Annotated in this window: 52 protein-coding genes and 4 tRNA genes (2 of these 56 running past the window's edge); 34 read left to right on the forward strand and 22 right to left on the reverse strand. The window is 38.1% G+C overall.

Features of this window, described 5'->3' with window-relative positions; genetic code table 11:
* On the reverse strand, window positions 1-376 hold the 5' portion of the coding sequence (locus LC419_RS08190) for an aminopeptidase P family protein (RefSeq protein WP_223606879.1). It extends 1022 nt beyond the left edge of the window; the window shows 376 of its 1398 coding nt (coding positions 1-376); it begins with the start codon at window positions 374-376; the stop codon falls past the left edge of the window.
* A gap of 356 nt (window positions 377-732) precedes the next feature.
* On the opposite strand from LC419_RS08190, the gene mqo reads away from it, so the two are divergent.
* From mqo to LC419_RS08205, 3 genes are all read left to right on the forward strand, one after another.
* The gene (gene mqo, locus LC419_RS08195) at window positions 733-2238 is read left to right on the forward strand and encodes a malate dehydrogenase (quinone) (protein ID WP_223606880.1); all 1506 of its coding nucleotides are present in this window, start codon (window positions 733-735) and stop codon (window positions 2236-2238) included.
* A 156-nt stretch (window positions 2239-2394) separates the two neighbouring features.
* Window positions 2395-2802, forward strand: coding sequence for a hypothetical protein (locus tag LC419_RS08200; RefSeq protein WP_223606881.1), 408 nt, complete (start codon window positions 2395-2397; stop codon window positions 2800-2802).
* 9 nt (window positions 2803-2811) lie between these two features.
* Window positions 2812-3684 (forward strand): AadS family aminoglycoside 6-adenylyltransferase, encoded by an 873-nt coding sequence (locus tag LC419_RS08205; RefSeq protein WP_223606882.1) that lies wholly within the window; start codon window positions 2812-2814, stop codon window positions 3682-3684.
* Here LC419_RS08205 and LC419_RS08210 read toward each other — a convergent pair.
* Entirely contained in the window at window positions 3681-5264 is a 1584-nt protein-coding gene (locus LC419_RS08210; RefSeq protein ID WP_223606883.1) for a GMC oxidoreductase, read from the reverse strand. The two genes, LC419_RS08205 and LC419_RS08210, sit on opposite strands and share 4 nt — an antisense overlap.
* A 134-nt stretch (window positions 5265-5398) precedes the next feature.
* Between LC419_RS08210 and LC419_RS08215 the strand changes: the two genes are divergently transcribed.
* From LC419_RS08215 to LC419_RS08230, 4 genes are all read left to right on the forward strand, one after another.
* Window positions 5399-6016: a DUF1684 domain-containing protein gene (locus tag LC419_RS08215; protein ID WP_223606884.1), complete on the forward strand. Its 618-nt coding sequence runs from the start codon at window positions 5399-5401 to the stop codon at window positions 6014-6016.
* A gap of 4 nt (window positions 6017-6020) precedes the next feature.
* A complete protein-coding gene (locus LC419_RS08220; protein ID WP_223606885.1) occupies window positions 6021-6494 on the forward strand; it encodes an N-acetyltransferase in 474 nt (157 codons plus the stop codon).
* A gap of 73 nt (window positions 6495-6567) precedes the next feature.
* Window positions 6568-7377, forward strand: coding sequence for a glucose 1-dehydrogenase (locus tag LC419_RS08225; protein ID WP_223606886.1), 810 nt, complete (start codon window positions 6568-6570; stop codon window positions 7375-7377).
* Between the two features lie 187 nt (window positions 7378-7564).
* Window positions 7565-10222, forward strand: a complete 2658-nt coding sequence (locus tag LC419_RS08230; RefSeq protein ID WP_223606887.1) for a glucosidase — start codon at window positions 7565-7567, stop codon at window positions 10220-10222.
* 37 nt (window positions 10223-10259) lie between these two features.
* Here LC419_RS08230 and recO read toward each other — a convergent pair whose 3' ends face one another.
* From recO to LC419_RS08250, 4 genes are read right to left on the reverse strand one after another with little or no spacing between them, the layout of a single operon-like run.
* Window positions 10260-10946 (reverse strand): DNA repair protein RecO, encoded by a 687-nt coding sequence (gene recO, locus LC419_RS08235; RefSeq protein ID WP_223606888.1) that lies wholly within the window; start codon window positions 10944-10946, stop codon window positions 10260-10262.
* Window positions 10946-13207 (reverse strand): hypothetical protein, encoded by a 2262-nt coding sequence (locus LC419_RS08240; protein WP_223606889.1) that lies wholly within the window; start codon window positions 13205-13207, stop codon window positions 10946-10948. The genes recO and LC419_RS08240 overlap by 1 nt, the downstream gene beginning before the upstream one ends.
* A gap of 1 nt (window position 13208) precedes the next feature.
* Complete coding sequence (locus LC419_RS08245) at window positions 13209-14159, reverse strand: bifunctional UDP-sugar hydrolase/5'-nucleotidase (protein ID WP_223606890.1); 951 nt, start codon at window positions 14157-14159, stop codon at window positions 13209-13211.
* Window positions 14159-14917, reverse strand: a complete 759-nt coding sequence (locus LC419_RS08250; protein WP_223606891.1) for a 5'-nucleotidase C-terminal domain-containing protein — start codon at window positions 14915-14917, stop codon at window positions 14159-14161. The genes LC419_RS08245 and LC419_RS08250 overlap by 1 nt, the downstream gene beginning before the upstream one ends.
* A gap of 194 nt (window positions 14918-15111) precedes the next feature.
* Here LC419_RS08250 and dapA point away from each other — a divergent pair, with 194 nt between their 5' ends.
* From dapA to LC419_RS08270, 4 genes are all read left to right on the forward strand, one after another.
* Window positions 15112-15984 (forward strand): 4-hydroxy-tetrahydrodipicolinate synthase, encoded by an 873-nt coding sequence (gene dapA / locus LC419_RS08255; protein ID WP_223606892.1) that lies wholly within the window; start codon window positions 15112-15114, stop codon window positions 15982-15984.
* A 145-nt stretch (window positions 15985-16129) separates the two neighbouring features.
* The gene (locus LC419_RS08260; protein WP_223606893.1) at window positions 16130-16633 is read left to right on the forward strand and encodes a GNAT family N-acetyltransferase; all 504 of its coding nucleotides are present in this window, start codon (window positions 16130-16132) and stop codon (window positions 16631-16633) included.
* Between the two features lie 294 nt (window positions 16634-16927).
* Window positions 16928-17509: an AraC family transcriptional regulator gene (locus LC419_RS08265; RefSeq protein ID WP_223606894.1), complete on the forward strand. Its 582-nt coding sequence runs from the start codon at window positions 16928-16930 to the stop codon at window positions 17507-17509.
* Entirely contained in the window at window positions 17502-17948 is a 447-nt protein-coding gene (locus LC419_RS08270) for a response regulator (protein ID WP_223606895.1), read from the forward strand. Before LC419_RS08265 ends, LC419_RS08270 begins: the two co-directional genes overlap by 8 nt.
* A 600-nt stretch (window positions 17949-18548) precedes the next feature.
* On the opposite strand, the gene recG is transcribed toward LC419_RS08270, so the two are convergent.
* The 9 genes from recG to LC419_RS08315 form a co-directional block, all read right to left on the reverse strand.
* Window positions 18549-20633, reverse strand: coding sequence for an ATP-dependent DNA helicase RecG (recG, locus tag LC419_RS08275; protein ID WP_223606896.1), 2085 nt, complete (start codon window positions 20631-20633; stop codon window positions 18549-18551).
* Window positions 20634-20750: 117 nt separating this feature from the next.
* Window positions 20751-21284, reverse strand: a complete 534-nt coding sequence (locus LC419_RS08280) for a thioredoxin fold domain-containing protein (RefSeq protein ID WP_223606897.1) — start codon at window positions 21282-21284, stop codon at window positions 20751-20753.
* Between the two features lie 41 nt (window positions 21285-21325).
* Window positions 21326-22801, reverse strand: a complete 1476-nt coding sequence (locus LC419_RS08285; RefSeq protein ID WP_223606898.1) for a peptide MFS transporter — start codon at window positions 22799-22801, stop codon at window positions 21326-21328.
* A 22-nt stretch (window positions 22802-22823) separates the two neighbouring features.
* The gene (locus tag LC419_RS08290) at window positions 22824-23819 is read right to left on the reverse strand and encodes a YhcG family protein (RefSeq protein WP_223606899.1); all 996 of its coding nucleotides are present in this window, start codon (window positions 23817-23819) and stop codon (window positions 22824-22826) included.
* 58 nt (window positions 23820-23877) lie between these two features.
* Entirely contained in the window at window positions 23878-25632 is a 1755-nt protein-coding gene (locus LC419_RS08295; protein WP_223606900.1) for a peptide MFS transporter, read from the reverse strand.
* Window positions 25633-25764: 132 nt separating this feature from the next.
* Window positions 25765-27420: a peptide MFS transporter gene (locus LC419_RS08300; RefSeq protein ID WP_223606901.1), complete on the reverse strand. Its 1656-nt coding sequence runs from the start codon at window positions 27418-27420 to the stop codon at window positions 25765-25767.
* 128 nt (window positions 27421-27548) lie between these two features.
* Entirely contained in the window at window positions 27549-28334 is a 786-nt protein-coding gene (locus LC419_RS08305; protein WP_223606902.1) for a hypothetical protein, read from the reverse strand.
* Between the two features lies 1 nt (window position 28335).
* Entirely contained in the window at window positions 28336-30465 is a 2130-nt protein-coding gene (locus tag LC419_RS08310; protein ID WP_223606903.1) for a S9 family peptidase, read from the reverse strand.
* Window positions 30466-30572: 107 nt separating this feature from the next.
* Entirely contained in the window at window positions 30573-30761 is a 189-nt protein-coding gene (locus LC419_RS08315) for a hypothetical protein (RefSeq protein ID WP_223606904.1), read from the reverse strand.
* A gap of 132 nt (window positions 30762-30893) precedes the next feature.
* Here LC419_RS08315 and LC419_RS08320 point away from each other — a divergent pair, with 132 nt between their 5' ends.
* Window positions 30894-31367, forward strand: coding sequence for a hypothetical protein (locus tag LC419_RS08320; RefSeq protein WP_223606905.1), 474 nt, complete (start codon window positions 30894-30896; stop codon window positions 31365-31367).
* 10 nt (window positions 31368-31377) lie between these two features.
* Window positions 31378-31563 carry a DUF6496 domain-containing protein gene (locus LC419_RS08325; RefSeq protein WP_223606906.1) on the forward strand — a complete coding sequence of 62 codons (186 nt, stop codon included), beginning with the start codon at window positions 31378-31380 and terminating at the stop codon, window positions 31561-31563.
* 72 nt (window positions 31564-31635) lie between these two features.
* Here LC419_RS08325 and glgP read toward each other — a convergent pair whose 3' ends face one another.
* Window positions 31636-33291 carry an alpha-glucan family phosphorylase gene (glgP, locus tag LC419_RS08330; protein WP_223606907.1) on the reverse strand — a complete coding sequence of 552 codons (1656 nt, stop codon included), beginning with the start codon at window positions 33289-33291 and terminating at the stop codon, window positions 31636-31638.
* A gap of 203 nt (window positions 33292-33494) precedes the next feature.
* Here glgP and LC419_RS08335 point away from each other — a divergent pair, with 203 nt between their 5' ends.
* The gene (locus tag LC419_RS08335) at window positions 33495-34292 is read left to right on the forward strand and encodes a hypothetical protein (RefSeq protein WP_223606908.1); all 798 of its coding nucleotides are present in this window, start codon (window positions 33495-33497) and stop codon (window positions 34290-34292) included.
* A gap of 171 nt (window positions 34293-34463) precedes the next feature.
* Window positions 34464-36563 (forward strand): T9SS type B sorting domain-containing protein, encoded by a 2100-nt coding sequence (locus tag LC419_RS08340; RefSeq protein WP_223606909.1) that lies wholly within the window; start codon window positions 34464-34466, stop codon window positions 36561-36563.
* 74 nt (window positions 36564-36637) lie between these two features.
* Here the strand turns inward: LC419_RS08340 and LC419_RS08345 are convergent, their stop codons facing one another.
* Window positions 36638-36973, reverse strand: coding sequence for a nuclear transport factor 2 family protein (locus LC419_RS08345; RefSeq protein ID WP_223606910.1), 336 nt, complete (start codon window positions 36971-36973; stop codon window positions 36638-36640).
* A gap of 82 nt (window positions 36974-37055) precedes the next feature.
* Here LC419_RS08345 and LC419_RS08350 point away from each other — a divergent pair, with 82 nt between their 5' ends.
* From LC419_RS08350 to LC419_RS08360, 3 genes are all read left to right on the forward strand, one after another.
* Entirely contained in the window at window positions 37056-37643 is a 588-nt protein-coding gene (locus LC419_RS08350; protein ID WP_223606911.1) for a DUF1572 domain-containing protein, read from the forward strand.
* A gap of 70 nt (window positions 37644-37713) precedes the next feature.
* Window positions 37714-39060 carry a tRNA (N(6)-L-threonylcarbamoyladenosine(37)-C(2))-methylthiotransferase MtaB gene (gene mtaB, locus LC419_RS08355; RefSeq protein ID WP_223606912.1) on the forward strand — a complete coding sequence of 449 codons (1347 nt, stop codon included), beginning with the start codon at window positions 37714-37716 and terminating at the stop codon, window positions 39058-39060.
* 51 nt (window positions 39061-39111) lie between these two features.
* The gene (locus LC419_RS08360; protein WP_223606913.1) at window positions 39112-40629 is read left to right on the forward strand and encodes an FMN-binding glutamate synthase family protein; all 1518 of its coding nucleotides are present in this window, start codon (window positions 39112-39114) and stop codon (window positions 40627-40629) included.
* A gap of 66 nt (window positions 40630-40695) precedes the next feature.
* On the opposite strand, the gene LC419_RS08365 is transcribed toward LC419_RS08360, so the two are convergent.
* Window positions 40696-41445, reverse strand: coding sequence for a hypothetical protein (locus LC419_RS08365; protein ID WP_223606914.1), 750 nt, complete (start codon window positions 41443-41445; stop codon window positions 40696-40698).
* A 55-nt stretch (window positions 41446-41500) separates the two neighbouring features.
* Between LC419_RS08365 and LC419_RS08370 the strand changes: the two genes are divergently transcribed.
* The gene (locus LC419_RS08370) at window positions 41501-41953 is read left to right on the forward strand and encodes an RNA-binding S4 domain-containing protein (RefSeq protein ID WP_223606915.1); all 453 of its coding nucleotides are present in this window, start codon (window positions 41501-41503) and stop codon (window positions 41951-41953) included.
* An 11-nt stretch (window positions 41954-41964) separates the two neighbouring features.
* Here the strand turns inward: LC419_RS08370 and LC419_RS08375 are convergent, their stop codons facing one another.
* Complete coding sequence (locus tag LC419_RS08375; RefSeq protein WP_223606916.1) at window positions 41965-42480, reverse strand: shikimate kinase; 516 nt, start codon at window positions 42478-42480, stop codon at window positions 41965-41967.
* 114 nt (window positions 42481-42594) lie between these two features.
* Here LC419_RS08375 and LC419_RS08380 point away from each other — a divergent pair.
* The 4 genes from LC419_RS08380 (at window position 42595) to LC419_RS08395 (ending at window position 43182) form a co-directional block, all read left to right on the forward strand.
* Window positions 42595-42667, forward strand: a tRNA-Lys gene (locus LC419_RS08380).
* Between the two features lie 38 nt (window positions 42668-42705).
* Window positions 42706-42788, forward strand: a tRNA-Leu gene (locus LC419_RS08385).
* Between the two features lie 55 nt (window positions 42789-42843).
* Window positions 42844-42916, forward strand: a tRNA-Lys gene (locus LC419_RS08390).
* Between the two features lie 193 nt (window positions 42917-43109).
* Window positions 43110-43182, forward strand: a tRNA-Lys gene (locus tag LC419_RS08395).
* Window positions 43183-43369: 187 nt separating this feature from the next.
* On the opposite strand, the gene panC is transcribed toward LC419_RS08395, so the two are convergent.
* Window positions 43370-44218: a pantoate--beta-alanine ligase gene (panC, locus tag LC419_RS08400; RefSeq protein ID WP_223606917.1), complete on the reverse strand. Its 849-nt coding sequence runs from the start codon at window positions 44216-44218 to the stop codon at window positions 43370-43372.
* Window positions 44219-44389: 171 nt separating this feature from the next.
* On the opposite strand from panC, the gene LC419_RS08405 reads away from it, so the two are divergent.
* The 9 genes from LC419_RS08405 (at window position 44390) to LC419_RS08445 (ending at window position 54951) form a co-directional block, all read left to right on the forward strand.
* Complete coding sequence (locus tag LC419_RS08405; RefSeq protein ID WP_223606918.1) at window positions 44390-45160, forward strand: glycogen/starch synthase; 771 nt, start codon at window positions 44390-44392, stop codon at window positions 45158-45160.
* A 13-nt stretch (window positions 45161-45173) separates the two neighbouring features.
* Window positions 45174-46802 (forward strand): DUF4270 family protein, encoded by a 1629-nt coding sequence (locus LC419_RS08410; RefSeq protein ID WP_223606919.1) that lies wholly within the window; start codon window positions 45174-45176, stop codon window positions 46800-46802.
* 17 nt (window positions 46803-46819) lie between these two features.
* Window positions 46820-48673 carry a glutamine--fructose-6-phosphate transaminase (isomerizing) gene (gene glmS, locus LC419_RS08415; protein WP_223606920.1) on the forward strand — a complete coding sequence of 618 codons (1854 nt, stop codon included), beginning with the start codon at window positions 46820-46822 and terminating at the stop codon, window positions 48671-48673.
* Between the two features lie 108 nt (window positions 48674-48781).
* On the forward strand, window positions 48782-50203 hold the full coding sequence (gldK, locus tag LC419_RS08420) for a gliding motility lipoprotein GldK (protein WP_223606921.1): 1422 nt from the start codon (window positions 48782-48784) through the stop codon (window positions 50201-50203).
* Window positions 50204-50264: 61 nt separating this feature from the next.
* Window positions 50265-50957 (forward strand): gliding motility protein GldL, encoded by a 693-nt coding sequence (gene gldL, locus LC419_RS08425; RefSeq protein ID WP_034727075.1) that lies wholly within the window; start codon window positions 50265-50267, stop codon window positions 50955-50957.
* A gap of 53 nt (window positions 50958-51010) precedes the next feature.
* Window positions 51011-52603, forward strand: coding sequence for a GldM family protein (locus LC419_RS08430; RefSeq protein WP_223606922.1), 1593 nt, complete (start codon window positions 51011-51013; stop codon window positions 52601-52603).
* A 20-nt stretch (window positions 52604-52623) separates the two neighbouring features.
* A complete protein-coding gene (gldN, locus tag LC419_RS08435) occupies window positions 52624-53562 on the forward strand; it encodes a gliding motility protein GldN (protein ID WP_223606923.1) in 939 nt (312 codons plus the stop codon).
* A gap of 56 nt (window positions 53563-53618) precedes the next feature.
* Entirely contained in the window at window positions 53619-54668 is a 1050-nt protein-coding gene (locus tag LC419_RS08440) for an FAD-binding oxidoreductase (RefSeq protein WP_223606924.1), read from the forward strand.
* Between the two features lie 28 nt (window positions 54669-54696).
* Window positions 54697-54951, forward strand: a complete 255-nt coding sequence (locus tag LC419_RS08445) for a SemiSWEET transporter (RefSeq protein ID WP_223606925.1) — start codon at window positions 54697-54699, stop codon at window positions 54949-54951.
* 59 nt (window positions 54952-55010) lie between these two features.
* Here the strand turns inward: LC419_RS08445 and LC419_RS08450 are convergent, their stop codons facing one another.
* Window positions 55011-55445 carry an META domain-containing protein gene (locus LC419_RS08450; protein ID WP_223606926.1) on the reverse strand — a complete coding sequence of 145 codons (435 nt, stop codon included), beginning with the start codon at window positions 55443-55445 and terminating at the stop codon, window positions 55011-55013.
* A 48-nt stretch (window positions 55446-55493) separates the two neighbouring features.
* Window positions 55494-55886 (reverse strand): hypothetical protein, encoded by a 393-nt coding sequence (locus LC419_RS08455; protein WP_223606927.1) that lies wholly within the window; start codon window positions 55884-55886, stop codon window positions 55494-55496.
* Between the two features lie 937 nt (window positions 55887-56823).
* Here LC419_RS08455 and LC419_RS08460 point away from each other — a divergent pair.
* The gene (locus LC419_RS08460; RefSeq protein WP_223606928.1) at window positions 56824-57213 is read left to right on the forward strand and encodes a hypothetical protein; all 390 of its coding nucleotides are present in this window, start codon (window positions 56824-56826) and stop codon (window positions 57211-57213) included.
* Between the two features lie 149 nt (window positions 57214-57362).
* Window positions 57363-57671: the 5' end (the start) of an efflux RND transporter periplasmic adaptor subunit gene (locus LC419_RS08465; protein ID WP_185116534.1), read on the forward strand. 777 nt of this gene lie beyond the right edge of the window; only the first 309 of its 1086 coding nucleotides appear in the window; its start codon is at window positions 57363-57365; its stop codon lies off the right edge, out of view.

Here is a 57671-nt window from a genome sequence, read left to right on the forward strand (position 1 = left end):
AAAAATGAATTGAACGGCTTTTGTCCTGATATTTTTTGAGATAAATGTCGAGTTGATCCAGTGGAAGAATTTTTGTTAAACCGGAATCGGCACTTTTTTCAGCCAGGGTTTTTTGCCTGCCCATCCATACAATATCATCAATACTCATTTCATTTCCGAAGAGAATGGTTTCATCTTCGTCAAGATCGATGATTGCTGCCAATGAAGGTTCATTGATTCCAAAATAATACAAAAAAGTACTGTCCTGCCTGAAATGATAAATATTATCTTTAAAATTCATGGGGCTGTCTTCATTACCCAAAAAGAGTAATATCCCGGAATTTAATTTCGATTGTAACGCAGCACGTCTTTGGAGGTACACTTTCTTTTCAAACATATCATTAAGTATTAAGCAAATATCCCCAAAAATGATTATTCATTAAACCATATAAAGGTGAATGGTTAAAATACGGGTGGTATAGGCAAATTATAAGCTAAGATATTAAAGTTAGAATATATTTTAATTGATCATCCTTAATTTTTTTTAAATTTTAGAATTACCTTTAAATGGTCATTTCAGGAAATCGACGAACGATTTGATTACTTATTTCAATAGGAAAGCATAGACCGTATCCATAGAATTTTTTTGCCTGTTCGGAAACTGTTTTAACCATAAAAATTAACGTGTTAAAATCGTTAAACCCATCCATACTTATAAAACTTTTCCCGAAATTTGATGTAAATTTTAGAATTATGCCACACTCGCTTACAAGCAGAACACCGAAACCAAAATATGACGTTGTACTGATAGGCGGCGGAATCATGAGCGCCACTTTAGCAACATTGCTTCACGAATTTGATCCCAATCTGGAAATCGCCATATTCGAAAGGCTTGGCAGGTTTGCGAAAGAAAGCACAGCTGCCTGGAACAATGCAGGGACGGGGCATTCGGCTTTTTGTGAACTGAATTATACTCCTGAAAAACCAGACGGAACCGTTGATATTACCAAAGCGGAAAGTATCGCAGAACAGTTTGAAATGTCAAAGCAGTTCTGGGCCTATCTGGTGACCAAAGGATATGTTCAGGATCCTAAAGATTTTATCAATTCGTGTCCGCATATGAGTTTAGTATTTGGTGAAAAAGATGCTGAATATCTTAGAAAACGTCATGAGAAAATGGCAGACTCCGTTCTGTTTTCCGGGATGGAATATTCCATGGATCATGAACAGCTCAGAGAATGGCTTCCATTGGTGATGAGCAAAAGAAATCAGTCTGAGGTGATGGCAGCTACCAAAATGGATATGGGTACCGATGTCAATTTCGGAACATTAACCAGAAAAATGGGTAGACATTTGCTGGAAGATTCCAATGTTGAGGTTTTCCTGTATCATGAAGTCAAAGACGTTGATCCGAGAGAAGACGGCAAGTGGGAAATGAAGGTGAAAGACAGAATCCACAATCATAAGCAGGAAGTAGTCGCTGATTTTGTATTTATCGGTGCCGGCGGGTATGCGCTTCCTCTTTTGGACAGTTCAGATATCAAAGAAAGTGAAGGCTATGGAGGTTTCCCTGTTTCCGGGCAGTGGCTGGTAAGTCACAATCAGGAACTTGTGGAAAAACATCATGCTAAAGTATATACTCAGGCGACTGTAGATGCTCCGCCCATGTCTGTTCCTCACTTGGACCTTAGAATTATTGATGGTAAAAAAGCACTTCTTTTTGGTCCTTTCGCTGGATTTTCCACGAAATTCCTGAAAGAAGGAAGTTATCTGGATCTTCCGGAAAGTGTTAATACTAAAAACTTAAGATCCTTATTTGGTGCCTGGTGGCATAACCTTCCTCTGACAAAATATCTTATTCAGCAGGTAGCGATGACGAAATCCCAAAGAATGCAGCACCTGAGAGAATTTATCAAGGATGCCAACGAAGAAGACTGGGAGCTGAAAGTTGCCGGCCAAAGGGTACAGATCATCAAAAAAGATGAAAAAGATGGTGGAAAGCTGGAATTCGGAACCGAAGTGGTAGTGAATAAAAACGGCACCATCGCTTCATTGCTGGGAGCTTCTCCGGGCGCATCCACTGCGGTATATGCCATGCTGAACGTTCTTGAGAAATGTTTCCCTGAAAAGCTGCAGGGTGAGTGGAAAGATAAGCTGTTGGAAATAGTGCCTTCTTACGGTCAGAAATTAGCCCATAATCCTGAACTTACCGAGAAGGTGAGAAATTATACAAAAGAAAAACTGGAACTGGAATATTAGAGTAATAGTGAATGGTGAATTGTCAATGGTGAATTTTTTAATTTTATCGATAAAATTCACTATTCACTTGTGAAGCAAAATTCACCATTCACCATTGGCTCATTAACCAGTGCCCGTCACCATTACTCATCACTCATTACCTATTACTCATGATTTATGGAGGTTGAAGAAATACTCGTAAAACCCATTATTGCTAAAGAACTGCTGGAATCCCTTCAAACTAAAATAGAAGAGGAAAAGCAGGTCATTGTACACTGCTGTTTTCCGGCATCGCCGTTTTTAGGAAACCTGATCAGGATCTGGAATTCCACTTACCTTTTAGACAATCAGTCTGATCATAAAAGTAAACTGATTCATGCTGAAAATATTACAATTTATCCCAACTGGACGGCTGTACCATTTATGCGGGATTTTTGGTTTACCTTAGTGTTTTCCGGCTTGCCGAGAGACTGTAAAAGCTTTGATCTGAAAGAAGTCATTCCCGAAGAAGGTGGATTTTTTGTGGAATCTATTAAAAGAAATTCTCTTGATGTCTATCGGGTGAAAATCTCAGAATCTTATTAACAGAAAACCATGAAAGCAAGGGAGAAAAAATTGGAACAGATCATCAGTTGGGCAGAAAAAAATCCTGACATCCGTGCTGTGCTGCTGACCAGTTCGCTCGTGAATCCCTATGCACCAGTAGATGATTTCAGCGATCTGGATGTAGAGCTGGTCTTTGAAAATTTGCAGGAATATGTGACCGATAAAGAATGGATCTCTCTTTTTGGCGAGCCTATTTCCATGGTGGAAGAAGATGATACTTATTTTGACGGGAAACACGCAATGAAAATGGTATTGTACACCGATCATGTGAAGGTTGATTTTAAACTGTATCAAAAATCAGAATTTATAAAAGAAGTTCAGTCAGAAACTCTTCCGGAGGATTGGGATGTAGGGTATAAAGTTTTGGTGGATAAAGACCAATTGACGAAGGGTTTGAAACCGCCAACCTATCAATCCATTATGATTCATCAGCCAACAGAGCAGAAGTTCCGTCAACTGATGAATGATTTCTGGTGGGATACTACCTATGTGGCAAAATGCCTTAAACGCGGTGATCTTTTTTATGCTAAATTCATGTCTGAAGATGTGATCAGGACAGATTATCTGGTTCCTATTATTGAATGGTATATCGCCAGCTTGCACGGCTGGAACAATATAACGACCAATAAGCATGGACGCCTTTTCAAAAAACACCTGTCTGCAGAGCTCTGGACAAAAATAGAAGCTACTTTCTCAGCCAGCGATATAGAAGATAACTGGCGTGCTCTGTATGCGTTTGCGGATCTTGTGCATGAGCTTGGGACAACTTTAGCCGGACAACTTAATTTCGAATATCCTCAGAAGCTGGAAGATGATATAAGGAGATATTTAGATGAGGTGAAATCCATGCCTCAATTTTAAGCAAATTCATTCTGCCGGATTAGATTTTCAATACAGTATTCTGCAATAGCCGTAATAGTGACAAACGGATTGACCCCAATAGTTCCCGGAATTAAAGAGCCATCCAAAACATACAGATTGTCGTGATCCTTTAATTTCCCGTATTCATTAGTTGCTTTACCCAATACACAGCCGCCCAGCGGATGATAGCACACATCTGCCCCAAAACCGTTATTAAATAAGAAATGACTTCTGGTCCCGCCATTAGCCCGGTTCATCTTTTTGATAAAATAATCGGCATTCTCCCTCATTTTGGCGGTATTGCTCTGGTCCCAGTCCAGACTGAGTTTTTGAGAATCAGCATCATAAGAAACTTTTCCTTTTTTATCTACCCGGTTAATGAGTAAATATAGGGCTGTAGCCACATCCATTCCCATAGGAAGCGGAGCGATCTCTGTGAAAAACGGATGTTCCTTGTCATCCCAGTTATCGATACCACCCACAGGAATCGTAGACTGTTTTGCGCCGGTTCCGCCTGACAGAGGTTTTACCCAGTTTCTGCCGGTCATGAAATTACCATTGTTGCCCCAGCTTTTCCCGATCTGTTCATGAATCGGGAAATTATTGACCGCATTGGATTTTAACAGCAGTTTCAAAGTTCCCATCGTTCCTGCAGCGAGAATAAGTTTTTTACAGTTAAACACTTTATCAGCAACTATAGTTCCCGAAGTATCCGTTTGCTGAACATTTAAAGTATAAGTTTTGTCCTCATTAAGCCTGATATGGTCCACACAATGAAGATCCAGGATTTCAAGATTTCCGGTATCGAGGGCTTTTTTGAGATAGGTTTTATCCAGGCTGTTTTTACCATGATTATTTCCATAAATCACTTCCGTATTGAAAGCCGAGCGGGGAACTTCATTTTTATATTCCTTCTCCATATATTGAAAATCGTAAACATTCGGAACTCTTATGGTTTTAAAGCCTGCTTTATGGGCCTCGGCTTCACCAACCCGCGTAAATTTATAATAGGGACAGTCTTTTATAAACTGTTCTCCAATGACATTTACTTTTAATTCTTTATGGACTAAAGGAAAGTAAGTATTGTAAAATTTCTCAGCATCCAGATCGGGAAAAACTTCCCTGAAATAGCTTTCCTTGGGTGTAACGGCCATTCCGCCATTGACCAGAGAACCGCCGCCAACACCTCTTCCTACCCAGATATTGATATGTTCAAAATCCATTCGGTCCAGCGTTCCTGTAAAAGGTGTCAAAGAAAATATATTCATAAACGGAGCAATCGTCTTCTTTTTCAGCCATGCGGCACTTTTTCCAGGTTTTAGCATATTGGAAAACGGAATTCCTGATTTTTCCCAGTTGAGGCCCATTTCCAGCATCACCACTTTTTTTCCGGCTTCACAAAGACGCAGGGCAGATACAGCACCTCCGTATCCGCTTCCGATAATCAGGATGGGAGCGTCGGTGATTTCTTTTTCCCGCAGATCGGTTTTGGGCTGAATGGCTTTAAACAGCTCCGTATTGAGGAAATAAAAACCTGCTCCGGCGAGAATGCCTGTCTTAATGAATTTTTTTCTGTCCATGTGCTCAGTGGGTCAAAAAATATGCTAAAGAAAATGGAATGGGTATTATTTAAAACAGATTGTGTCTTTTTATTACAATTTTAACTTTTCATGCCATGAAAAATTCATAGTTTTACTTATAATTTGAAGCATTCATGAAAAAATACTTAATCATACTTCTGCTGTCTCCACTGTTTATTTTCGCCCAGAAAAAGGCTTCAAAAGAGATGGCGGAGATCCAAAAATTTCAGAAGGAACTCAATGCAGAATATCTTAATCCCAAGGAAACGCCTTTACGTGGAGACAATTTTACAAATTTTAAAGAACATCCCTTCTTTCCGGCGGATTTAAAATACAGAGTCACTGCAAAATTCGTTAAAACAGAAAATCCACAGCCATTTGATCTTCCCACTTCTTCCGGTAAAACCAAATCTTACCGTGAATATGGAAAGGCGACATTTGAACTGGAGGGAAAACCTTATACACTGACGTTATACCAAAGTCTCGACCTGATCAAGCAGGAAAAATACAAAGACTATCTTTTTCTTCCTTTCCGTGATGCGACGAATGAGATAGACACCTACGGCGGCGGAAAATATATGGATCTGAAAATTCCGAAAGGAAACACGATTGTTCTGGATTTCAATCAATCCTATCAGCCTTATTGTGCGTATAACGCCTACGATTACAACTGCCCGGTTGTTCCTGAAGAAAACAGACTTCCGGTGGAGATCAAAGCGGGTGTAATGTATCAGGATATTTATCATCATTAAAAATATGGTCAGCTTAGCTTTTTTTAAACAGGAAGATTTCTCGGGGCTTAATTATGCCTTGGATGAAACTCAGCAGCAGTATACAGCAACGGTGGAGGATGCTTTGAAGAGAATAAGTGAGAGAAATGATTCTGAAGCGTTTGCCATTACGGTATTTGAAGATGATCAACCCTCCGGATTTTTCGTTTTGGACTTTGGAGAAGATAAGCTTGAACTGACAGATAATAAAAAGTCAGTTCTGATAAGGTCTTTGTCCATCAATCCGGGCTTACAGGGAAAAGGAATCGGAAAAAAAGCGATGGAAATTGTCGGTGAGTTTGTGAAGAAAAATTTTCAGGACTGTAATGAAATTGTCCTTGCAGTTAACCAGAAAAATATTCCGGCTTATCATGTTTATCTGAAAACCGGATACCTGTACGATGGAAAAACCAGAATGGGAAGAAGCGGCCCTCAATATCTGATGTATAAAAAACTTTAAGAAAATTTTAAATTTAAAAATTCCATCCTGCTGAATTGTTTCCATAACTTTGAGTAACATCAAATCATACCATATGGAAATATCACTTCGTAATCAGGTAGCTGTCGTTACCGGAGGATCCAGCGGAATCGGTTCAGGAATTGCAAAATCTCTCGCAGATGCAGGTGCTACAGTGATTGTCAATCACTCCTCAGAAAGATCAACGGATGAGGCGAAAGCTGTTTTAAAGGAAATTACTGATGCTGGCGGAAATGGAATCACTTACCAGTGCGATGTTTCCAAAGAAGATCAGGTGATCCAAATGTTTAAGGACACCGTTTCGCAATTCGGAACCATGGATATTCTTATCAATAATGCCGGAATTCAGAAAGATGCAAAATTCACCGAAATGACTATCGATCAATGGAATGCGGTAATAGGCGTAAATCTTACCGGACAATTTCTCTGTGCCCGTGAAGCGATCAAAGAATTTCTGCGCCGGGGTATAGATCCTTCCCGTTCCATTGCCTGTGGAAAAATCATACATATAAGCTCCGTTCACGAAATTATCCCCTGGGCCGGTCATGCGAATTATGCTTCCAGTAAAGGTGCCGTCAGAATGCTGATGCAGACTCTTGCACAGGAATACGGAGCTGATAAGATTCGTGTTAATTCGATTTGTCCCGGAGCCATTCAAACATCGATCAATAAAGATGCATGGAGCACTCCGGAAGCATTGAATTCTTTACTGAACCTTATTCCCTACAACAGAATAGGACAGCCACAGGATATCGGGAATTTAGCCGCTTTCATCGCAAGTGATCTGGCAGACTATATCACCGGAACCAGCATTTTTGTAGATGGAGGGATGACGACTTTCGAGAGCTTTTCTACAGGAGGATAGGCGAGTTTTGGAGTTTGAGAGTATGAGAGTTTTAGGGTTGAGAGTTACGAGTTGCTAGTTGATAGTAATTAAGGCTTCTGCTTTTAGTCTGAAATCTGAAATCTGATGTCTGAAATCTGACGTCTTGAGTCTTTTCTCTTTATTCTTGTCTCTATTCATCAATGAAATTTTACGAAAAAACAAACACATGTCCGAAAAACAAAGACTTTCAGATCTCGAGTGGAAAATATGGGGGCCCTATGTCAGCAACCGCGAATGGGGGCTTGTCCGTGAAGATTACAGCGGAAACGGGGATGCCTGGAATTACACCAATCATGATACAGCTGAAGCCAAAACTTACCGTTGGGGTGAGGAAGGTATTTGTGGGATCTGTGATGACCTTCAAAAGCTGGTCTTTTCCATAGGGTTCTGGAATAAGAAAGATAAAATGGTGAAAGAACGCTTCTTTGGCCTTACCAACGGAGAGGGAAATCATGGGGAAGATGTGAAGGAATATTTCTATTATCTGGATTCCACACCTACGCATTCTTATATGAAGATGCTGTACAAATATCCACAGAACGCCTTTCCATACGAAGATCTTTTAAAAACCAATGCCGAAAGAAGTAAGGATGACCCGGAATATGAGCTGATCGATACCGGAATCTTTGATCACAATGAATATTTCGATCTGTTTATTGAATATGCTAAAGAGAGTGAACATGATATTCTGATTAAACTTACAGTCATTAATAAATCTGAAAAAGAAGCACCGATTGTCATATTGCCGACAGTTTGGTTCAGGAATACCTGGAACTGGGGATATGATGATTACAAACCAAAGCTGGACAGTGAAGATGCAGAACATATTGAGATCAGCCATAAAGATCTCAGCATTAAAAATATCTATGCCAAGCAGTCCTCAAAGACATTGTTCTGTAATAACGAAACCAATATTGAAAGATTATATCAATCGGAAAATGAATCAAGATATTGTAAAGACGGAATCAATTATTTTGTGATTAATGGAAATTCGCAAGCGATCAATCCAAAAAGTAGCGGGACGAAAGCTTCCTTTTTTATTGATGAAACCCTGAAAGCCGGAGAATCCAAAACTTTTGAATTCAGGATGACGGATAAGGATCTGAAAGAACCGTTTGCTGATTTTGATGACATTTTCGGGCTGAGAAAAAAAGAAGCCGATGAGTTTTACGCTGAAATTCAGGAAGGCATAGAATCGAAGGATGAAAAATTGGTGCAAAGGCAGGCTTTTGCGGGAATGCTCTGGAACAAAATGTTTTATCATTACAATGTAGAAAAGTGGCTGAAAGGCGATCCTGCAGAAGTATCACCTCCCAAGTCCCGTGAGAAAATCAGAAACTATGAATGGAAACATCTCAATAATGAACATATCATTTCGATGCCCGATAAATGGGAATATCCATGGTATGCGACATGGGATCTGGCGTTTCATACGATAAGCTTCTCATTAATCGATCCCGATTTTGCGAAACATCAGCTCAAACTTTTCCTGTTTGAATGGTATATGCATCCCAACGGGCAGCTTCCCGCTTATGAATGGAATTTAAGTGACGTGAATCCTCCGGTTCATGCCTGGGCCGTTTTCAGGGTATTTAAAATTGATGAATATATTAAAGGAAAGCCGGATCTTGAATTCCTGGAAAGTGCTTTTCAGAAGCTGCTTATGAATTTTACCTGGTGGGTGAATAAAAAAGACAGCAACGGGAATAATATTTTTGAAGGTGGTTTTTTAGGGCTTGATAATATCGGTGTTTTTGACCGGAACACCACACTTCCAAACGGTGAGCAGCTGGAACAGTCCGACGGAACAAGCTGGATGGCCATGTTTGCCCTGAATATGATGAGAATTGCTCTTGAGCTGGCTCTTTACAATAATGTGTATGAAGAAATGGCGATGAAGTTTTTTGAACATTTCCTTTCTATCGCCAATTCACTGGATAATATGGGGGATGAGGAGTTCAGTCTTTGGGATCAGGAAGATGAATTTTTCTATGATGCCATTGCTTCCAGTGATGGTGATCATATGTATCTGAGACTTCGGACCATCGTTGGATTGATTCCGATGTTTGCCGTTGAGGTGATTGATGATGAAATGATCGAAAAGCTTCCCAATTTCAAAAAAAGAATGAAATGGGTTCTTGATAATAAGCCGGAACTGGCCTCCCTCGTATCGAGATGGGAAGTGAAAGGGCAGGACTCCAAACACCTATTGTCCCTGCTCCGCGGACACAGATTAAAAAGGCTTTTGAAAAGGATGCTGAATCCCGAAGAATTCTTAAGTGATTATGGCGTTCGGGCTTTGTCCAAAGAATATGAAAATAATCCTTATACTTTAAACTTAAACGGAACGGATTATTGTGTAAAATATACCCCTGCAGAAAGTGACAGCGGACTTTTCGGGGGAAACAGCAACTGGCGCGGACCGATCTGGTTTCCGATTAATTTTCTGATCATTGAAAGTCTTCAGCGGTTTTTCTTTTATTACAGTCCGGATTTTATGGTGGAATATCCTACAGGAAGCGGAAATTATTCAAACCTGGACCAAATCGCAGATTCTTTAAGCAAAAGACTGTCTAAGATCTTTTTAAAGGATGAAAACGGAAAACGTCCTGTAAATGGACAATACGAAAGATTTCAAACCGATCCGGATTTCAAAGATTATATTTTATTCTATGAATATTTTCATGGAGATAATGGGAGAGGGGTAGGAGCTTCCCATCAAACGGGATGGACAGGTCTGATCGCGAAAATTCTGCAGCCAAGATTTTCCAAAAAAGAAATGGCAGAGTCTGAAACGGAAATGCCGGGAGAAGTGAAGGGCTAATAGTTGGGATAGTTGGGAGATGCTGTAGCATATCAAATTATTCAAAAATCTGCTGAATAACTTCCAGCGATGTTGGGATTTTAAAGTCTGTAATATGATAATGATAATAGACGAGAAGACTGTCAAGGAAATCTTTTCTTAAAGTGTTGGGGATCTTTGTTGTGTACAGGTTTTCAGAGCACAGAGCTGTTTTCCAGATGGTTGAAATCTCTTCCGTAAACAAATGGTGGGAAGAATTCATAGAAAACGTTCCGGTTTCCGGATCCAGATATGGCCCGTCGTTGATCAGAGGAGCAACTCCCTGAATTTTCAGTATGGTAATTAAAAAAAGAAGATGGCACTGGTAGTTTTTACCATTCAGTTCATCGATAAATTCATCGATGCTGAAAAAGAGTCCCGGGTTTTTATTTTCGTGTCTTAAAACCTGATTTAGGAAATCTGAGATGAAGAATATGACGGTATTGGCTTTGATATCCATATACATATCATGGCTTTTCACAAGTTCAAATCTTGAAACGGAAGGGATTCCATTGCCTCTTGTAGGATTAATGGTAAAGCTGAGCATGCTCAAAGGCTGAAGCAGAGCTTTCTTTTTATTTCTTTTGGAATAGATCCCTTTTACGAAATAAGTCTGAAAGCCGTCCTCTTCTGTAAAACAATGCAGAACTGCATCATTCTCGCCGTATTTTATGAAAGATAATAAAAATCCGTTTTGTGAATTCATTAATTAACCACACCTATTTTTGCGGTAGCTTTATCCGATCCGTCTTCATTGGTCATCAGCACGAAATAAATACCTGACGCTACACGGGTACCTTTCTGGTTGGTAAGGTCCCATTCATAATAACCTCCCCTTGCTACTGCAGAGTGTATGACATTTCCAGCTGAATCAGCAATTCTGATGTTTGTTTTTTCTGCAAGACCTTTTATGGTCACCTTTCCTTTAAAGTTGGAATAGACTACCGGGTTAGGATAAACCACGACATTTCCAAAGTTGGAAGTCACATCAGCGACATCTCCCTGATAAGCTACGATACCGTTAAATGTTGCAAAATATACTTTTCCTGTTTTCTTATCCACCTTGATGTCGGTAACGGAATTGGTGGGAAGCGGGGAATTTTCTTTTGTAAAATGTTTGATGGTCTTCTGGCCGTCTGAGGAAAGATAATATACACCTCCTCCGTCTACAGAAACCCATTTGTAATCTCCGGCATCCACCTCTACCTGAAGGATCTGGGAGTCTCTGAAAAGCTCCTCTCCAAGTCCGCTCTGTTCGATGATGATAGGTTCCACCTGTGGATCCGGGGTTTTTATTTCTGCCACAGCATTAGACATTATTCTTAAGCCGCTGTCTGTGCCTATCCAGGCATCTCCTGATTTGCTAAAGGCTACAGATAATGTTCCTTTTGAGTTTCCTGCAAATCCGTTTGAATCTTTTAATATATACTCACTGTCATCAGAGAGGTTACCCGCGGTTTTATAGTCGTATACAATAAAGTTGTTCGTCCTTGGAATAGGAATCCACAACATATTTTCATAATATACCGGTTTTTGGACCGCTTCACTTGACAATCCGAATTTTTTGATGATAAAATCATCGGTTCCTCTGTCATAAATACCTATAGAAGGACTTCCGTAGTTGAATCCGAAAGAGATAAAAAGATTGTTTTGAGGATCGCTGGTAAAACCTACGGGACGGTGTGAGTGATCACCCGGAGATCCTAGGTCATAGCGTTTTACAAAATCAAAGTCTTTAGTTCCGGCATTGTATTTCATTTTATAGACTCCCTGGGCAGTACTTGTATAATTGGTGAAAAATACTTCACTATTGTCAGCCGGATTGAATACAGCATCCAGTACATTCGTTGGAGATGTTGTTGTTGAGAAAAAAGAAGGACGAAGCCACTCAGATCCGTTGAAATAATAAAACCCCGGTTTCTTGGGATTAATGGCCGGCTGATTAAATCTGTTTAGCCTTGATCCTGAGGATACCAGTATTTGGTTGTTGTCATACAGATTGAGCTTATAGGCAGAGTTAGCATAAGGACCGGACGGTTTGAAGGTATTGCTTCCTTCGTCTTTTATTCCGGAAAGTATCGTTCCTCCGTATATTTTTCCGTTTACTGTTATCGCGGTATTACAGTCTTCTCCAAGACTTACTGCATTTAAAGATACTCCGTTTAAACCGAATGTGTAAATTCGGCTGTCCGTTACGACAATATTGTTTGCTGTTAAAACGATATCCTTAATATTTCCGAAAGCAGCAGGAAGTGGAGTACCTGTACCCCCATTGTAAATGAATGCGGATGTAGCGGAAGAAAATATCATTGAGGAAGGCTCGGCATCAATATGCTTAAATGAGCCTGGAATTTCCGTAGTCCATGTAGAGAATACAGGAAATGTAATATTCATCTCGTGGCTTTTCAGACCGCTGTTCGTTACAGAATATACCTTGTTTTCAAAAATAGTTGCTTCATTACTGGCTTCATAAACACCACCGTTCATAAAGAAGGCAGAATCTCCGAATTCCAGTTTTTTCAGATTGAATACAGACAATCCGTAGCCTACCGAAACAACAGCCTGATCTCCCGTAATAGAAATGTGGTTGACACTTTTACTCCCGCTATAGCCGGTAGCGATAGGAATATCAACAACATATTTAATCTCCTGCGGAGTAACGATGTCCAGAGAACCGTTCGCATAGCCTATAACTCCTACTTTAGTCTGTGGGTTATAGTCGAAGGCCGTGATACTGACATCATGAAGACCATTCGCTTTTGACAGCTTGGTCACTTCTCCTGTGGCAACAGTATAGTAGAACAGTCCATTTTCTGTGGCTGCAATTATTTTCCCATTGTCCTCCTTCATAGCTAGGACATTGTTATAGGAAAAAAGATCCGTCCATTTTTTTGATGAAATGACCTGTGCATCTGTGAATTGCAGGGATGCTAATATACCCAGAGAGATTAAAGAGAGTTTTTTCATATTATACGGTTATACTGCTGTCTATCGCCTGGTTGTTCCAGGAAATGTGCTTAACGTTTTTATTGTCATCAAAGTAAAAATCTATTCTGCCCAGAAGAAGACCTGCCCATCCTACCTGATTCACCAGAACGTTTTTCCCTTGTCTGTTGGTAAAAGTTTGGGGTTCTGATAAAAAAGTATGGGTGTGTCCGCCTAAGATAATATCAATATTTTCTGTTTTGGCAGCCAGAATTTTGTCGCTTATTTTATTAGGATCATCGTGATAATCGTAGCCGATATGGGAAAGGCAGATCACAAGATCACATTTTTGTTCGTTTTTCAGGAAGTTGGAATAATGTTGTGCCACTTCTACAGGATCTGAGTATACGGTTTCACCATATTGCTTTTTACCCACAAGGCCGTCCAGCTGGATGCCCACTCCGAAAATACCTACTTTTATTCCGTTCTTATTAAAAATCTTGTACGGTGAAGTTTTTCCGTCCAGAACTGTATTTTTAAAATCATAGTTTGAACAGATGAAAGGAAACTTCGCATTGGGAAGAACTTTTAAGAAACCGTCAAGGCTGTTGTCGAAATCATGATTTCCCATCGTGGAAGCATCATATTTCATCATAGACATCAGCTTAAATTCCAGTTCACCACCGAAGAAATTGAAATAGGGAGTTCCCTGAAAAATATCTCCGGAATCCAGAAGAAGGACGTTGCTTTCCTGGCTTCTGATCTGCTGGATCAGGCTTGCTCTTCTGGCAAATCCTCCCTGGTTGGGATTTTTGGTATAGCTTGCATCAAAAGGCTCTATTCTGCTGTGTTGATCGTTGGTATGAAGAATGGTGAGTTTATTGGCAGATTTAAAAGGATTGAGTTTCAATTCTTCTGCCATCATCATATTGGGAGCTAAAGCTGCTGCTAAAGATCCACCGCCTATTACTTTTAAAAAACTTTTTCTATCCATTATTTCTTGCCGATAAAATTTAAACGAACATCTGTATTCGGAACCACTTCAGAAGTTTTTTTGAAATACTCAATAAAAAGATCCCTTAGTCTGATTCCTGTAGAAATTGATTCTCCTTTGGAAAAGAATTTCATATTGTCACCGCCCAGTGCAAGATAATCGGAAGTAGCAATGTAATATTCCCCGGAAGGATCTACAGGTTTTCCATTGATTTTGGATTGGGTCAGCTGCCCGTTATTGGTTTCAATGTATAAATGGGAAACAGGATTATTCACCTGAGTTTTTGCATAATAGTCAAAAAGTCCCTGAAGGTCTGATCCTTTCATTTTTACAATGATCACTTCATTTTCGAAAGGCATTACTTCAAAAACGCTTTTCAGAAGAATATCTCCTTTTCCGATAGTGGTACGGATTCCCCCGATGTTGATCAGGGCTGCATCTACATTTTTCTGCAGATTTTTTTTCGTCCACGCATCAGCGCCTTCGAAGGTATAATCGGCCAAAAGATTGCCCAGATTGCTGTTATCGCCCTGCTTGGTAAGGTCTACACTGGTGTGGGAGATCTTCTGATTCATCTCCTTGTCCAGCTTCAGCTTATAAGGCTCAATAACTTTTACAAACTCCTCATCATTCTTTAGCTCATTATTAATAGAAATGTTTTTCTGGGGCTTTGCTTCCGCCAGCTGCAGCGTCGAAGCTGTCTTGCAGGCAGTAAGGGAAGCCAGAGCAATTCCTAGTAACAAGAATTTATTTTTCATATGTTGCAAATTATTTTTTTTAAGGTCATATGTAATCGCCTGTACTTATATTACTTTTATAAATAACTTCGGTCATAGCGATGCCATACTATCTTTTAGTATATGCAAATATAATTATATGTATAATAAAACATTATTATTTATTATAAATTCTTATCGTAAATTATTAAATTTGACAAAAATAATTCTAACAGATGAGCATTTTAAAAGGAGTAGGTGTTGCGTTGGTAACACCCTTTAATGAAGATTTATCCGTTGATTTCGATAGTTTAACAAAACTTGTTGAGTATAACATCGAAAACGGAACCAATTATTTAGTTGTTTTGGGAACTACGGCGGAAGCTGCCACGCTTTCTGAGGAGGAGAAGAAACAGGTGATTGAGCATATCATTAAGGTTAATAATAAACGTCTTCCTTTGGTTTTAGGAATTGGCGGGAATAATACTCTTGAAGTTAAGAAACAGATAGAAGAAGCGGATCTTTCTGCATTTGAAGCGGTACTTTCCGTATCTCCATATTACAACAAACCTAATCAGGAAGGACTTTATCAGCATTATAAAGCGCTTGCTGCTACCGGTAAAAATATCATTATGTACAACGTTCCGTCCAGAACAGGTCAGAATGTTGAAGCGGATACCACCATTCGTCTTGCAAAAGAATTCCCGAATTTATTCATGATCAAAGAAGCGGCACCGAACATTCTTCAGTATTTCGATATTCTAAGAAAGAAGCCGGAAGGATTTTCACTGGTTTCCGGAGATGATGAATATGCACTTCCGGTAACTTTAGCCGGTGGTGACGGAGTAATTTCTGTGATCGGGCAGGGTTATCCGAAAGAATTTTCTACCATGGTTCAGTTAGCTCTTGACGGAAAAGTAAAAGAAGCGTATGAAATTCACAATAAATTAGTTGAAATCACAAGACTTATTTTTGCAGAAGGAAACCCTTGCGGAATTAAGGTGATTCTTACAGAAAAAGGAATCATCAAAAATTACCTGAGACTTCCATTAGTACCTGCTTCAGAAGGATTGTATGCGAAGATCAAAGCTGAAATGGAGAAGATTTAAAAAATGTGAATTGTGAATTGTCAATCGTGAATTTTAAAATAACAGTTAAAGATTGACCATTCACTTGCGAAGCAAAATTGACCATTAACATTAAAATAATAAGGTGAAAAGTTCCGGCTTTTCACTTTTTTTAATCATAAAAATTATGAAATTAATAGAAGCAACAGAAAAAGACATTCCTCTTATTCAGGATCTGGCGAGAAGATCCTGGGAAAATGCTTATGCAGAAATTCTTTCCGGTGAACAGATGGAGTATATGCTTTCGGAAATGTATTCCGAAGCTGAGATCGGAAGTCATCTTCGGCAGCCGGATTATCATTATTATATGATTCAGGATGAAAGCACGGGTTCTTATGAAGGTTTCATCGGGTATCAGCATCATTATGAAGAGGGAACTACAAAACTTCACCGTATTTATCTGGTTCCTGAAAGCAAAGGAAAAGGTTTTGGAAAAGGGGCACTGCAGTTTTTGAACGGTAAAGTAGCTGAAAACGGTGACCGAAGAATTATTCTGAATGTGAATAAAAATAATGCCGCCCGAAACTTCTACGAGTCACAGGGGTACAGAGTTTATGACGAAGGAATCTTTGATATAGGGCATGGTTATGTAATGGATGACTATCTTATGGAATTTGTAATTCACATATAGTTGACTTAAAATTGTGTAACATTTAATTTTAATTCTATAACGTGTGATGTTTGTTTTTGGTTCATCTTTGTATCAGAACCAAATCACTTTCAATAATACATTCATATGCTTGGTTTTGAGCTACAGTAGCTTTTTATCAGTATATTTTTTTCATCCTTAGTGTTTAAATTCCTGTATTCATAATGCAGGAGTTTTTTGTTTTTATATATTATGTTAAAAATATTTAGTACTATTTCACTTTTAAATGAAATAAATTATTATATTTACTTCGAAATTTGACACACTTATACCAGGATGAAAATGTATGTAAAATTTGATTTCAATGCTCTCTGTAAGAAAGTGTTGGATGAGAAGCTAAAGGAGCACGGGCTGAAATATCGCCTGCTGAACTTCGGCGAAGTGGAATTCTATGAACCCATTACCCAGGAGCAGCATAATCTTTTTAAGAAGAACCTTAAAGATTATGGCATAGAGATTATTGAAAGCCAAAAAACGGCTTTAGTACAGAAAATAAAAGACGCTATTGTAGAACTTGTTTTTTCTGAAAATGCGGTTCCTGTAAAAGCCTCTATTTATATTGCTGAAAAACTGAACCACAGTTACGGATATCTTTCCAATCTTTTTTCGGAGGTTGCCTTTACGTCCATTGAAAATTTCATCATCCTGCAGAAAATTGAGTATGCAAAGGAACTGATATTAAATAATAAACAAAGCCTTACAGAAATTGCTCATAAACTGAATTACTCAAGTGTGGCTCATTTGAGTACGCAGTTCAAAAATACAACCGGGATTACTCCTTCCCAGTTTCAGAAGATTATTACAAAAAGGAGAAAGCTTCAAAGCATGGTTATAAATTCTAAAATGCTGTATGATTAAAGAATATTTGAATGTAATAGCAGCAGACGATGACGAAGGCAATATCATATTCTTTAAAAATATTTTCAAAGGTTTAAAGATAGGCGTAAAGTCCCAGTGTTTTTCAAACGGTGACGATCTTATGAAATATCTAAACAGTTACGGAGCTATTGTTCCAGAAATAGTTTTCATCAAATACGATATTCCCGGGAAAAAATTCATGGAATGTCTGGAAGAAATCAAAGCCGATCCGAAATTCAACAACATTGCTATTGCAGCGTATGCTGACCAGATTTCGGAAGCTGAGATAGAGGAAATCTTTGTCAACGGAGCGAATATTTTTATGAGAAAACCCGAGACTTATGATGGCTTAAAAAAAGCACTGACAGAAATTATTACCATCAACTGGCAGTATCATTCATCAGGGCTCAATAAAGATAATTTTATTATGAAAGTATGATGAATAAAGAGTTTTTAAGTTTTTAATTATGAAATCAGAATTTGTATTTAAAGCATACTATTCACAAATAGGTGAAAATTGTATAACTAATAATTAAAATCATATAAGGAGAAATCCAGTCAATATCAGCAACTTTGTAAAAGTAAACATTGCAACACAAATTAGCTATATAAAAAAGCAGTGGATGGTAGAGAATAGATTATTTCATTAGAAATAAAGATATAAATCACAATGTTAGTTTTAACAAAATGAATTATGTTCATTTCCAACTATAAAGCATAGAAGATCTTTAAACAAAACGGTACAATCATGAAAACTTAAGAAAGTTGAAGGGTATTTATTCGTTTCATTCCCACTTCCTTCAACCTGAACAGTTAGTTTTTATAATAAGCAAGTTGGAAAAATAATTCATTTTGTTTTTTTAATTTATTTTAATAGTCAGAGCTGAAAAAATTCAAATAGTATATAAATATTTTCACACCAAATCACAAGATATTAGTTCTTGCTATTAAAATAAATTTTTTAAACAGACCAAAAGTAATTTCTTCTAAATAACAGTTTTATAAGGGGGCCGCGGAAAGATTTCTTTTCGCGGTTTTTTTATGAAATTTTACTCCACTTATTTTTTCCTTTGTAGTACCTCAGGTAGTAGTTTTTGATGATCAGGTTGTCCGGATTGGCCAGATGCGGATCTGCTTCCAGAATTTTGTCAACCGTATTTTTTGTGGTTTTGATAATAGCGGAATCATTCACCAGATCCAGTCTTTTGAAATCTACAACACCGCTCTGCTGTGTCCCCAGAATATCTCCGGGACCTCTGAGCTGCATATCTACCTCTGAAATTTTGAATCCATCATTTGTTTCCGTCATCGTCTTAATACGGGTTCTGCTTTCCTTGGATAATTTATCAGAAGTCATCAGAATACAATAGCTCTGTTCTGCGCCTCTTCCCACACGGCCGCGCAACTGGTGGAGCTGGGAAAGCCCAAATCTTTCAGAACTTTCAATCACCATTACGGAAGCATTCGGAACATTTACACCTACTTCAATGACGGTGGTCGCCACCATAATCTCCGCTTTTCCCGATGCAAAATAATTCATCGCAGCATCTTTTTCAGTAGGTTTCATTTTTCCGTGAAGCATGGTGGTATTATAGTCGGAGAATGCAGTCATTACATGATCAAGGCCTTCCATCAGGTTTTTATAATCCAATGTTTCAGATTCTTCAATCAATGGATATACAAAGTAGACCTGTCTTCCTTTTTTAATCTCATCCCGGCAGAAATTATACACATAATCTCTGTCTTTTTCACGTCTGTGAGCCGTAATAATCGGTTTTCTTCCTACCGGCATTTCATCGATCACAGAGACATCCAGATCAGAATAAAAGCTCATGGCCAGCGTTCTGGGAATAGGAGTTGCTGTCATCACCAGAATATGCGGCGGAATTTTATTTTTAGCCCATAATTTTGCTCTTTGTGCCACACCAAATCTGTGCTGCTCATCAATAATGGCCAGTCCAAGGTTTTTAAATTTCACTTTGTCTTCCAGAACGGCATGCGTTCCCACCAGTATAGAAAGAGTTCCGTTTTCAAGTTCTTCGTGAATGATCTTTCTTTCCGAAGTTTTGGTGGAACCTGTCAGAAGGCGAACGTTGATATCTGTTGCTTCCAAGAGATCTTTGATGCCGTTGTAATGCTGTTGCGCGAGAATTTCAGTCGGAGCCATCATACAGCTTTGGAAACCGTTGTCCATAGCAATTAACATGGTAAGCAAGGCAACCATTGTTTTTCCGGATCCTACATCACCCTGCAGAAGCCTGTTCATCTGAATAGGCCTTTTCATGTCCAGACGGATTTCCTTTAAAACCCTTTTCTGTGCACCGGTAAGATCAAAAGGAATATGGTGATTGTAAAAATTATTAAAATGATCACCCACAATCGGAAACGGATTTCCAGGGGAATGGCTTTTATGATGAAGCTTTTTCAGGGCAAATCCTAACTGGAAAAAGAAGGACTCTTCAAATTTCAGCCTGTTATCCGCTTTTTCATAATGCTCCATATCCTTTGGGAAATGGATGTTTAAATACGTATGCTGTCTTGATAAAAATTTAAATGCTTTCGTGAGATAATCCGGAAAGTTTTCTTCAACAAGATTGGGGATTTCTTTGCAGATGTTCCTTAAAACCACCTGGAAAAATCTTTGGTTCAGTCCTCTTTTAGTAAGCTTTTCCGAACTTGGATAAATGGGCTTTAAACGATTGTCACCCTCTTTTTTTTCTTCCACTTCTATTTCAGGATGCGGCATCGAAAACTGACGGTTAAAAACATTTATTTTCCCGAAAATATAAACCTCTCTGTTGATCGGCAGCTGCTCTTTCAGCCACTTTGAATACTGGAACCAAACCAGATCCATTGTTCCCGTATCATCATTGAATTTTGCCGAAAGTCTTTTCGTCTTTCCGGTCTGTACCTCCTGTACCTGTGTGATTCTTCCCTTTAGCTGTATTTCAATACTGCTTTCCTCGAGCTGAGAAATTTTAAATACTTTACTTTTATCCAGATACCGGATAGGGTAGAAGTTCAGAAGATCATCAACGGTGGAAAGCCCCAACACACTTTTGATGAGTTTGGCTCTGTCAGGACCAATTCCTTTGACGTATTCTATGGATGTTTCTAAGGTCATTTTAAAAATGAGGCCTAATTTCGGAAAAATAGGCTGAAGATTAAAATTTTTTATTGAAAATATGGGCCGTTAAGATAAAAAAAACGGCTTCCAATTTTTGAAAGCCGCTGTATGATTTTAATCCTTGATTTTAGATTTGAACTTTTTCTGATAATCTTCCCACTGTTCTCTTGAACGGATTTTTTTGAATAGATCTTTAGAAATGAATTCCAGATAAGGTTCAAGTTCTTTTGCAGATAATTCTCCCTGAAGAATGGTGATTGGTCCGCCTTTCTCATCCAGAAACACAGTACTTGGCACAGCGCCTACGTTCATATATTGGGTAAATTCATGTAGAGAATTTTTTCCTTTTTTATGTTCTGTATTATCATTGGAAAATGTTCTACCAAAAACATCAATAGATTGTTTTTCTTCAGCATTAAACTTCACAGGATAGTAGTTTTCATTGATAATCTGGGCAATCACAGCATGACCATATGTTTTTTTGTCCATAATCTTGCATGGGCCACACCAGTCTGCATAAAAATCGATCAGGATTTTTTTTGGATTTTCTTTCTGAGCTTTTAAGGCTTCTTCGATAGTCATCCATTTTACCTGGGCAAAAGTGAAACTTACTAAAAATAGAAGGATTATGCTTATAATTTTTTTCATATTTTGATATTTACGTAAAAATAAGCATAATATAGCTTATTCTATTTTACATCTTGCATTAATTTTCTTACGAACGAGGATAGCAAAATTAGTACCACACCGGCAACTAAGGCGTAGATTCCCAGGGTTTTGTACCCGTCTGTATAGGCGATAAGTTTACTCATGTTGGTATTCCCGGTATTGGCTTCAGATAAACTGGCACCGATTTTTCCGGCGGCAAACTGTCCGAAAGCACTGGCCAGGAACCATAATCCCATCATCATCCCGAACATTTTCTTTGGAGATAATTTTGTAATAATAGACATTCCGATAGGTCCTAAGCACAATTCACCGAAAGTGATGACCAACCAGGTGAACGTAAATAAATTAAGGGAAGACTTTCCGTCTGCGCCTGCGAAATATCTTAAGCTGTAAAACAGGAAGAATCCTCCGGCAAGAAATAAAAATCCAATTCCAAACTTATTAATCGTATTCGGTTCCAGTTTCTTTTTATTCAAAGCAACCCATGCCAGACCAATAAGCGGACTGAAAAGGATGATGAAGAAAGAATTGGCACTGTTGTTAATAATATTCGGATCCATCCCAAAGCCTAACAGATTGTGAACCAGATTGTCTTTTGCAAATAAAGACAGAGATCCTCCACTTTGTTCATAGATTGAATTGAACAGGAAGTACATGAAAATAAAGATGAACGCTGCAACAAGCTTCTTTTGATAAGGCGTTGTCTGTTTCAGTGTTTCTATTATAAAATAACCCACAGCCGCAATACCGATTAAATACATGAAATAATCTGTATAGTCTGTATTTTTAACCATAATGAAAATAAGGGGCATACTTAATAATGCTCCAATATAGACTAATACTTCACGTAAAGTTCTTTTAGATTGTGGAAGTACCTGCAACGGCGAATCTCCAATAGGTCCCAGCGATTTTTTTGTCGCAAAAAAGGTGATTAGACCAAGAAGCATTACAATAGCTGCGGCCAGGAAGCACCACGACCACGAATGATATTTTCCGAGGTAGACACAAAGAGCCCCTCCTAAAAGTCCGCCAATATTAATTCCGGCATAGAAAAGTCCGTATCCTGCATCTCTTCTCGGATCATCTTCTTTGTAAAGTTCTCCTACCATGGAAGAGATATTGGGTTTGAAAAATCCTGTCCCGATAATTGAACAGGTAATCCCGAAATAGAAGAAATCATGCGGAGAAAAAGCAATGATAAGGTTTCCGACCGTCATGATAAGTCCTCCGAATACCAGAGACTTTTTGAATCCAAGAATTTTATCGGCAAAAATTCCGCCTATGAATGTAAAAGCATAGATAAAGGCTTGTATCGCTCCATACTGTAAGTTGGCTTTATCTTCCAGCAAGCCCAGCTGATCCACCATAAAGATAGTCAGAACACCCCGCATTCCGTAAAAACAAAAACGCTCCCACATTTCTACCGTGAACAGCGTCCAAAGCTGTTTAGGATATTTTCCTTTAAAATTTTGTATTTCTTCTAGAGTTAAGCTCATAATCGTATATGATTGATTTTAATTAAGGTTGTTTATTATTGTTTTGATCCAGTTCGAAACGGATTCTGTCCTGGTCTATGATTTCTTTTAATTCTTCTTCTTTTGGAAGGTAGAGGAGATATTTGCTGGCAAAGAGATTGTTTTTGTCATTCAGAACGGAATATTTTACAATGGTCTCATCTTTTTCTGAGCAGAGTAAAATTCCTATCGTCGGATTATCACCTTCTCCACGTTTCAGATCATCATACATTCGTACATACATATCAATCTGCCCGATGTCCTGATGGGAGAGTTCTCCGGTTTTAAGGTCAATAATGACAAAGCATTTCAGAATATAATTGTAAAAAACAAGGTCGATATAAAAATCGGATGTATCTGTAGAAATATGCTGCTGTCTAGCCACAAAAGCAAATCCTTTTCCGAATTCCAGAAGAAACTTCTGAATATGATCAATGATGGCGGTTTCAATTTCTTTTTCAGAAATTTTTTGATCTGGTGTTAAGCCTAAAAATTCAAAAATGTAAGGGTCTTTTAAAACACTGTGTATATTTTCTGAAGGGGATTTTTTATGTTCCAGAACTCTTTCGTAGGCAAGTGAATTGATCTGTCTTTTCAGATCCCGGTAATTCCAGTTATTCTGAACAGCTTCATTGATGTAATAGTTCATTTTATCAGGGTGATCAAGTCTTATAACCAATCTGTAATGGGTCCAGCTCAATTCGTGACGCAATGCGTCATATTTTGGAAATGCCTGATAAAAAGACCGCATATTTCTTAGATTACTCTCATCAAAGCCCTTTCCAAACTCCAGAGAAAGTTTTTTAGAAAGATTTTTTAAAGTTTGCTTTCCGTATTCAGCGCGTTCCTTTCCCTTTTGCTCATCTTCTACGATTAGTTTTCCGATCTGCCAGTACGTAAGCAGTAAAGTAGAATTCGCTATCCGAAACACTTTTTCGCGCGACTGCCTAATAATTTCCTTTACGGATTGAAATAAAGAATCTTCGGAAATTTCCATCATACGAAAATAAAAAAAACCTCTGACTTAGCAGAGGTTTTGTTGTATTTTATTAATGCGGTTATTTTACACCGTGCATCATTTTCTTTAAGATTGGAGAAATCAGACCCAAAATTACAGCTGCAATACCACAAAGTACTACGAATACCATAAAGAATTCGAACAGGTTGTGGATCTCAAATCCTGCAAATGTAGGATTGTGTAAAGGTAACTGAGCTTTCTCAAATGCTGCTGCCTGCTCAGCAGTCAACGTTACTTTTTTATCTAAAACGTCCTGAAGGTTTACGCCTATTTCCTGTGCTTTTGTGAATTTATCACCTGTTGCAGGAATAAGTGCTCCCAGTGAGCCTGCAAGGGCATAACCTGCTGCATTGGAAATAAAGAATACTCCGTATAATAATGAAGCAAATCTTTTTGGAGCCAGTTTTCCTACCAATGAAAGACCGATTGGAGATAGACAAAGCTCACCACAAGTCTGGATGAAATAAAGAAGCATTAACCATTTGATGGCTAATAATCCTGAATTTCCAAGATCTTTTACGTTGTGCGCAATAATGAAGTAAGAAAGAGCGATCAAAGCTAATCCCATTGCTTGTTTGAACGGAGAAACAGGCTCTCTTCCTTTTGTTCTTAATTTATCCCATGTCAAACTGAATGGAACGGCTAACAGAACTACGAAGATACCGTTGAAGATCTGAACCATTGAAGGCGGCATATTCCATCCGAAAATGTTTCTGTCTGTCTGGTTGTCTGCAATAAACGTTAGTGAAGATCCTGCCTGCTCAAAAGCGGCCCAGAAGAAAATGATAAAGAAGGATACAATATAAATTACCCAGATTCTCTGTCTTTCAATCTTGTTTTCTGCAGAACTCATGATCAGGAAAGCAAGTGAAATACCAGCTGCATAGATGAAAGGATAAATAATTCCTTTGATCAGCTGACCCATTTCTACGGCTTTAAATCCGAATTCTCCTACCAGTAAATATCGGAAAGCGAAGAATAAAACAACAAATATAATCCCAGTGATCCCTAAAGATAAACCTGAGAATTTAGCGGTTTGAGTTTCTCCTTCTTCAAAGTCTGCACTTGTATTGTTCTTTGGTAAACCACCGATAGGTCTTCCTTCCGGATTTACCACATATTTATTTTTAAGGATAAAGAATGTTACGGTTCCAATCACCATGGCAATTGAAGCGGCTAAGAATCCCCATTTGAAAGCAAAAATATCTCTTACTCCTGTCGTTGCATCTTTCACATCTCCTACATATGGGCAGATAAACTGTCCAAGGAATGCTCCGATGTTGATCCCCATATAGAAAATAGTAAAAGCAGAATCCAGTTTGGATTTCTCCTGCTTAGGGTAAAGACTTCCCACCATGGAGGAAATATTCGGCTTGAAGAATCCATTACCGAAAATGATAACGAATAACGCCAGCCACATGATCATTTTGGAACTGCCCAGATCGGCAGAGAAAGTAGAGGCACTGATAAACAGTAGAAACTGACCGATAGCCATTAGAGATCCACCGATTAAGATGGCATTTCTGTTTCCGATATATTTATCTGCAATAAATCCTCCCAAAAGAGGGGTTAAATAACATAAAGCTAAAAATCCACCGTAGATAATTGCTGCGTCAGCTTCTTTTATTAATAAGGAATTTACCATGAAGAGCGTCAAAAGGGCTCTCATCCCATAAAAGTTGAAACGCTCCCACATTTCTGTTCCGAAAAGAACCCACAATCCTTTTGGATGCCTTGAATTCTTATTCTCTACAAATTCATCCGGTTTCGGACTTAATGCTTCAATATTATCCATTCTATTGTTAATTTTTGTTAAGACTGACAAATATAGTTTTTTTTGAGTTTTTGGCAAGGTTTTAATTTTATATTTAAATAAAAAAGCTGCAGAGTGATTCTGCAGCTTGATATTCTTTATGATAAACAGGGATTAGTGCCCTTTTTCCTTCATGATCTTGTTTAATCTTTTTAACATAGACAGCCCTAAAAGTGTTGCAAATATTAACAAAGCAAAGTTCACCAGGAAGTAATTCATTTTGTTGTCATAGCTATACCATGTACTCGCCAGGATTCCTGACAGTTTGTTTCCCACCGAGTTGGCCAGGAAGAAACCTCCCATCATCAATGCCGTAATTCTTGCAGGGGAAAGCTTGGATACAAAGGAAAGTCCCATTGGAGAAAGGCATAATTCACCGATGGTAATAACTCCATAACCGGCCACAAGCCAGAGCGGGGAGACTTTTACAGCTCCGTTATCCCCGGCCATAACGGCAAGAACCATCACTAAACATGATAATCCGGAGATGAATAGTCCCAGTACAATTTTTGTAGGCGTCAGCGGTTCTTTTCCTTTTCTTCTCAGTAAAGCCCAGAATCCTACAACCACCGGAGTCAACGCAATTACCCAGAATGGATTGATAGACTGGAATAATTCCGTGTTGTATAAATAGACTTTAGATTCCGGATTTCTTTCCAGAGCTGCACGTTGCTCAGGAGTAATATTTTTGAAATAAATATCTTTTCCTGTTTCTTTAATGCTTTTTCCATCCTTATCTTTTTGAGACTGGAATTGGTTATCGTATACAGGAACTTCTTTGTCTTCATAGCTCTTTCCTTCCACCATATAGATGTCTTCAAGAGGTTTTTCCAGAGAATCGGGAACACTTCTGTCCGTATAATAATTGGCCCATCTTGTAAGTGCCGTACCATTCTGTTTGAAAACCGCCCAAAAGAACATACTGATCAGGAATACGGAAAGCAAAGCTCCGATTGAAGGTTTTTCTTCAGGTTTAGCTTTGAAGTAAAGCGAAGCATAGAAGTAAATGACAGGGACACAGGCAAAAATAAAGGCATCCGTACTGTCGCTTCCGAAGATATTTCCGGGAACAAACCAGCCTATAGCCCCAATCGCAATCGCAGGGACAAAAACCTTCATTAAAATTTCAGAAAGCTTAGTGTCTCCTTCCTCCACAGGTTTCATCTGTGCTGCATGAATATAGTGTTTCCTTCCGATCGTAAAGATCACAAGACCTACCAGCATTCCTACGCCCGCAGTGATGAAAGCTTCACCCCATCCGAATTTATTACGCATGAAAGCCGCAATGATATTACAGATAAACGCCCCGATATTGATTCCCATATAGAAAATATTATATCCGGAGTCTTTATTGGCTTTATATGGCTCTTCAGAATAAAGGTTTCCTAATAATGTAGAAATAGTAGGTTTAAAGAATCCGTTTCCAATAATAATCAATGCTAAAGAACCATAAAAAAGTGGAAGCTCTTTGAATACCCCCATTCCGATATATCCGGCAGCCATCAGAATTCCGCCCAGATAGATAGATTTGATATATCCTAAAACCCTATCAGCCAGAAATCCTCCAAGGAAAGGCGTTAAATAGGTCAAAGCGATGTAGGTTCCGAAAATATCATCAGCTGTTTTATCCGGAAGTCCAAGTCCGCCACTCATTCCGGTAGGTTCAATAACATACAGGACAAAGATTCCAAGAATCAGATAGTACCCGAAACGCTCCCACATTTCTGTGAAAAAGAGAAAGGGCAGGCCTTTAGGATGTTTAGTCTTCATATAATCAAATTTCAAATTTCCCAAAAATAAGTTTTTAATTTCAATTGATAAAATAAATAATACACAGGGAAATGATTAATGAAATAAATAAAAATCCCTTTCAGTATTGAAAGGGATGATATATTCATTTATTTATAAATTTGAGGAGGAGGCACCGGAGCTTGTTGATTTCTTCTAAACTGGTCGGCTTTTGAAAGTCCGTTGATCAGCTTTTCAATTTCTTCTTTATTTTTTATCAGGAGATTACTGTACGTATATCCGGAAATGTGGCAATATCCATAAGCTGTTTGAAAATAGTTGTCCAGAAAATCAAAACGGTCACCGTCTATTTTTCTGGAATAGTACATATGAAACATAGGCAATCCGTTCACGGTTCTGTATTCAGTCTTCTTTAAAGTTGAAATATTGGGCGTATTCAAAACAGATCCGATTGCTTCATTTTTAATTGCTTCAAGATTTTCTTTTTTCGCATTGATGCAATAAAAATAACCGTATAGCTCTGACTCATCAGGTCCTGTAAATTGATATTCAGAAAAGCGAATATCATCACTTTCGTAAGCCTTCCATTTTTTCGTGTCAAGATAAACGCCTCCGTCTGCACGTTCACTGCTCACCAGGGAATCGGCAGATATAGGTTTAGTTAAAAGTTGCTTATTAACAGGAATGTTTTCAAAAGCTTCCCGATCTTTAAGATTAGCATACTTCCATGTCTTATCTTTATATAGAATAAGTTTTGCGCCGTTTTCGGTAATTGCTGTTGTCTCAGAAAGGTTGAATTCATCATTGAGTTTTCTGATTTCCCAATTCCCTTCCGCAAAAACGGCAACTTCCATTTTCTCTTTTGTCATTGCCAATGCCTGCGATTTTGCAAAAGAAGAATACACGAGCATTGACAAAACAAATAGATACTTCATATTATAGGTTTTCTACAATGAAATCCGTCATTTTCTGATACAGTTGCGGTCTTGTCTGTCCGCCATAGATTCCGTGGTTTTTATCCGGATAGGCCATGAAATCAAACTGTTTTTTATTTTGAATTAAAGCTTCAGAGAATTCCATAGAGTTCTGGAAATGTACGTTGTCATCGGCTGTTCCGTGAATTAAAAGGAATTTACCTTTCAACAGTTTTGCATATTCCGTAGGTGAATTTTTGTCATATCCGTCCGGATTTTCCTGAGGCGTTCTCATGAATCGCTCCGTATAAACAGAATCATAGTATCTCCAGTTGGTTACCGGTGCTACAGCAATTCCTGCTTTGAAAACATCTGCACCTTTGGTCATCGCTAAACTGGTCATATATCCACCGAAACTCCATCCGAACATTCCGATTCTCGTTTTGTCAATATAAGACTGGTTTCCGAACCATTTTGCAGCCGTGATCTGATCTTCAATCTCGTATTTTCCTAAATTCATATAGGTTACTTTCTTGAACTTAGTTCCTTTGTAACCTGTTCCACGACCATCTACACAAGCAACAATATAGCCTTTCTGTACCAAATGGTTAAACCATAAAGTATTCCCTGTATCCCATGAATTGGCTACCTGCTGCGATCCCGGTCCGGAATACTGGAACATAAACAGAGGGTATTTTTTATTCGGATCAAAGTTCTTAGGCTTGATGATCCATGCATTCATCTGATCACCCGCATCATTTGGAATGGTGATGAATTCTTTCTCTGAAAAGTTATCAGCCTTTAATTTCTGAAGCTGATCATTGTTATTCTGAAGTTCTTTCACTGTCTTACCGTTTCCGTCTTTTAATATAAACGTATAAGGTTTTGAAGCGGTAGAAGAGGTTTCGATGAAATAGCTGTAGTTTTTGCTGAAATTGGCAGAATTATTTCCTTCTCCATTAGAGATAAGCTGGGATTTTCCGTTTTCAATATTTACTTTGGAAACGACTTTGTTGATGCTTCCTTTTTCAGTGGTCTGAACGTAAATTTCTTTAGATTTTGGATTAAACCCGTAATAGTCGGTTACTTCCCAGTTTCCTTTTGTGATCTGCTTTTTAAGCTTTCCGTCTTTGTCATACCAGTACAGGTGACGGTTTCCATCTCTTTCAGAAGCCCAAAGGAAAGAATCATCCTCAAGGAATTCAAGAGTCGGGCTGTCTGTATCAATCCATTTGTCATCCGTTTCCGTGAATAATTTCTGAATCGCTCCGGTTTTGGTGTTGACCTTTAAGACATCAGAAGCATTCTGAATTCTTTCAGACGTTACAAGAACGATCTCGTCCGGTTTTGCGGTCTGGATAACGTTCGGGATATAATAGTTTTTGAAAGAACTTAAATTCAGAGGCATCGTTTTTCCGGTGTCAAGACGGTACAGCTGTGCAGAAACGATAGAGTTTTTTTCTCCTGCTTTAGGATATTTATAACGCATTTCATCCGGATAAAGTTTTTTCCCGTAGATCGGAATATAGATCTCCGGAACCTGGCTTTCGTCAGATTTTACAAATACCACTGCATCAGAATTCTTGGTCCACTCATAGAGTCTTGCGTGCCCGAATTCTTCCTCATATACCCAGTCTGCAAGACCGTTGATGATGGAATTTTTCTTACCATCATTGGTGATTTGGGTGATTTTTCCTGAACTCAGATCCTGATAAAATAAATTATTTTCTGCGATAAATGCAACTTTGGTAGCATCAGGGGAGAATCTAGGCTCCTGCACTGTTTTGCCTTCATTTAAGCTGATCGTTTTTCCAGATTTCAGATCTTTTACATCAAATTTTCCAAGGAAAGAATGTCTGTAAATCGGCTGGCTCTCTGTCAAAAGAAGAATTTTCGACTCATCATCAGAGAATTCATAGCTCTCAAATTTACCGTCAACAATATTACCTTCTTTTTGTGAAGTTTTGTATGAATACTTCGCGATTCCTGTGGGTTCAATGACCAGGTAATTTTCTCCGTTTTTCATGGATGCAATACCGGCAATGCCTTTTCCACGGTAATACCCTGAGTATATTTTATCTAAAGTGATTTCCTGTGCCGATACATTATGGAATGCCACAGCCACAGTAAGAGTTAAGAGTAATTTTTTCATTTCTAATTTTAATGATTCCAAATTTAATAATTCTTAGTCAGATAACCATATAAAAGAAAAACAGAACCGTGAGATCCTGTTTTTGTTGTTATTTTTATAAATTATTCTTAGTCTGGTGGATTCAGTTCTGTAAGACAAACCGGAAGGGTAGGATCACATGGACTATCCATTGCCGGCAATGCATACCACATAATGATTTGACAGGTAACAGGATCCGCACATCTTTTCATCCCGGGACGACCTCCTCCCTGTACTTCTTTTAACTGTTCTCTTGCGATCTTTTTAAGATTTTTCATAATGAAATATTAGTTTTTAAAATTTGAACTTCTAAAGTAGTAAAAAAAATCATACACCGGTGAATTTTTTAAAATTAACAATTTGGCAAAAAAATTGAATGTATATCATTAGAATCAAATTAAATAATAATTATGGAAACGAATGCATACAACCAGAAACTGAATCGCTATGTTTTAGCCGATCAGATTGTTTATACTGGATTTTCAAGTTTTAAGGATGCGGAAGAATGTGCGAATAAAAAAGGCGGGACTTTAGTAGAGGTGAGTTTTAAAGACGGGAATGATAATCCTCAGATCAGTAGTGAAGCAGGATTGATCGAGAAAAAACTTCATTATTATGTATATGCGGGTGATGAGTATAAATTTATCCATTCGTCTGATCCCGGGTTTAGAAAATATGCAGATGAGCTGCAGAAAATAAAAGCCAGCAAAGATAAAACAAGTCCGGATGAACGGTATTTGGCCAGTTTTGAAATTGAAAATATAGAAGATCCGATCATTGTGATCAAGAACGATCATTTTGAATCGGTAACTTCCAGAGAACGCTCAAAATATTTGAAGCACGCTGAAGTTTATGAATTAGGGGTATCCCTGCCAAAATCTTAAATTTTTTATCATGAGCAAAACCAAATATTCAGAAAAAGCTCAGGACAAAGTAGGAAAAGTCATGCACGAATTCAAAGAAGGGAAACTGAAATCCTCTTCCGGAGAAAAAGTGACCGACAGAAAACAGGCAGTAGCCATAGGTATTTCCGAAGCCCGTGAAAATGTTTTAAAAGTACCGAAGAAGAAAAAAGAATAAGTTTCAACCATGAAAAATTCCGTGAAAATGTTTTCACGGAATTTTTTTTGGGTATGTAAATTTTGGATTTGCTTATTTATACAGTATTTTATAGTACTCGTCCGCCATCCGGTCACTGTTAAAGTGCTCCTGGACATCATTCATTGCATTATATTGGATTTTTCTCCACTGATCCGGCTTATCGTAGTAGGTTGGAAGAATTTCGTTTTCAAGGATATCGTACAGCGCATTCAGATCATAGGTATCCTGTTCGTAGATGCTCATATTCATATAATCTGCTTTCGGAACGACAAATGAGTTTTCTCCCGGTTTAGCAAATTCAGGAATCCATCCGTCATCGGTAGAAAGGTTCACAGATCCATTCATTGCAGCTGACATTCCTGACGTTCCGGAAGCTTCTCTCGGTACCCTCGGATTGTTGAGCCAAAGATCAGAACCCTGCTTCATCGATTTACTTAAAGACAGTTCATAGCCCGTAAGAACTGCCATATTTTTATGATTCTTGCTTTCTTCAACCAATGTATTGAAAGTAGAAATCGCAGAATAATCCATCGGGTAAGGTTTCCCAGACCAAATGATCTGTACCGGATATTTCGGGTTATTTAATAATCTGTAAAATCTTTCTTTATCGTGTAAAAGCAAGTCTGCACGTTTGTAACCTGCAAATCTTCTGGCCCATACGATGGTGAAAATATTCGGATTGAACAGGTTCCCCGTTTGATCGGCAACAATGGTGAAAAGTTTCTTCTTCAGGTGTTTTTTACGGTAATCGAAAACAGTTGCATCATTTTCATCTTTAGCGTTGTAAAGAGGTTTATCAGACCAGTATTTGAATTCCTGAGCATTGGTAATTGACGTAATTTCACAGATCCCCGGATATTTGCTCCACATCGCTCTTGAAACTACACCGTGCAGCTGAGAGACACCATTGGCTATTCTTGCCATTTTCAAAGCACATAACGAGTGATTGAAACGGTCGTCATCTGTTCCCTCAATACTTTTTACATCCTGCATGCTGAAGCCTGAGAAATAAGACATATCATAACACAGTTTCAGATTGTGTTTTTCATTTCCTGCCTCTTCAGGAGTGTGGGTAGTGAAAACCAGTTTTTCTTTTACCCTGTTCAGGTCTCCGTTGTATTTTTTCAGAAGGTAGAATGCAGCGGGAAGTCCATGGGCTTCATTAAGATGGTAGACATCTCTTTCTGCGTTCATTTCATCCAGTAATTTGGCGCCTCCTTTTCCAAGCAGAATATATTGAGCCAGCTTTGTAGATTCGTTCGCGTCATATAATTTATGACAGATTGTTTTAGAAACATGATCGTTTTCCGGAACATCTGTGGAAAGGAAAAACATGGGTGCCGTATTGAAAATTTCAGGGTCAAGATACCATACTTTTACCCATACCGGAGCGCTGTGGATCTCGATCTGGAATTTAATTCCGGTATCTTCCAGGAAGCTGTACATTTTTTTTGTCCATACCGGCTGAAGGGTCTGGTCATGGTTTCTGGCCTGATCGTAATAGCCAAACTTCCAGAGAATTCCGATCCCGATAAGATCCTGCTTCAGATTGTATGCACTTCTCATATGAGATCCTGCAAGGAATCCCAAACCTCCCGAATATATTTTTAAAACCTGTTCAATGGCAAATTCCATTGAAAAATAAGCGGCTTTTTTAGAATATTGTGGATTGATGTTGTAAGGTATTTTAAAATTTTTAAAATCCATAGATCACAGTGTTTATATTTAGAGGGCTAAAGGTATTGATTATGAAAATAAACTCTACATTAATTATTTGATAAATTCATATAAAAGTATCTGATGAATAGTTTTTTTACTTACCTTTAATAGGTAAATTTTTGAAAATCAAAAACTTCTAACGGTGAGAACCATTATGGCATGTGTTCTTTGGTCACATAAAAAAATCACCCATGAAAAAGACATTTTCTGATGAAGATTTAATAAAGAATCTGAGCCTATACTACATGAACCGGCATTTGAAAAAAAAGCCGATGGAAAAATATCACCGTAAAATAGACGAATCTCTGCTTCATGACCGCGAAAAATACAGAAAAAAGTCTGAGATTCTCCTGCTTAATTCTTTTATGCATCATTTCCCTGATGTGAAATTTGAAGACCTCACCTGCGAAAGTCCCGACTTTATCGCCAAACTCAACGACAAAAAGATCGGAATAGAATTGACCGAAGTGATCAATCATCTGGAAATGAAAAAGGTAGAAAGTACCTTGAATAAGATGTTCCGTCAGGCAGAAATATTATTAGAACAGGAAGACACCGCGAAGCACCGTGGTGTTTATTTTTTAGAATTCCACCCAAACATCAAGTTTGACAATATAGAAGAACAGGAAGAAAATATCATCAACATTTACAAAAGTATCAAAAAGAATAAACCTGTGGGCTGTGTGAAAGGAATGCGGAAATCTTTTCACCGCAGAAATGTTTTCATTACCCATGAATACAGCATGAATCTTTTTGACGAACTCTGCTCCGAAAAGATCCTGGACCTTATTGATAAGAAAAATGAAAAGTTCCCTTACTACGATACTTCGGTAGATGAATGCTGGCTGGTGATTGTTTCTGATATGAATTCCATAGCCTCGAGATATACCTTTATTCAGGATAAAGAACATTTGCAGGAAGTGAAGAGCCCGTTCCATAAAATTTTCCATTTGGAGAACCTTTGCGGAAATATTACAAGTATAAAATAGTCGCTATTTATTCATATATATCGTAATTATTTTATGTTTTTATTTAAAATAATTTAAGATTTTTAAAAATCCATTGTTTGTGAATAAAATATAGGTATATTTGATGTATGTGTTGTAAATCAATGCATATCATGTGTTTTTCACATTATATTCACCAAAAACTATATATCTATGAAAAAACTTTTACTTCTTATTTTTTTCGGTATATCGCGTGCTTTCTTTGCTCAGGCAGATTGTACTACGGCTCTTGCAGTCTGCGGAAATTCCAATATTACCTACAGCCCTTTCGGGATAGGCGCTGTGAATGAAAATTTAGGAGGATGTCTGTCATCCGGTGAGCATAATTCAATCTGGTACAAAATTACCATTGCCACCAGTGGAACGCTTACTTTTGATCTGGTTCCGAATGATCCCGGAGCAGATTATGACTGGGCAATTTACGGGCCTAATGTTTCCTGCGGAAGTTTGGGATCACCCATCCGTTGTAACGCTGCGACGGTTGTAGGGGTAGGAGCATCCACGGGAATGAATATGACCAGTACGATTATCAGTGCAGCCGGAGGTTCACCCACACCGTATTGTAAGTATATGGATGTTGTGGCAGGTCAGACGTATTATTTATACATCGATAACTGGGTGGATGTCTTTAATCCTACTATAGCTCCTTTTTCTTTAACATGGGGCGGTACCGCAACACTGGCATCTCCGTTTACAGATCCGGCTACACAGCCTTATCCGTTTACCCCTCCGGGAGTTCCTGCGGCGAACCCTGCAGATCCGAGAGAAGTGGTGGTATGCGTTAATCCTGCTGTATTTGATTTCTCTACGCTGACTGCGGGAATTCTGAATGGAAATCCTAATTTTTATGTAAGTTATCATACAAGTCAAAATGATGCATTGACGGGAAATAATGCGATTACGGTTCCCACGCTCGTCAATATGACTTCTATTTATTATTACAGTATTGGTTATACAGATCCAGCCAATCCAAGCAGCCCGCTCAATAAATGTAAGCAGATCGGAACCTTTAAGTTTAAAGATGGTAAGATCACCACGAAAAATGCTACATTGACTCAATGTAACAATAATAATGCAGGCACTGCACTTTATGACCTCACCACAGCAGACGTCTTTGCAGATCCAACGGTAACCAAGAAATATTACAACAGTCTTTCTGATCTGAATGCAGGCATTAATGAAATCACAACTCCGTCAGCATTTATTTCCGCTGAAGCAACGATTTATGTGAAAGTGACTTCCACATTCGGATGTAGCGGCATTGCACAGATCACACTGAAATTCCATCCTGTAGTGACTGTCACGGATGCTACTTTAAGATCCTGTTCTATCGAGAGCAATCCTTCTACGGCGTCTTTCAATCTTACATCTGCACCAGTAACCGGATTAACCGGTGCTGTGAAGAAATACTATCCTTCTGCAACGGATGCAGCGAATCAGACCAATGAAATTTTAACAGGTACAGGCTACATTGCTCCAAGCGGAGTGGTTTATGTGAGGGTTTCCAATGCACAAGGCTGTTATAATATTGCTAAAGTAACACTGGTCGTGATTCCTCCGGTTTATTCAGCCACTCTTAAAGATAAAACCATCTGTGTGGAAGACAAAACAACCTTGGATGCAGGACCCGGATTCAACGGCTACGAATGGAGTACCGGAGCGACAACGCAGGCTATCGCGAATGTTGGAGTGGGAACGTATTGGGTGAAACTTAAAACAGGTGACTGTACCGTAGTGCAGCATGTAAAAGTATATCCTTCCGAACAACCTGTGGTTTCGAATATTGAAATTTCAAATACAACCGTTACGGTATATGTGATAGGAGGAACACCACCTTACAAATACTCTTTGGATAATATCAACTGGCAGGATTCCAATGTTTTTAATAACCTTAAAAGAGGAGATGCGACTATATTCGTAAAAGATTCTTACGATTGCGACCCTATAGACATCAGCATCGTGATACCGAATCTGGTGAACGTCATCACGCCAAACGGCGATGGTTATAATGACGTTATCGATTATTCAGCCTTGGCCAATAAGAAAAACCTCGTGATGAATATTTTCGATCGCTACGGAAATATGATCTTCCAGGTGGATAAGTCTACCGGCTATAAGTGGGACGGAACCATCAGAGGCGGAACAAAAGTGCCTACAGGAAACTATTGGTATTCCGTGGGCTGGAACGAGAATGATAAAATGAGCACACCGATCAAATATTCAGGTTGGATTGTGGTCAAAAACAGAGATTAAGCTTTTTTAATAATAAACTATTGAGGTAAAACCATTTCGAAAGAAGTGGTTTTATTTTTTATCAAAGAACAGTTTTAATTGAAAGCTTTTGTATCCTTAAAATAATCAGAGAGATAAATAATTTTCCCTTCCTCTGAAAAATGAACAACGGTGCAGATATTATTTTCATAAACTCCTTGATTAATCATCGTTCCATAAGACGTCGTCTGGTAGAAATACTTCTGATTTCCCAGAGGGAAAATTTCAAAAACCTGCCATTCAATAGAATCATAACGTCTGAATATCGCTCTGAATAAGGCTAAAATCCTGTTCTTCCCTGAAATTTCTTTGGAAGGAGGAATCCAGATCGTGCTTTCATCAGTGAACCATTTTTCAAGATGTTCAATTTTTAACGAATTAAGATCCTTCATAAAGTCATTTATTTTACACACCATATTGCCGTTTACCTTTATATACGGGAAAATTGCTAACTTGGTTTTTATTTTGAATATCATGAAAGAGCTTTTTGTAAAACGTTTTCAATACTACAAATCCCTCGGGGATAAATCATTCGGACAGCTTTCTGATGAACAGATTTTCTGGCAGTATAATGATGAAAGTAATTCTATTGCTGTTATTGTAAAACATATCGGTGGAAATATGCTGTCAAGATGGACGAATTTCCTGACGGAAGACGGAGAAAAGCCCTGGCGAAACCGGGACGATGAATTTGTCAATACCTTTAAAACCAAACAGGAAGTAATGGATTGCTGGGAAGCAGGCTGGAAATGTCTTTTTGAAGGTCTGGATCAGATTAATGATGACAATTTACATCACACCGTCTATTTAAGAGGTGAAGCCCATTCTGTTTTGGATGCAGTCTGCCGCCAGTTGGCCCATTATCCGTATCACATCGGACAGATCGTTTATATTGCGAAAATGATGAAGAATGATGACTGGAAAACACTTTCCATTGAAAGAAATAAGTCTCAGGAATTTAATAATGAAATGAAAGACCGGTTTTCCAATGAAAATGCAGATTCCAATTCATCACCCGTATGCTTTCAAAACAGCCCTGAAATAAGGGATGAATATAAATAATAGACTGAATCGATTCAGAATTATTATTAAAATTACTATCTTTGCACCCAGAAAATTCAGGAGTAATAAAATGTCTACTTTTCACGGAACTGCCGCATTTCATACACTTGGCTGCAAATTAAATTTTGCGGAAACATCTACTATTGCCCGTCAATTGACAGATGCAGGTTATGATAAAGTAAGTTTTGATGATAAGGCTGATGTTTATGTAATCAATACCTGTTCGGTGACTGAAAACGCTGACCGTGAGTGTAAACTTCACGTGAAGAGAGCAATGAAAGCCAATCCGGAAGGGTTGGTGGTGATTGTTGGATGCTACGCACAGTTGAAACCTGAAGAAATCTCACAGATCAATGGAGTGGATCTTGTCCTGGGAGCGAAAGAAAAATTCAATATTCTAAGCTACCTTGATGACCTGGAAAAAAGGGAAAATGAAGGGATTGTTCATTCATGCGAAATTGAAGAAACCGATTTCTTTATCGGAAGCTATTCAATCGGTGACAGAACAAGAGCTTTCCTGAAAGTACAGGACGGATGCGACTATAAATGTACCTATTGTACCATTCCGCTGGCAAGAGGAATTTCACGTTCGGATACCATCGAGAACGTCATTAAAAATGCCAGAGAAATTGCTGAAAGAGACATCAAAGAAATTGTTCTTACCGGTGTGAATATCGGTGATTACGGTAAAGGTGAATTCGGTAATAAAAGACACGAACATACGTTCCTGGACTTAATCTCAGAGCTTGATCAGGTAGACGGTATCGAAAGAATACGTATTTCTTCCATTGAGCCGAATCTTTTGAAAGACGAAAGTATTGATCTCGTTTCAAAAAGCAAAAGTTTTGTTCCTCATTTCCACATTCCGTTACAGTCGGGATGCGATGATCTGTTGAAAAAAATGAAACGCCGTTACCTTACGAAACTCTACAATGACAGAGTGAATAAGATCCGCGAGGTAATGCCCGATGCGGCTATCGGTGTGGACGTTATTGTAGGATTCCCGGGTGAAACCGAAGAGAAATTCATGGAGACCTATAACTTCCTGAATGAGCTTCCTATCACTTATCTTCACGTATTTACCTATTCTGAAAGAGAAAATACGGAAGCAGCCGATATGGACGGTGTCGTTCCTATCCCTGAAAGAAAAAAAAGAAATAAAATGCTGAGAATCCTTTCTGAAAAGAAAAAGATGGCATTTTATCAGACCCAACTTGGAAAAACGCTTCCCGTTCTTTGGGAGCACGAAAATAAAGACGGCAAAATGTATGGCTTCACAGAAAACTACGTGAGAGTCCAGAAAGATTTTGATCCCGCATTCGTTAATCAGATTGAATTTCTAAATTTAGAAAAAATCCTGTCAGATGGCACGGTTTCTGTGCAGTCATCCTTCGAAAGTTTTTTAGCAAAAGCGTAGTCTCTTTGCGAAAATTCCACTAAATTTATTTTAACTTTAAATACTACATTCATGAGAGATAAGTTTTTATCTTGGGGAATTGTATTAGTAACTGCTACATGGATCGTCGCATTACTGATCAGAGCGCATTATTGGATACCCATCCTGTTAACTGCCATCTATGCATTGGGTGTTTACAATGCTTACCAGTCGAAACACGCTATTTTGAGGAACTTCCCGGTCCTGGGATACTTCAGGTACTTTTTCGAAAGTATTTCACCCGAAATGCAGCAGTATTTCATCGAAAGGGAGACAGACGGGAAACCGTTTCCCAGAAACCAGCGTTCTGCAGTGTACAGACGTGCCAAAAACCTAAGCGATACAGTCGCTTTTGGAACACAGTTAGAAGTTAATCACAGAAAATATGAAGGGATCAAGCATTCCATCTATGCGAAATCTCCTGTAGAAGAGCTGCCGAGAGTTTGGGTAGGAGGAGAGCAGTGTACCCAGCCTTACCATGCTTCTCTGTTCAATATTTCGGCCATGAGTTTTGGGGCGTTGAGCGACAGAGCACAAATGTCTTTAAACAGAGGGGCTAAAAAAGGGAATTTCTACCATAACACAGGAGAAGGAGGGATTTCTCCTTATCACATGGAAGGAGGGGATCTTTGCTGGCAGATCGGGACCGGATATTTCGGGTGTCGTGACGAAGAAGGGAAATTTAACCCGGAACTCTTTGAAAAATACGCTACCCTTCCGAATGTAAAGATGATTGAAATTAAGCTGTCTCAAGGGGCAAAGCCGGGACATGGAGGTGTTCTTCCGGGTGTAAAGAATACACCGGAGATTGCAAAGATCCGTCACGTCACCCCGGGAATGACTGTTATTTCACCACCATCCCACAGCTCATTTTCTGATGCTGCTGGTTTGCTGAGGTTTGTACAGCACCTGAGAGAGCTCTCAGGAGGTAAGCCGGTGGGTTTCAAACTTTGTATCGGTGATACCAAAGAATTCGAGGATATCTGTGTGCAGATGAATGTTTTAAAAATTTATCCTGATTTTATTACGATCGATGGAGCAGAAGGAGGAACAGGAGCAGCACCGCCGGAATTTTCGGATGGGGTAGGGATGCCTTTAGAACCTGCTTTGATTTTTGTGAACAGAACCCTGAATAATTACAATTTAAGAAGTAAGCTAAGAGTAATTGCCAGCGGAAAAGTATTAACAAGTTTAGATATTTTGAGAGCAGTAGCAATGGGCGCGGATATGTGTAACAACGCAAGAGGGTTTATGTTCTCGCTGGGTTGTATCCAGGCTTTAAGATGTAACAATAATAATTGTCCTACAGGAGTTGCCACTCAGGATAAAATGCTGGTGAAAGGGCTTGATGTTACTGATAAAAGTGAGAGAGTATACCATTTCCACAAAAATACTTTGCATACCTGCAATGAGCTGATTGCGGCGGCCGGAAGAAGTTCTTATGAAGAAGTGGATGCTACTATGTTTATGAGAGGAGATGAGTTCGATCATCTGGCAGATCTTTACTTTCCTGATATTTTAGGAAATGTAAAGCAGAAAGCAAGATCTTAACAAAAGATAGAAAATAAAAAAAATCGCCCTCATCTGAGGGCGATTTTCTTATGTGTAGTTTTTAATTTATTTCTCAGCATCGGGTCTGTCTGCTCTTCCATAAATCTGGAAGTTGAAGATGAAAGAGTAATTTCTTAAAGAAATAGTTCCTACATAAGGATAATGAGGATCTCTTGCAAATGCAGCTCTTGAAGGCACTAAGATAACTCCCTGAAGGTTATAAGGACTTCCACCCGAAAGATTATTGAATGCTTTGAATTTCTGAATAGCCTCATTGAAGCCTTCAATTTCGTAATAACTTCTCTGCTGTGCTACCCCTGTTGTTGCAGCCGTACGAATACTCTTTTTAGCATAATAGAACGTCGGGTCAATCATTGGAAGACCGTTGTCATTGATGGTATTAACGAGTTTCAGGTTAGTAATAAAATTGACATTTCCATCAGTACCGGCTGCTAAAAGCCCATTAGCTCTTATCATCATGGTAAGAATATCGTCAGATTTAACGGTTTGAGCAACATCAGCGGCTGGCTGTGCACCTTCTCTCATAATGTAGATGGTTCCGGAAGGAAGCGTCTCATGAGGCAGATCAGATAATTTTTTTTCATTGTCATCACTGGCATCCGTTGCGCTGAAAGTTTTTATATTTCCCTGTGCATCCAGATAATTTTCGTTCATAAACTTCTTAATGGCCTGATCGTCATAATTGTTCTGAACGGCGATGTCTTCCGGTTCTTTATAAGTTTCAACTTCATCATCTTTCTTACATGCAGTAAAACACAGAGATCCCGCAAGGATATATAAAAATATTTTTTTCATTTCAAAAAACTTTAATTACTTTACAAATAATATAACGGCAAAAGTATAAAAAATTATGAGAATAGATAAATTTTTATGGTGCATTCGTTTTTATAAGACGAGAAGTATTGCAACAGAGGAAATTAAAAAGAACAGAGTTTCACTAGGAACGTCTGCCGTAAAGTCGTCTAAGGAGGTAAAAGAAGGAGATGTTATCAAGATCCGTAAAAATCAGATCGATTATAAAATAAAGGTCATCCAGATTCCAAAAAGCAGGCTGGGAGCAAAGCTGGTGCCCCTTCATATACAGGATGTGACGGATAAGGAGCAGTATGAATTATTAAAACTCCGCAAAATGTCTCAGGACTATTACAGAAATAAAGGCGAAGGAAGACCTACCAAAAGAGACCGAAGAGATATGGATGAGTATATAGGAAATGATATAGCCTCAGACTTTACAGACTGGGATGATTTTTTTGGTGAAACAGCAGGCGGTACCGAAGATGAGAGTGCCGAAAACGAAAGTTAAAATAAAAAGCTCTAGAGATAGAGCTTTTCTATTATTTCTTTCACAATGTCTTCAGGATCTCTGGCATCGGTATTGACGCTGAACTGTGCTTTGCTGTAAAATGCATTTCGCTCAAATAAATGCTTGGCAATAAACTCAGGCAGATCTTCGTCAGAAATGTTGGCAATTAGGGGTCTTTTCTCTTTCTGTTTAGTAAGCCTTTCATATAGAGTACCCACAGACGCTCTCAAAAAAATACTTTTGGAGCTATGGTTGATAATTTCCATATTATTGTAGTAAACCGGCGTTCCTCCTCCCAGGCTTAAAACCAGATTTTCTTCCGATGCGAGAATCTCTTCCAATGCCTCTCTTTCCAGCTTTCTAAAGTAGATCTCGCCCTTTTTTTCGAAAATCTCAGGAATGGTTAATTTATTTCTCCTGGAAATCTCTTTATCGAGGTCAATTAGTCTAAAATTTATTTTGTCGCTTAATATTTTGGAAATGTGAGATTTGCCACATCCCATGTATCCGATGAGTGAAATAACCATGAATTTTTTTTAAACAAATTTGCAAAAAAGTTTTGAGATAACGAAAAAACTCATATCTTTGCACCACTGAAAACGAGGGACATTATTCAAATGCAAATCGTTAATAAAGTGACCGACTCGGTAGCTCAGCTGGTAGAGCAATACACTTTTAATGTATGGGTCCTGGGTTCGAATCCCAGCCGGGTCACAAGCGAAAAAGATTACTGGATTTTTGTAATTTTTGAAGCCTGCGTGGTGAAATTGGTAGACACGCCATCTTGAGGGGGTGGTTTCCTAAGGATGTGCTGGTTCGAGTCCAGTCGCAGGCACTGCAACGAAAATTTAATAATTATTAATGAATTGATTTCATTTTTAATTGTGGCCGACTCGGTAGCTCAGCTGGTAGAGCAATACACTTTTAATGTATGGGTCCTGGGTTCGAATCCCAGCCGGGTCACAAGTTTACTGAAAAGTAAATTTTTTTCATATTAATATTTTGTGATTTGGTGTTTCAAAGGTCTCCACAAGAGACCTTTGATTTTTATAAAAAAAAACTTATATTAACTATTGCAGGGGTAAGAAAAAAGATATATCTTTGCACCTCCTAAAACGAAGGTTATTATTCAAATGCAGTCGTTGATAAAGTGACCGACTCGGTAGCTCAGCTGGTAGAGCAATACACTTTTAATGTATGGGTCCTGGGTTCGAATCCCAGCCGGGTCACAAGTTTACTGAAAAGTAAATTTTTTTCATATTAATATTTTGTGATTTGGTGTATCAAAGGTTTCCTCAAGAGACCTTTGATTTTTTTATATACTATACCCGAAAAAGAAAAAGCTCTGATTATATTGATCAGAGCTTTTCTTTATAAAAAGTACGCGAGGTATTTTTGTTGAATGCGTGTTTAATATTAATCGAGGTGCATATTGTCTATCAATCGGATGCCATCTACTACAACCACGATGAATGCACGGTATTTTCTGTCTTTGTAGAAAAAATCGGTTTCTTTAAGGGTATCTTCATCAGCGATCAGAAAGTACTCCAGTTTCATTCCATGTTCTTGATCGAAGATATCGGCAACTCTTTCTTTTATTTCAGGAATGGTAACGGTACGGAACCAATCGTTTACTTTAATTAAAGTCTGGTAAATCACCTTTGATGCTTCTTTTCGGTCTTCATGAAGCCTCTGGTTCCTTGAGCTCAACGCAAGGCCGTTTTCTGCTCTGTAAATGGAAACACCTGTTACTTTTACCGGAAGCTGCTTCTTTTCTACCATTTTCTTGATAATGGCAAGTTGCTGAAAATCCTTTTCCCCGAAGTAGGCGTTGTCCGGTTTGATCTGTCTGAAAAGCTCTTCTACGACGGTTCCTACACCGTCAAAGTGTCCCGGTCTTGATTTTCCCTCCATTTCATTTTCCAGTCCATCAAAATCATAATGCTGGCTTTCTGTTTTTTCCGGATAGATATCGGCTACCTCGGGAATGTAGACAGCATCCACCAGTCCTGAGTTTTTGAGGATCAGAATGTCTCTGTTGATATCTCTCGGATACTTTTCAAGGTCTTCCGGATTATTGAATTGGGTTGGGTTTACAAAAATTGAAGAAATTACGAGGTCATTATCTTTTCTGGCTTCTTCATACAGGGAAAGATGGCCGTTATGGAGTGCACCCATAGTAGGGGCAAAGCCTATCTTTTTCCCCATTTCTTTCTGTCTCTCAATGAAATCCTGAAGGGTTTTCTTGTTCTTTATAACTTCCATAGTTTATTTTAATACTAATTCAAAAATACTAAAAATATCACATAATTATATGAGTTTTTAATAATTTGGAAATAGGAATTATCGTAAAATAATGTTAATTAAAATAATGTTGGATGTTTTTTTGTAATTTTGCACATTAAAGCATTTTTACAAAAATATAGATAGAAATTTATGCCGAATCAAAAAATACTGTACATTACTACAGAGATGTATCCATATCAGGAAGATACGAATATGGCTGCAGTGGTAAACAAAATGGCACTTAAGATGCACAATGAAGGCAATGATGTAAGAGTTTTTATGCCAAGATTTGGACAAATAAGTGAAAGAAAATTCCAACTTCATGAGGTGATCCGTCTTTCGGGAATGAACATTATCATCAATGACCTGGACCAGCCTTTGATTATTAAAGTAGCGTCTCTTCCGGGGGAAAGACTTCAGGTTTACTTTATTGACAACGAAGAATACTTCAAAAGAAAACAATACTACGTTGATGACGAAGGAAATCCTTTTGATGATAACGACGAAAGAGCGATTTTCTTTGCAAGAGGTGTTATCGAGACCATCAAAAAGCTGAACTGGGTTCCGGATGTGATCCACCTGAACGGATGGATGTCTTCTTTCGTTCCAATTTACCTTAAAACCTATTACGAATCTGATACTTATTTCAAAGACGCCAAAATCGTTCTTTCTTTATACAATGAGAAAGACGCTGATCTTGATAAAAATATCGCTGAGAAACTGGCATTCGATAATATTTCCGGATTAAAAGCGTTAGATAATCCGACAATCAAGAATTTTGTTATCGAGAGTATGAATTACGTGGACATGGTGGTGAAAGGAGATGAGTTTTTAGATGAGGACCTTGACAAAGGTTTCAATGAAACAGCGGCTCCAAAATCAGAATACGTAGACGTAGATTCTATAAATCAAATTTACTAAAAACACTTTTTTAATGACTCATACTGTTAAAAGGACTTTTGCCATGCTTTTTGTGGCCGTTTTCGGAAGTGCTCTTCTTTATAACTGCGAACCGGAAGCGGATTCGCTGGGTGAGCAGCTGTTTATCAATGATGGTGCAGAAGGCAATATGACTTCCTATGATCTTGTTGCTTATAATATTAATAATAAAGATTCAATACGAAGTGATGCAAGCAGGTTGGTAAGTCTGATCAATACATCAGGTATTTCTTCCGCTACGGCAGTTCTCGGAGCGTTTTCCGAAGAGCAGTTCGGAATGCAGAAAGCATCATTTCTTACTCAGCTGAGAATGTCCAGCGATAATTTCGATTTTGGAAAAAACCCAAAGGTAGACTCTGTAGTATTGGTAATGAAGCCAAAAGCTGTAACCGATTCTGTGAAAACTTCAGGGGCTAAAGACGAGAGTATATTGATCGGAACCGTAGCTACACCTGTTTCTACAGAAGTTAAAACTTACCCTGTTGATTATAGAGTAAAATATGGTAAAACTAAACTGGGTGCGGGCGGAACTAATACTCTGCTTCATATCAATGTAGATGAAATTACCACTTATCTCGATGGTAATGATAACAATTTCAAATATTCTAATGTAACTGCAGGTACAGGGGCAGCGCTTGGTTCTGCTGTATTTGATGGAAATGTAAAAGCAGTTACGATCACCAAGAAGTCTGACAACTCTACTTTGTTTGCAGCAGATGCCGGATTCAGAATTCGTTTGAACAACGATTTCTTCCAGACTAAAATTCTTGATAAAAGCGGTAAGCCTGAACTTCAGGATGCAGCTAATTTTACCAGACACTTCAAAGGAATCAGACTTTCTGTGGATGAAACTGATGGATATCTGCTACAGTTCTCTCCGGATGATTTGGAAGTGATCATGTACTACACCAACGAGAAAAATGATAATGGTACAATAACAAGACCACAGTCTTCATTCAAATTATTGATGAAAGGAGGTCTGGGTAATGCTCGTATAGGTCAGTATACGTATAACAGAACAAACTCTCAATGGGGAGATGCAATAGCATCAATCAACGAAGCCGAAGGAAATGAAAGACTTTATCTACAGGGAATGGGAGGACCTTCTATAGCAGTGAAAATTCCGGAAAGTACGATCAATAGTCTTATGGCAATGTATAATGATAAAAAGGCGGCTATCGTAAGTGCTAAAATCAGAATCTATACGGATGATTTGGCATGGAAAAATAATTTCAGAAGAAAACAGGAGAATCTTACCATTAGTCCTATAGATCCTGGGACCCCGGTGCTTACTTCGTCAGCCTTCTTAGCCGATATTACTGCCGGTTTTGATTGGTTAAAGTGCTATGATCTTGATAAAAACCCTTCTTATTATGAGTTCACGGTAACAAAAACAGTGAAAGATATTATTGAAGGAGACCCAAAAAATAATGGAGTTCGTGCTGTCAATAAGATGCTGCTTATCAATATGGGTGAGTTTACACCGACAACGGCAAATACGTTTGGCGGATTCAAATTTACATCCAGAGCATTTGAAACAGAAAGAGCCGTTTTTGTGGGTTCAAAAGATAAAAATAACAAACACAGAATGCAGTTAAATGTCACTTACGGGACAAAAAAATAAAAAACACTAGAAAAAATATGTGCGGAATTGTAGGATATACAGGATTTCAGGACGCGTATGACATTGTGATCAACGGTCTTAGAAGATTAGAATACAGAGGATATGACAGTGCAGGAATTGTTTTGGAAGGTTCAAATAATACATTTGAAGTTGAAAAAACAAAGGGTAAAGTAGATGACTTGGTCAATATTTCGGCGCAGTTAAAAGGTACAGCTAAAATAGGAATGGGACATACCCGTTGGGCAACTCACGGAGTTCCTAGTGACAGAAATTCACACCCGCATTTGTCAAATAGCGGAAAAATAGCTCTTGTACATAATGGTATTATAGAAAATTATGATACTATTAAAACAATGCTTACTGACAAAGGATTTACTTTTAAGTCTGAAACAGATACGGAAGTTCTGGTTAATCTTATCCAGTATTTCATGGATTTGAATTCAGAAACAGACTTCCCGACAGCGGTAAGATATGCTTTGAATGAAGTATACGGAGCTTACGCTATCACAGTCCTTCACGAAGATTATCCTGGAGTTTTGGTGGTAGCAAGATTAGGTTCTCCGCTAGCCATTGGACTGGGTGATAAAGAGTACTTTATTGCATCCGATGCCTCTCCTTTCGTGGAATTTACTAAAGAAGCTATTTACCTTGAAGAAGGCCATATGGCTACTATTTCATTGGAAAATGGGGTAGATATCAGAACAATTAATGATAACTCTAAAATTGAGCCTGAGATTCAGGAGCTTAAATTAAGCTTAGAGCAGATAGAAAAAGGTGGTTATGAGCATTTTATGCTTAAAGAGATTTTTGAACAGCCTAAATCCATACACGACACGATGAGAGGGAGACTTCTTGTAGACGAAGGGATTATCAAAATGGCTGGGATATGGGATCATTTGGAGAGATTCAAAAATGCCAACAGAATTATCATTATCGCTTGTGGAACTTCATGGCATGCCGGTCTTATCGGCGAATATCTTATTGAAGAATATGCAAGGATTCCTGTAGAGGTGGAATATGCATCTGAATTCAGATACAGAAACCCGATCATCACAGATAAAGACGTTGTTATCGCCATCTCCCAATCCGGAGAAACTGCAGATACAATGGCTGCATTGAAATTAGCCAAAGAAAAAGGAGCATTTATATATGGTATCTGTAATGTCGTGGATTCTTCCATTGCAAGAATTACAGATGCAGGTTCATATACTCACGCAGGTCCTGAGATCGGTGTGGCTTCTACAAAAGCATTCACGGCACAGCTTACGATCCTTACCCTGATTGCATTTAAACTAGGAAAACATAACGGTAACTTGGGAAATGCAGAATTCATGAGCTTAATTGCTGAACTGGACGCTATTCCGAAGAAGATCGAAGAAGTTTTAAGTACAACGCACGAGCTTACTCAAAATATAGCTAAAGACTTCATCGGTGCTACAAACTTCCTTTATCTGGGAAGAGGATACAACTATCCTGCAGCGTTGGAAGGTGCTCTTAAACTAAAGGAAATCTCTTATATTCACGCAGAAGGATATCCGGCAGCAGAGATGAAGCACGGACCTATTGCCCTTATTGATGAGAACATGCCAATCGTTATTATTGCTCCTAAAAAAGGACACTATGATAAGATTGTAAGTAATGTTCAGGAAATTAAGGCGAGAAAAGGAAAAGTCATTGCGGTAGTCAATAAAGGAGACAAACAGGTAAGTGCAATGGCAGATTATGTGATTGAAATTCCTGAGACGTCTGAATGTTTTTCACCAATCGTTGCATCAGTGCCTTTACAGCTATTAGCCTACTACATTGCAGTATACCGAGGAGCCAATGTAGATCAGCCAAGAAACCTGGCAAAATCAGTAACCGTGGAATAAAAACTAGTTGTAAATAAAATAAATTTAGATTTCTTCCGTTATTTCAAAAAAAATCTTAAAAGTTTCTTAAAAAAATTATATATTTACGGCTTAATTATAAAAATTAACATGAAAAGGATATTTCTTTTATTATTGTCTGCGTCGGTAGCATCAGTATCTTGTTCAGGTGGTGGCAGTTCTTCTGTAGGGAAGCCTGGAACGAAAGGAGAATTGATACCAAGAGAAAAAACGAAATCATTTGTTGCGGAAAGACCATTTGGAATGGTCGCTATTCCAGCAGGTTCATTTGTTGCCGGTCTTGCAGATCAGGACCCAACAAACACACCTGAAAAAGCATCATTGAAAACTGTTACAGTCTCTTCTTTCTTTATGGATGAAGCGGAAACTACCAATGCAGAATACAGGGTATTTATCAATTATGTAAGAGATTCCATTGCGAGAACTCTATTAGCCGAAGCTGCTGGGGAAGGCGGTGAAGAAGGTGGACGTAGAGGAGCAAGTATAGGAGACTATGCATACCTTGCTAAAAAAGAAGAAAATTTAACACCTTATCAAGAATATTTAGAAGGCCAGGGAGGTAGAGAAGACGGAGGTTATGATGCTACCAAAAAATTAGACTGGAAAATCCCATTACACTGGAGCACTGGAAAGTATCCTGATGTAGAATATGCGGAAGTTTTAGAGTCTATGTATCTGCCTGCTTCTTCCAGAATTGGAAACGAAAGGATTTTAGACGTTAGTAAACTAAAATACAACTATCAGTGGGGAGATATGGATGCCGCACTTGCTGACAACGAAAGAGGAGCTAACTACCTTAAGAGTTCGAGCATTGCCATCTATCCTGATACTACGGTATGGGTAAATGATTTCCACTTCACTTACAACGAGCCGTTGTTCGAACAGTATTTCTGGCACAAAGCTTACAAAGATTATCCTGTAGTAGGGGTAACCTGGGATCAGGCTAGAGCTTACTGTTATTTCAGATCTAAACTGAAAACTGACTACAACGAAAGCTTAAAAAGAAGAAAACAAAGACCATTGCAGTTCCGTCTTCCTACAGAGATTGAGTGGGAATACGCTGCAAAAGGTGGAATGCAAAATGCTACTTACCCATGGGGTGGTCCATATTTAATGGATGACAGAGGTTGCTACTTGGCTAACTTCAAACCGAAGAGAGGTAACTACATGGAAGACGAGAAAAAAGGTACTTATACATATACAGCTCCAGTAAAGAAATTTAAGAAAAATGGATTTGGGTTATTTGATATGGCTGGAAACGTTTCTGAATGGACATCATCTGCGTATAACAACTCTTCTTACGGGTTCTCATCTACTTTAAATCCTTCTACGAAAGATACAAAGGATACGAAGAGATCAGTAAGAGGTGGATCTTGGAAAGATATAGGATATGCCCTGATGACAGGTGCTAGAGATTGGGAAAGAAAAGATTCCGCAAGAAGCTATATCGGATTCAGAACTGTACAGGATATTCCTGAAGCAGCTGTTAAGCCAAGAAGAGTTAACAGATAATTTAACCGGACAACTATTTTTCAATAACAATTTTATTTAACATTAAAAAAACTAACTTAATATGTTTAAGACTAAAGATGCTTGGATGAATTTCTTTTATTCATTCGGTGCTGCAATTGTAATTCTTGGAGCTTGGCTTAAAATTACTCACATTACCTTGGGACCAATTAATGGTAATATCGCTCTTACTGTGGGACTTATTACGGAGGCTATTATCTTTATCATTTTCGCATTCGACCCTCCAAAATCAGAAGAATCTTATGCATGGGAAAATGTTTATCCTGAATTATTAGATAAGCATGCTAACCCAAATCCTTTACATTCTAATGTATCATCTAAAAATAATGCTCAGCATTTTGCAGAATTAGAAAATTCTCTTTCAAACAAGTTAGACAAAATGCTTCAGGATGCAAAACTGGATGTTCAGTTGTTCGACAGACTGAGAACAGGTATTGACAAGTTCTCTAACTCTGTAGACCAGATCAACCAGACTGTTGACGTATCTGCTTCTACTCATAAATATAATGATCAGCTTAACAAAGCAGCTCAGCATATGGAAAGTATGAATGCTTTATACGTAATGCAGCTTGAAAGCGGTAAGAGACAATCTGAATTTGCTAACAAATATGTAGCTGATATGCAGAAATCTGCAGAGCAGTCTGAAAAATTCAATCAAGAGTTACAAGGTTTAACAACTAATCTTAACAGCTTAAATAGAGTTTATGGTGGTATGCTTACTGCTATGAAGTCTTAATTCCTAACCATTTCTGAAATTTAACTACTTAATCAAAAACAAAAGAAAAGAGAATGGCACAAGGAAAACAGACCCCTCGTCAGAAGATGATCAACCTAATGTATTTGGTGTTCATCGCGATGATGGCCCTAAATATTGATGCAGAGATCATCAGATCATATTATGACTCTACCAGAGCATTGAATGAAACAAGGACTTTAACAGAAAATAAAAACGAGAAAATATTCGAAAAAACGCTTGAGGCTAAAGCGATGCAGGTACCAGATACTTATGCACAGCCTTGGGGACAGTATAAAGTTTTGAAAGGTAAAATTGATGTTTTGGTGGCTTCGGCACAAGGGATCAAAGATGCTTTAAAAAAGACTTCGGATTTTCATGATAAAGATCCAAAAACAGGAAAAGATATTGATGTAAGCGAAAATTTTGCTGCGCTGAATAATAATGAAGCGACTACAGAATATTTCTTTAAAGAAGGAGAAGAGAATACGCCTTCAAAAGGAGCTTTAGATTTAAAAGCGAAAATTGACGACGTAAGAAATTATATCAATGCAACTTTTGGAAACAACCCTCAGCTGAAAGACTTAGTAGACAGAGCTAACAAATCTTTGATCGCTGAATATCCAAAAGGAAAATCTCCGAATGACAAGACCTGGTTTCAGAATAAATTCTATCACCAGCCGTTGATCGCTGCAATCTCTAATCTGGAGATCATCCAGAATGATGCGAGAAACGTACAGTCTGATGCATTGGCATTATTGCTTCAGGAGAAAGTGGATGCAAGTATCAAATTCTCAAGTTACGAGCCTATCGTTTCTGGTCCGGTGGATATCCAGGCAGGAAAACAGGCTGAAGTAAAAGTAATGTTAGGTACTTATTCTACAAGTAACAAGATTGCGATCTCAGGGGTAAGCAGAGTAGAGAACGGAAAAGGTATTACATCTATTTCTGGTTCTGGTATTGGAGAGCACAAACTGGGAGGAACAATTACTTTAACGGATGCTTCAGGAAAACCTCAAAGTTTCCCATGGACGCACACGTATAACGTAATCGCAGGACCAAGAGAAGTAAAACTTGAAAAAGGATTATTGCTTTCAGCAGATAAAATGAATGTAATGTATAGAGGACTTGAGAACCCTGTTTCAGGATCAATCTTAGGAGCCGACAATTCAAGACTTTCACTATCTGCTCCGGGTGCATCTGTGAAAAATACAGGCCCAGGAAAATGGAGTGTGAAACCTAGCTCAGGTAATATAGTTAAACTGACGTTATCAGGAATAGATCCTTACGGAAAATCTGTATCACAGGTATTTGAGTATAGAATTAAGAATGTTCCGCCGCCACAAGGCCAGATGAGAGGCCAGAGTATGGTATCTATGCCGGCTACTTCTATCCAGAATCAGTCTGTACAGGCAGCAATTCCTGACTTCGACTTCCCGGTTTCATTTACTGTAACTCAGTTTATGGTTAGAGTACCAGGTAGAGCGGCACTGTTAGTTCACGGAAATTCACTGAGTGATGCCGCTGGATTGGTTAAGAATCTTAGATCAGGAGATGTAGTTTCGATCTTCGATATTAAAGCAACTGCTCAAGGATTGGAAGGACAACAGATTAAAAACATTACTCCTATAATCATTAATATTCCATAGGACTAAAATTGTAATTTATTATGAAAAAATATATTAGCACCCTTTTAGTATTAGTTTCGGGATTCGCTTTATCCCAGACTATTCTGAACGCAGCTTCTCCGGAAGAGTTCAGACAGATGAGAGAGGAAAACAAACAAAAAGTTGGTGATACTATTATTGATAAAACAGTAAAGCCTCTTGAATATGGTTTTGTAGAAGATAAAGATATCTTTAAGAGTATGTTTGTTTGGGAGATCATTGATATGAATGATAAGATCAACCAGCCTTTCTACTATGACAATCCGGATGGACTTTTGGCTACACCTACAAGATCTCTGTACCAGTTATTATTGGATGCAGCGTTAAGCGGAAAGATCGAGCAGGTTTATGATGACGAGAACTTTACGGTGAAATTGACGCCGGAAGGTATTCAGAAGAGATTGGAAAAAGTAATCATCAATGATGCTGCTATTGATATCCTAAACTCCGGAAGACAATTAACGGATCAGGAGAAAAAAGAATATACCGACGTTTTCAAGACGACTACTGATAAAGTAAAAGTTCTTAAAATCATGGGTATGTGGTTTATCGATAAGAGAGACGGACAGATGAAATACAGACCTCTTGGTATTGCAGCAATGGGTCCTGATCCAGCTGTACAGGGAGTTATTGGACCAGATGGTAAGCCGATTGCAAGTAATGACGAGCTTATCGACCTATTCTGGATCTTCTATCCGAATGCAAGAGACGTGTTGGCTAACAACTTTGTATACAACAGAAAAAATTCTTCTGCTGACCTGTCTTTCGATGATATCATCAATGCAAGAAGATTCTCTTCAGTTATTTACAAATCATCAAGCGGTTTAGGTGATGGCTCCATCAAGGACTATATTCCTAAAGATGCTGACGAACAGCTAGCTGAAAGCGAAAGAATCAAAAATCAGATCCTTAGTATGGAAAATGATATGTGGAATTACTAAGATTTCACTTGATATTTATAGAAAACCTGAGTACTTTTACTCAGGTTTTTTTTATTATGAAACATATAGACTATATCATCGTTGGAGATGGATATGCGGGGTTGTTTTTCGCTCATCAGTTAATGAAGCATAGCAAATCTTTTGTCCTCTTCTCGGAAGGCAGAAAAAGTGCTTCCCAGGTTTCTGCAGGAATTATTAATCCCGTGGTACTCAAAAAATTCACAACTTTCTGGAAAGCACAGGAGCAAATTCATTTCCTTAAAAATACATTGAAAGAGATAGAATCCTATACCGGAAAAAATTATCTGATAGATTCACCTATCCATAGAATTTTTCACGATGAGAATGAACAGAATCTTTGGGAAAAAAAATCTAAAAATGAAGAACTTTCCAGCTTTCTTGATGAAAAATTCGATCACTTAGAGGTAGTAAAAAACGACTTTAACACAGGAAAGGTCAATCAGTCTGCCAGATTAAAAGTTAATGGATTTTTCATGGATCTATTTGATTTTTTAGAAAAAAAAGCATTTCTCCTCAAAGAAAAATTCGATTATAAAAAGTTGGAACCTTCCGAAGGAATTTACAGGGACCTTCAGTTCAAAAATATCGTATTCTGTGAAGGAATGGGTGTGAAAGAAAATCCTTTCTTTTCAGATATTGCAGTAGTTCCGAATAAGGGACATCATATCAAAGTGAAACTTTCGGAACCTATTCCTAAAGATATCACTATTAAAAAGAAACATTTCCTGTTTCCTACAGATAACGGACTTCATTTCTATGGTGGAACCTATGACAGAGAGCAATTGCATCATCACATAGACGAATCTGCTGTAGCACAGCTCGTGAACGGACTGTCTGAAATTTATCCCCATGATTTTGAAGTGGAAGAAGTGAATTTCGGTTTCAGACCCACTGTGAAAGACAGAAGGCCTATTATCGGAAGACACGAATCATTTAAAAATCTCTATGTATTCAATGGTCTTGGAGCCAGAGGAATTCTGAATGGCTGCTATTTTTCTCATAGTCTGTACCAATTTATCGAAGAAAATATTCCATTACATGAAGAAGTTTCAAGTGACAGATTTAGGCCAGAAGCCAGAAACTAAAAGTCAGAAGCCAATAAAAATTACAACTATGAATGAAAATACCCTTGGTATCATTGCCGGAGTTCTTACCTCCATTTCCATGATCCCCCAACTGATCAAGGTGATCAAAGAGAAGAATGTGGACGATATTTCCCTGGTCATGCTGTTGGTCCTTATTTCAGGGCTTTCGCTTTGGGTATGGTATGGTTTTAAGAAAGACGAATTGCCTATTATTTTGTCAAATGCATTTGCTGTTTTGGTCAATATAAGCCTGCTGATATGTTATATGATCTATAAGAAGTAAAAAAGGTGGCCGAGAAACTCTCGGCCACCTTTTTTGTATCGTAAAATTTTTAAATTTAATTAAGGCTGAAGAACAAATTTAGCCAGTGGAGCCATTCTTGCCTTGTTTAAGGTCAGTGTGTTTCCATTCACAGAATAATTATCCGCAGCAAGCAAAGCTTTTGTGTATAGCTGTTCCGTTTCAAGATCTTCACAGGCCATCATTGTAGACATTCCCTGGTTGAATTTGATTCTCATCATTTCAGGCTTGATCTCGAAAGTTCCTCCGACACCATTACAGCCACCGTGACCTTCATATCTCATATCTTCTGTATTGAGCTTGAAATAAGGATTGTTTTTAGGATTTTTAAGGTGGATAGGTTGTCCGTTCAGTTCCGTAAGCTTCCATGTTTTTCCCATGATATCTGTTGACGTTTTCTGTGCCGGCGGAGTCTTACATGCCGTAAGAAATGCCAGTAAAAATAGGGCAGATAGATAGTAATACAAATTTTTCATAGTTTATTATTTTGTGTGAGTTTAGATGATGGATGTTGTGGCTTCAGATTAATAGGAAGCCATCTTTGCAGATCCGGATCCTTTGGGATCACGCTTGGCATGAAAAAGAACCATATCTACATTTTTTTTCAGTAAAGTGATATTTCCTTTGATATCAGAATACTGATATTCTTCATTACTCGCAGTGTATTCGGGAAGAGCATCGCTTTTCTTAAGATCATACGTTTTGCCTTCCAGATGAACGGTTGCTGTGCTTTTTGTGTGGTTGATAGTGACTTCAATTTTTTCCCCGTAACTGTCCGTGAAAACATCTTTAGAGATTTCATCCTTGTTTTCAGGTACCGCCTCAGTAAGTGTTTCCGCTTCCTTGCCCGGATGCTTACACGCTGTTGAGGAAAGGACTGCCAGCCCCATAAGAACCGATGTGAATAATTTTTTCATAGTGATAAGTGATTTGAATAGGTGTCATGAATAGTGATATTAATACTATATAAATTTACGAATATTTTTAATAAATATATGTTAATTTTACATAAATTAATCTGATATTTCTATCTGTTGAGCTTTACGCCTTCATTACAGTGTTCTTTTATAAACGATAAAAATAAGTCTGTTGAATAAAGATTTGCTAAGCTGATAACCGTTGGAATGCTGGTTTAAACAGCCGGTGCTGAGAATAAAAAAGTACAGTTTTTTTCACGTTATTGGTGTTGTTTTAATTTGCTGCAAAAGTATTAAAAATTCTATTATACTGATACACAGTAAAAAATGATTTAAATCATACGCGTGAGACTTTATTTTTTTGAGATGTAATACAAAAAAGAGAACTGAAAAATTTCAGCTCTCTGTAGGATCAAGTAATATCTTTATACAAGATTAAGGCCCTGCAAAAGATATTCTGTTTTTCATAATTAAAGCTTTCATGGTTATAGTGGTTGGTTAGTTTAAAAATCGGTCATCAAAAATTAAGTAAATCAAAGCTGGTTTTAAAATAAAACAGTTTAATTTAAATTTAATGCCTGTATTAAATTGTTGATTTATTATTGATAATTTTTCATAAATATACGAATTATTATGATTAATATCAATTAATATTCGATTTTTAAATAATATTTAATCTTCAATTCGAAATTTAATTTACATTAAATGTATTTACACGTATTTTTTTTATTTTAAATTGATTTTAATGTTTAAAATTTGTAATTAAAATACATTGTAAGTTGTTTTGTGCACATAATTTCAAAATTATATGAAATTTAATCGTGAGTCGTAATAAAAAAATGAATGTCTTTTCTATTCAGCTAATTTAAAGGAGAGTTAAATTTTGTTAATCTACTATGAAGGTATACATTTCTAGGTGTACATTTGCCACTTCAAAATGAGAAACCTATTTGTATATTTTTTGACCGGTCTTTTTCTGCTCTTTGTAGTAGAAAGCAGACTTGATGTCAAAACACTTCGAAATGACTATTCCGGTCATGTTTCTCATCATATGCCCAAAAAGGCCAACCGCCTGAACCAGACGTTCGAGAAACTGTCGGTGCAGCAGATGGCAGACAATATTGACAATACCACCCTTGAGCTTGCTGAAGAAGATTTCCAGTTATCGGATACCATTCAGATGATTGCTGTATTTGCCGGTGTATTCAGTCTTGTCTATATTTTTGGTCTTCGTTCTTCTAAAAGCAGAAAGCCTGATATCAATGGTTTTCTTTCGCTGTATTCCAATGTTAAAACATTCATTCTGATCCGTTCTATCAGAATTTAAAAAATCTTTTTTCGTGATCCGTTTTCTGTCCATACTCCGGACGGGAGATCTACTGCGTTGCCTATGCCGGTAATCATTACATCGCAGGAATTCTATTACCGTTTTATTTCCATTCAAAACATTAACGATTTATATTAAACTCTAGAATTATGATCAAAAGAGTTGCCTCAGGCATTGCGATAAGCACCCTTTTATTGACTGTTGGCTGCAGTCAGAAGAAAGAAGAAAAAGAAGAAGCCACAGTATATCCCGTCACCAGTCCTGTGAAAATGGATACGGTGATCAACAAAGAATACGTAGCACAAATCCAATCTGTGAAAAACATTGAACTCCGTGCACAGGAAAAAGGATTTCTTGAAAAAATTTACGTAGACGAAGGTCAGTATGTACAGGCAGGACAAACCCTGTTCAGAATTATGCCTCAGCTGTACCAGGCTGAATTATTGAAAGCCAAAGCT

Source organism: Chryseobacterium sp. OSA05B, assembly GCF_019970065.1.
Classification (GTDB): domain Bacteria; phylum Bacteroidota; class Bacteroidia; order Flavobacteriales; family Weeksellaceae; genus Chryseobacterium.

Coding starts and splice junctions, on each gene's coding strand:
- LC419_RS08450 (WP_223606926.1), bottom strand. CDS start 55,445: ATGAAAAATTTGTATTACTATCTATCTGCCCTATTTTTACTGGCATTT.
- LC419_RS08455 (WP_223606927.1), bottom strand. CDS start 55,886: ATGAAAAAATTATTCACATCGGTTCTTATGGGGCTGGCAGTCCTTTCC.
- glgP (WP_223606907.1), bottom strand. CDS start 33,291: ATGGATTTTAAAAATTTTAAAATACCTTACAACATCAATCCACAATAT.
- mtaB (WP_223606912.1), top strand. CDS start 37,714: ATGTCTACTTTTCACGGAACTGCCGCATTTCATACACTTGGCTGCAAA.
- glmS (WP_223606920.1), top strand. CDS start 46,820: ATGTGCGGAATTGTAGGATATACAGGATTTCAGGACGCGTATGACATT.
- LC419_RS08360 (WP_223606913.1), top strand. CDS start 39,112: ATGAGAGATAAGTTTTTATCTTGGGGAATTGTATTAGTAACTGCTACA.
- LC419_RS08260 (WP_223606893.1), top strand. CDS start 16,130: ATGAAATTAATAGAAGCAACAGAAAAAGACATTCCTCTTATTCAGGAT.
- LC419_RS08200 (WP_223606881.1), top strand. CDS start 2,395: ATGGAGGTTGAAGAAATACTCGTAAAACCCATTATTGCTAAAGAACTG.
- LC419_RS08335 (WP_223606908.1), top strand. CDS start 33,495: ATGAAAAAGACATTTTCTGATGAAGATTTAATAAAGAATCTGAGCCTA.
- LC419_RS08340 (WP_223606909.1), top strand. CDS start 34,464: ATGAAAAAACTTTTACTTCTTATTTTTTTCGGTATATCGCGTGCTTTC.
- recG (WP_223606896.1), bottom strand. CDS start 20,633: ATGACCTTAGAAACATCCATAGAATACGTCAAAGGAATTGGTCCTGAC.
- LC419_RS08215 (WP_223606884.1), top strand. CDS start 5,399: ATGAAAAAATACTTAATCATACTTCTGCTGTCTCCACTGTTTATTTTC.
- LC419_RS08345 (WP_223606910.1), bottom strand. CDS start 36,973: ATGAAGGATCTTAATTCGTTAAAAATTGAACATCTTGAAAAATGGTTC.
- recO (WP_223606888.1), bottom strand. CDS start 10,946: ATGAATTCACAAAACGGATTTTTATTATCTTTCATAAAATACGGCGAG.
- LC419_RS08365 (WP_223606914.1), bottom strand. CDS start 41,445: ATGAAAAAAATATTTTTATATATCCTTGCGGGATCTCTGTGTTTTACT.
- mqo (WP_223606880.1), top strand. CDS start 733: ATGCCACACTCGCTTACAAGCAGAACACCGAAACCAAAATATGACGTT.
- LC419_RS08430 (WP_223606922.1), top strand. CDS start 51,011: ATGGCACAAGGAAAACAGACCCCTCGTCAGAAGATGATCAACCTAATG.
- LC419_RS08295 (WP_223606900.1), bottom strand. CDS start 25,632: ATGGATAATATTGAAGCATTAAGTCCGAAACCGGATGAATTTGTAGAG.
- LC419_RS08300 (WP_223606901.1), bottom strand. CDS start 27,420: ATGAAGACTAAACATCCTAAAGGCCTGCCCTTTCTCTTTTTCACAGAA.
- LC419_RS08320 (WP_223606905.1), top strand. CDS start 30,894: ATGGAAACGAATGCATACAACCAGAAACTGAATCGCTATGTTTTAGCC.
- LC419_RS08460 (WP_223606928.1), top strand. CDS start 56,824: ATGAGAAACCTATTTGTATATTTTTTGACCGGTCTTTTTCTGCTCTTT.
- LC419_RS08230 (WP_223606887.1), top strand. CDS start 7,565: ATGTCCGAAAAACAAAGACTTTCAGATCTCGAGTGGAAAATATGGGGG.
- LC419_RS08315 (WP_223606904.1), bottom strand. CDS start 30,761: ATGAAAAATCTTAAAAAGATCGCAAGAGAACAGTTAAAAGAAGTACAG.
- LC419_RS08375 (WP_223606916.1), bottom strand. CDS start 42,480: ATGGTTATTTCACTCATCGGATACATGGGATGTGGCAAATCTCACATT.
- LC419_RS08445 (WP_223606925.1), top strand. CDS start 54,697: ATGAATGAAAATACCCTTGGTATCATTGCCGGAGTTCTTACCTCCATT.
- LC419_RS08310 (WP_223606903.1), bottom strand. CDS start 30,465: ATGAAAAAATTACTCTTAACTCTTACTGTGGCTGTGGCATTCCATAAT.
- LC419_RS08250 (WP_223606891.1), bottom strand. CDS start 14,917: ATGAAAAATAAATTCTTGTTACTAGGAATTGCTCTGGCTTCCCTTACT.
- LC419_RS08370 (WP_223606915.1), top strand. CDS start 41,501: ATGAGAATAGATAAATTTTTATGGTGCATTCGTTTTTATAAGACGAGA.
- panC (WP_223606917.1), bottom strand. CDS start 44,218: ATGGAAGTTATAAAGAACAAGAAAACCCTTCAGGATTTCATTGAGAGA.
- LC419_RS08265 (WP_223606894.1), top strand. CDS start 16,928: ATGAAAATGTATGTAAAATTTGATTTCAATGCTCTCTGTAAGAAAGTG.
- LC419_RS08350 (WP_223606911.1), top strand. CDS start 37,056: ATGAAAGAGCTTTTTGTAAAACGTTTTCAATACTACAAATCCCTCGGG.
- LC419_RS08240 (WP_223606889.1), bottom strand. CDS start 13,207: ATGAAAAAACTCTCTTTAATCTCTCTGGGTATATTAGCATCCCTGCAA.
- LC419_RS08410 (WP_223606919.1), top strand. CDS start 45,174: ATGACTCATACTGTTAAAAGGACTTTTGCCATGCTTTTTGTGGCCGTT.
- LC419_RS08325 (WP_223606906.1), top strand. CDS start 31,378: ATGAGCAAAACCAAATATTCAGAAAAAGCTCAGGACAAAGTAGGAAAA.
- gldN (WP_223606923.1), top strand. CDS start 52,624: ATGAAAAAATATATTAGCACCCTTTTAGTATTAGTTTCGGGATTCGCT.
- gldL (WP_034727075.1), top strand. CDS start 50,265: ATGTTTAAGACTAAAGATGCTTGGATGAATTTCTTTTATTCATTCGGT.
- LC419_RS08405 (WP_223606918.1), top strand. CDS start 44,390: ATGCCGAATCAAAAAATACTGTACATTACTACAGAGATGTATCCATAT.
- LC419_RS08280 (WP_223606897.1), bottom strand. CDS start 21,284: ATGAAAAAAATTATAAGCATAATCCTTCTATTTTTAGTAAGTTTCACT.
- dapA (WP_223606892.1), top strand. CDS start 15,112: ATGAGCATTTTAAAAGGAGTAGGTGTTGCGTTGGTAACACCCTTTAAT.
- gldK (WP_223606921.1), top strand. CDS start 48,782: ATGAAAAGGATATTTCTTTTATTATTGTCTGCGTCGGTAGCATCAGTA.
- LC419_RS08290 (WP_223606899.1), bottom strand. CDS start 23,819: ATGATGGAAATTTCCGAAGATTCTTTATTTCAATCCGTAAAGGAAATT.
- LC419_RS08225 (WP_223606886.1), top strand. CDS start 6,568: ATGGAAATATCACTTCGTAATCAGGTAGCTGTCGTTACCGGAGGATCC.
- LC419_RS08440 (WP_223606924.1), top strand. CDS start 53,619: ATGAAACATATAGACTATATCATCGTTGGAGATGGATATGCGGGGTTG.
- LC419_RS08285 (WP_223606898.1), bottom strand. CDS start 22,801: ATGAGCTTAACTCTAGAAGAAATACAAAATTTTAAAGGAAAATATCCT.
- LC419_RS08270 (WP_223606895.1), top strand. CDS start 17,502: ATGATTAAAGAATATTTGAATGTAATAGCAGCAGACGATGACGAAGGC.
- LC419_RS08305 (WP_223606902.1), bottom strand. CDS start 28,334: ATGAAGTATCTATTTGTTTTGTCAATGCTCGTGTATTCTTCTTTTGCA.
- LC419_RS08205 (WP_223606882.1), top strand. CDS start 2,812: ATGAAAGCAAGGGAGAAAAAATTGGAACAGATCATCAGTTGGGCAGAA.
- LC419_RS08245 (WP_223606890.1), bottom strand. CDS start 14,159: ATGGATAGAAAAAGTTTTTTAAAAGTAATAGGCGGTGGATCTTTAGCA.
- LC419_RS08210 (WP_223606883.1), bottom strand. CDS start 5,264: ATGGACAGAAAAAAATTCATTAAGACAGGCATTCTCGCCGGAGCAGGT.
- LC419_RS08220 (WP_223606885.1), top strand. CDS start 6,021: ATGGTCAGCTTAGCTTTTTTTAAACAGGAAGATTTCTCGGGGCTTAAT.